Raw genomic sequence first — 55,597 nt, 5'->3', positions numbered from 1 at the left:
CGCCTGGAGCTGACCGTGGGCGGACGCCGTCTGGAGGTGACCAGGCGCCCCGCCCAGCCGCGCCGCAAGAAGAAGGGCACCGGCCTCACGACGGAGAAGGCGCAGAGCTGGCTGCGGGAGTACGACTCCGGGCACGGCTGGCGCGCCCTCAGCCGGTCGCACCAGGAGATCGGTGAGGAGCTCTCCGGGCTCATCGGGATGAGCAGGGAACAGTTCTGCCAGGTGGTCCTGCTGCCCCAGGGCGACTTCGCCCGGTTCCTGCGCGCCGACGCGGAGGCCCGCGGCAGGCTGCTGGGCAGACTCTTCGACACCCGGCGCTTCGCGGCCGTCGAGGAACGGCTCGCCGAGCTGCGCCGCGGGGCCGAGGCGCAGGTCAGGGCAGGGGACGAGAAGATCATCAACCTCGCCCAGCGGATCGCGCAGGCGGCCGGACCCGCCGGACGGGAGTGGCCGCTGCCCGAGGCCAGGCCGGGTGAGCCCGGACTGGCCGTAGGCGTACTCCAGTGGGCCGCCGTGGCACGTGCCGGGGCCCGGGAGCGGCTCACCGTCGCCGAGGGAGCGGTGTCCGCCGCCGAGAGCCGGCAGGCCGCCGCCCGCCGCGCACTGGAGGGCGAACGGGAACTCGCCAGACTCCAGCTGCGGTACGAGGAGACCCGGGACCGCGCCGCCGCTTTGGAGGCGGGCCGCCCCGAGCGGGACCGGTGCGAGGAGCGGCTCCGGCGCGCGCGCAAGGCGGATCTGGTCGCTCCCGCGCTGGACATGCGCGACGAGGCGGAGCGGGCGTACCGCGCGGCGAGCGAGGCCCGTGAGCACTCACGCGGCCGGCTCCCCGCCGACCTGGCCGAGGCGGGCGCGGAGCAACTGGCCACCATGGAGCGCCGGTTCCGCCAGGAACTGGGGGAACTGACGGCGGCGCGCAGGGCGGAGCGCCGGAGTGCGGAGATCGACGCCGAGCGGACCGCCGTCGAACGGCAGTCGCGCGCCGACGACGAACTGATCCAGGACACCGGGCACTGGCTCGCGGGCTGGGAGGCCACCCGCCGCGGTCTCCAGGAACGTGTCGAGGACGCCCAGGAGGCGGCGACCCGCGCGGAGCAGCTGGCCGGCCGGCTCGCCCCGGCGCGCAGAAGGCTGGAGGCCGCCCGCAGGCGGGACGCGCTCGCCGTGGAGGCGGAGACCGCCGCTCGGCTGCTGTCAGACGCCCGCGAGAGCGCCCTCGCGGCGCACGAACACTGGCTCGGCCTGCGGGAGCGGCGGCTGCGCGACATCGCGGCGGAACTCGCCGCAGGACTCGTCGACGGCGTCGCCTGCGCGGTCTGCGGCTCCGCCGAGCACCCGGACCCCGCCCGGCCGGGTGACGGGCACGTGGACCGGGCGACCGAGGAGGAGGCCCTCGCCGCGCACCGCCGCAGCGAAGCGGCACGTACCGCAGCGGAGCAGCGAATCGCCTCCGTGCGCGAGCGGTTGGCCGTGGCGAGCGCGGAGGCGGCGGAGGGCATGGAGGGCGCCGAGGAGCCTGTCGAGGCCGGGGGGCGTACCGCCGCGGGCCCGTCCGTCGCCGAACTCGACGCGCTCGTGGCCGAGTTGGGCCAGGAGCATGCCCGCGCCCACCGGCTGGCCGGCGGGACGCACGCGGCCAGGGAGGCGCTGGACGCCGCCGAGCGGGAGCACGCGGACAGGCTCGACCAGTGCCGGCAGGCGGAGCGGCGGGCAGCCGCCCGTACCTCTCAGCGCGAAGCGCTCGACCGTGAACAGGCGGCTCTGGAGCGGGATTTGGTGAAGGCGCGCGGTGCATCGGCGACCGTCGCCGACCACGCCCGTCGGCTGGAGCGCCGGATGGGGCTGCTCAGCGAGGCGGCCGAAGCGGTACGGACGGAGGAGGACGCCGCCCAGCGGCGCAAGGAGGCGGACGACCGGCTGGCCGACGCCGCGTTCAAGGCCGGGTTCGACACCCCCGAGGCCGCGGCGGAGACCCTGCTCACCGACGCCGGGCACCGCGAACTCCAGCACCGGATCGACGCCTGGCAGGCCGAGGCCGCGGCCGTCGCCGACCGGCTGGCCGAACAGGACGCGCGGGCCGCAGCCGAACGTCCCCAGGCGGTACCCGACGCGGCGCGGACCGCGTACGACACGTCGGAGCGACTGCTGAGGGAGGCCGGGGCCGCCCTGGCCGCCGCCCGGGAACGCTGCTCCGAGCTCGACCGGCTGTCGCGCCGGGCCACCGAAGAGGTACGCGCGCTGGGGCCGCTGCGCCGGGAGTACGAGCGGGTGGCGCGGCTCGCCGGGCTGACCGCGGGCACCTCGGCCGACAACGAACGCAAGATGCGCCTGGAGGCGTACGTGCTCGCGGCGCGACTCGAACAGGTCGCCGCCGCCGCCACCGCCAGGCTCCGGAAGATGTCGTCGGGCCGCTACACCCTGGTCCACTCGGACGCCCGGTCCGGCGGCCGGCGGGCGGGTCTCGGCCTGCATGTCGTGGATTCCTGGACCGGCCGGGAACGCGATACGGCGACCCTGTCCGGCGGTGAGACGTTCTTCGCCTCCCTGGCGCTGGCACTCGGTCTCGCCGATGTCGTCACCGACGAGGCCGGCGGTGTACGGCTCGACACGCTCTTCATCGACGAGGGTTTCGGCAGTCTGGACGAACAGACCCTGGACGAGGTGCTCGACGTCCTCGACTCGCTGCGGGAGCGGGACCGCAGCGTCGGCATCGTCAGCCACGTGGCCGACCTGCGCCGCCGTATCCCCGTCCAGCTCGAAGTGGTGAAGGAGCGGCACGGATCGGCGGTGCGCCACCGCTCGGCGGACGGGCTCAGCGACTGATCGGCCGCCGGGGGAGCGGGGAGGAGTACACGATGCTGGTGGTCACGGCCCCGAGCGCGCCGATCCTGCCGGTGACCTCCTCCAGGTGGCGCATGGACCGGGCGGTGACCTTGAGGACGAAGCAGTCGTCCCCCGTCACGTGGTGGGCCTCGATGATCTCCGGAGTGGTGTCCGTCAGTGCGTGGAACGGCTTGTAATTGCCGTTGGGGTAGCGCAGCCGTACCAGAGCGAGGATCGGCAGTCCGAGCCGGTCGGGGTCCACGACCGCCGAGTATCCGCTGATGACCCCCGCGTCCTCCAGGCGGCGGACCCGCTCGGTGACCGCGCTCGGGGACATCGCCACGGCGCGCGCCAGCTCGGCGAAGGAGGCCCGGCCGTCGCGCTGGAGGACGTCGAGGATGCGCCAGTCGGTGGCGTCCGGTGAATAGTCGGTCATGGGCCCCAGACAACCGGGAGATCCCCGGCCGATCAAGAGGGATGCCGGGGATCTTCACTTCCGCCGGGTGATCACTGCCCGTAGCTTCTTGGCCATGACCTCACAGGTGATCACGTCCGCGTCCAACCCTGTCCTCCGCGTCCCGCCGGCCGCTCCGGCCGCGGCAGCCGCCTACTTCGGCGCCTCGCTCGCCTTCCACGCCGATGTCTCCGACGTCGCGGCGGCCCTCGCGGCGGGCGGCGAGCCCGGTTTCGTGGTCCTGGACTCCCGCTCCACCGCCTCCTGGGACCAGGGGCACATACCCGGCGCTGTGCACCTGCCGACCGCTCTCATCGCCGGGCAGGCCCGCGAACTCCTCGACCCGGCCGTGCCCGTGATCACGTACTGCTGGGGTCCCGGCTGCAACGGGGCGACGCGCGCCGCCCTGGCCCTCGCCGAACTCGGCTACCAGGTCAAGGAGATGCTCGGCGGCTTTGAGTACTGGGTGCGCGAGGGGTTCGAGTTCGAGACCTTGCGGGGCCGCGAGAGGCGCGGCGCCGACACCCTCACCGCACCTGCCGACTTTGAGGAGTGCGGCTGCTGAGGCGGGCCGTGCCGCCGGCTCCGGCACCCTCCACGCGCAGGTCCGGCGCGGCAGCCGTCCCTCGGGGCCGGCTGCCGGGCCGTAGGGCTCAGAGCCTGGACAGCTCGTCCACCAGATCGTCCAGCCCGAGGGAGCCCTGGGAGAGGGCTGCCATGTGCCACGCCTTCGCGTCGAACGCGTCGCCGTGTGCCGCGCGGGCATTCTCCCGGCCGAGCAGCCAGGCGCGCTCACCCAGCTTGTAGCCGATGGCCTGGCCCGGCATCGACAGATAGCGGGTCAGCTCGCTCTCGACGAAGTCGGCGGGCCGGCCGCTGTGCCCGCCGAAGAACTCCTGGGCCAGCTCCGGAGTCCACCGCTCACCGGGGTGGAACGGCGAGTCCGCCGGGATCTCCAGCTCCAGGTGCATGCCGATGTCGATGATCACCCGGCAGGCGCGCATCATCTGCGCGTCCAGATAACCGAGCCGTCGCTCCGCGTCGGGCAGGAAGCCGAGCTCGTCCATCAGCCGCTCCGCGTACAGCGCCCAGCCCTCCGCGTTGGCGCTGACCTGCCCCAACGACGTCTGGTAGCGGGAGAGGTTCTGCGCCACGTGCTTCCACTGCGCGATCTGCAGGTGGTGGCCGGGCACCCCCTCGTGGTACCAGGTGGACACCAGGTCGTACACGGGGAAGCGGGTCTCGCCCATCGTCGGCAGCCAGGTCCGGCCGGGGCGCGAGAAGTCCTCGGACGGCCCGGTGTAGTACGGGGCGGCGGCGCCGCCCGCCGGGGCGATGCGGGACTCCACCTTGCGTACCCGCTCGGCCAGTTCGAAGTGGGTGCCGTCGAGAGCCTCGATGGCCTCGTCCATCAGCTCCTGCAGCCAGACACGCACCTCCTCGACGCCCTCGATGTGCTTGCCGTGCGCGTCGAGGTGGGCGAGGGCCTCCCAGGGCCCGGCGCCGGGCAGGATCTTCTCCGCCTCGGTCCTCATCTCGGCCAGCAGGCGGTGGTATTCGGACCAGCCGTACGCGTACGCCTCGTCCAGATCCAGGTCCGTGCCGTTGTAGTAGCGCGTCCAGCGCGCGTACCGCTCCCGCCCCACGGTGTCGGGGGCGCCCTCGATCGCCGGGGCGTACACCTCGCTCGTCCAGTCGCGCAGTGCCACCAGCGCCGCCGCGGCCTGACCTGCCGCGGCGTCGAGCTCGGCGCGCAGCGCGGCGGGACCGGGGGAGACGAAGTCCTGGAAGAACCCCGAACCCCGCGAGCCGGCCCACGCCGTCAGCTGCCCGACGAACGTGGCGGTCGCGCGGGGTCCCGCGTACAGCTTGCGCTCCAGGCCGAGTTCGAGCGAGGCGCGGTATCCCTCAAGCGCCGCCGGGACGGCCCGCAGGCGGGCCGCGACCGCGGCCCAGTCCTCGTCGGTGGCGGTCGGCATGACCGTGAACACGCCACGGAGGCTGTGCACGGGTGAGCGGAGATTGGAGACCACCCGCAGTCCCTCATCGGTGTCATGGACGCCGAGTTCGGCGGTGAGCCGCTCGCGCAGCAGCCGTCCGCACCGGCGCTCGGCGTCGCTGTCCGCGCCCGGCAGCTTCTCGGCCGCGTCGAGCTTCGCCAGGGTCTCGCGGGCGAGACCGGCGAGGGCCGCCTGGCCTGCGGGCGAGAAGTCGGGCAGCCTGCGGGAGCTTTCGGCGACACCGAGGTACGTACCGGTGATCGGGTCGAGTTCGATGTACGCGTCGACGTGGGCGTCGGCGACCTGGCGGGGCAGCGCGCTGTGAGAAGTGTCTGACATGCGGACATCCTCATACGGTGAGGGCCCCCGCGTCACCACCCCCCTCGCGTCAGCCGGCCGACGGCGCTTCGGGCGAGGGCCCCGGCGCCGGCCCCGGTGGCAGCAGCGGCCCGCACTCCCACTGCTGGAAGATCAGCCGGGTCTCCACCCGGGCCACCTCACGGCGCGAGGTGAACTCGTCCAGCACCAGACGTTGGAGGTCCGCCGTGTCCGAGACGGCCACCTGGACCAGGTAGTCGTCGGGGCCGGTGAGGTGGAACAGCGCCCGGGACTCCGGCAGCGCCCTGATCCGGTCGACGAACGGCCCGATCAGCTCGCGCCGGTGCGGCCGGACCTGCACCAGGAGCAGCGCCTGCACCCCCCGTCCCAGACGCGCCGGGTCCAGGCGCAGCTGATGGCCCAGGATGACGCCGGAGCGCCGCAGCCGGGTCACCCGGTCCAGACAGGTGGAGGGAGCCACCCCGACTTCGGCGGCCAGCTCCCGGTAGGTGGTCCGTGAATCGTTCTGGAGGAGCCGCAGAATGTGGAGATCCACCGGATCAAGAGCTACAGAATCGGCCATCTGCCGAACGTAACACGGAGGTTCACCGCTTTGACCCGGCTGCTGTTCAGAGTGGTGACATGGACACCGAAGCCTCGACGACGCCCTGGACCGCATCCCCGTCCAGGGCGCTGGCCACCGAAGCCGTGCACGCCGGACGCGACGATCTCGCCTCCCTCGGACTGCACGCCCCGCCGCTCGACCTGTCGACCACCTACCCCTCGTACGACTCCAGGGGCGAGGCCGAGCGGATCGACGCCTTCGCCGCCACCGGCGCCAGGCCGGAGGGGCCGCCCGTCTACGCGCGCCTCGACAACCCCACCACCGGGCGCTTCGAAACGGCCCTGGCGCGTCTCGAAGGGACCGACAGCGCCGTCGCGTTCGCCAGCGGAATGGCGGCCCTCACCGCCGTCCTGCTGGCCCGTGCGAGCGTCGGCCTGCGCCACGTGGTCGCCGTCCGCCCGCTCTACGGATGCAGCGACCACCTGCTGGGCGCCGGCCTCCTCGGTACGGAGGTGACGTGGACCGACCCGGCGGGCATCGCCGACGCCATCCGCCCCGACACCGGGCTCGTGATGGTGGAGACCCCCGCCAATCCGACCCTCGCCGAGGTGGACATCCGGGCCGTCGCGCACGCCTGCGGCTCCGTGCCGCTCCTCGTCGACAACACCTTCGCCACCCCGGTGCTCCAGCGGCCGGTCGAGCACGGTGCCCGGATCGTGCTGCACAGCGCCACCAAGTACCTGGGCGGTCACGGCGACGTGATGGGTGGGGTCGTGGCCTGCGACGAGGAGTTCGCGGCGACGCTGCGCCAGGTGCGGTTCGCCACCGGCGGCGTACTGCACCCGCTCGCCGGCTATCTGCTGCTGCGGGGCCTGTCGACGCTGCCGGTACGGGTGCGTGCCGCGTCGCAGAGCGCCGCCGAGCTCGCCGGACGGCTCACCGCGGACCCGCGCATCGCCCGCGTGCACTACCCGCGGGTGGGCGGTGCCATGCTCTCGTTCGAGGTGTACGGGGACCCGCACCGGGTGATCGCGTCGGTGCGGCTCATCACGCCGGCCGTCAGCCTCGGCAGCGTGGACTCGCTGATCCAGCATCCGGCCTCCATCAGCCACCGCATCGTGGCCGAGGGGGACCGGCGGGCATCCGGCGTCAGTGACCGGCTGCTGCGGATGTCGGTCGGCCTGGAGGACGTCGAGGACCTGTGGGCCGACCTGTGCCAGGCGCTCAGCGGCCCGTCCGCTCTGCCCCCTCGTACGACGGCAGCGCCCGTACGGGAGTCGCGTCCAGTCGGGCTGTGACGACGAGCGTGCCCTCCTCGATCTGGTAGTCGAGGGGGAGTCCGAGCCCGCGCATCGCCGCGACCATGCCCGTGTTGTGGGCCTGGGTGACGGCGTACACGCTCTCGCAGCCGGCCTCGACCGCCAGCGCCACCAGTCGTCCCAGCAGCTCCGAGCCGATGCCGCGGCGCTGCCAGTCGTCCTCGACGAGCAGGGCGACCTCGGTCTCGTCGCCGTCCCAGAGCAGGTGGCCGAGCGCCACCAGCTTGCCGGAGGCGGTCTGCACGGCGAGGGTGCGGCCGAAGCGCGGGCTCAGCAGGTGATCGAGGTAGCGGCCGGCGTCGCGGACCGGGCCGTGGTACCGCAACCCGAGGGTCTGCTCCGAGCAGCGGTCGTGCATGGCGCGGGCGGCGGTGAGATCGCCGTGGTCCGCGCGGCGCACCGTGATCTCGTTGCCCTCGGGAAGGGTGAGCACGTCCTGGCTGCGCGGGACCCGGGGGCCGAGCCGCGCGTCGAGTTCGACCAGGGCGCGGGCGCGTGCGAACTCGGTGGGTGTGAACGGCAGGTGCGGACGCTCCACGGTGATGACACCGCCCGAGGGGTCGCGCAGCCGCATCGAGGTCTCCTCCAGCACTCCTTCCACCGGTGCGCTCTCCCCGGTGGCACGGCCGGTCACGGAGACGGCGGGCAGCGAGTGGATGGTGCAGCGCCCGAGCAACTGGCGGAGTGCCAGCGGGAGTTCCGCGGCGTCCAGTGCGGTACGGGTGGCGAGCCCGAGGACCCGGGTCGGGGTGTCCACCAGGTCGTGGGCGTCCGCGCGCTCGATCCAGGTGGAGCTGCCGCCCGCCGCGGAGATCTCCCGGGTCAGCTCCTGCGCCTGGAGCGTGAGGGGCGCCCGCAGCAGGAACTCGTCGACGGTGCCGTTGGCCAGCGGATGCGTCTGGAGGGTGAGGATGTCGACCCGGAAACGGGCCAGCGCGGTGCACAGGGCGGCCAGGCTGCCCGGCGTGTCGCGCACGGTCGTCCGCATCCGCCACAGGACGGTGTCCTCGGCGGCCAGGCCGGCCGGGCCCCCGGCGTCCGGTGCCGCTTCCCCGGCGGCCGGACCCGGCGGGGCGTGGCTGTGGCGCCGGGCCCACCAGGTGTGGAAACCGGCCGTGGCGGCCAGCGCCACGGCCGAGGCGATGAGCAGGAAGGGGCCGTCCGGCTGGTGCCCGATCAGGTTGGCGATCGCGTCGGCCACGGCGACCGCCGTGAACAGGGCGGCCAGCTCGGTCATGTCCCGCCGCCAGTGGTGGCGGCGGGCGCTCTTCGCGGATGTCACGTCAGTCATGTGCTCACTGTGGCCCAGCGGTGTTGCCTGGTCACGAACGCCTTGTGACTGATGGGTTAAGTGTGTATCTGGCTGCCTATCATCCTTTTTTGTCCGGTTCTCGGGGTGCTTTTCGGCTCCCCCCGGTTCACTGGCCGGTAAGCCCGGGCTGGAGCACCTTGCTGAACAGGACCGTCCCGCCCTGGGCCCGCAGCCGCACCGTGAGTGCGCCGCTGTCGCCGTCGATCTCCACCTCGCCGAAGTGCTGGGGCGACTCCATGGGGGAGACGTTCGCCCGCTGCGGCGCCCGGACGAAGACCCGCTCGGGCCCGAAAGTGGCGTCGAGCTTGTTCGCCGGGAAGCCACCGGCCGCCAGCGGCCCTGAGACGAACTCCCAGAACGGCGCGAAGTCCGCGAAGGCCGCGCGCTCGGGGAGTAGTGGTGCGCCGCCGTGTAGTGGACGTCGGCGGTCAGCCAGACCGTGCCGGTGATCCGCTGCCGCTTGATGTACCGCAGGAGGTCGGCCACCTGGAGTTCGCGGCCGAGCGGAGCGCCGGGATCGCCCTGCGCCACCGCCTCGAAGTCCGTGGCACCGTCCTCGACGACCAGACCCAGCGGCATGTCCGCGGCGATCACCTTCCAGGTGGCGCGCGAGCGCGACAGCTCCCGCTTGAGCCAGGCGAGCTGCTCGGCACCGAGGATGCCCGTGGTGTCGTCGGCCTGCCTGTTGGGGGAGTTGGGGTTGCGGAAGGAGCGCATGTCCAGGACGAAGACGTCCAGGAGCGGTCCGTGCCGTACGACGCGGTGCATCCGCCCACCGCTGGAGCGGCCGTGCGCGGCCGGGGCGGGGACGTACTCGCCGAACGCCCGCATCGACCGGGCCGCCAGCACGTCCACGTCCTTCTCGGTGTAGCGCGGATCGTCGAGGATCTGCCCGGGGTACCAGTTGTTGCGGACTTCGTGGTCGTCCCACTGGACGACGGAGGGCACCCGCGCGTTGAACGCGCGCACGTTCGCGTCGAGCAGGTTGTACCGGAAGTTCCCGCGGTACTCGTCGAGGGTCTCGGCGACCTTCGACTTCTCCTCGGTGGTGATGTTGCGCCAGATCCGGCCGTCGGGCAGCGTCACCGCCGGCTCGATCACCCCGTCCGCGTAGATGCTGTCCCCGCTGCAGAGGAAGAAGTCGGGGTCCAGGCGGCGCATCTCGTCGTACACCCGGTAGCCGCCGATGTCCGGGTTGATGCCCCAGCCCTGGCCGGCGATGTCGCCCGACCAGAGGAAGCGCACGCCGTCGCGCCGCCGGGCCGGAGCCGTACGGAACGATCCGTACACCGGCTTGCCCGTGCGGCGCGGATCGTGCGGGTCGGCGAGTGTCACCCGGTAGTGCACCAGCTCGCCCGGCGGCAGCCCGTACAGGGGCGTCGTGCCGGTGAAGTCCGTACGGGTCCCGACGAGCGGGCCGTGCCATCTGCGGGCGCGGCGGAACGACTCGGTGGCCGACGTCTCGACGAGCATCTGCGCCGGGCGGTCCGATCGCACCCAGACGAGCGCGGACGACGAGGTCACCGCGCCCGTCTGGACGCCCCACGCCGCACTCGGCCTGCCGGCGAGCGCGAAGGCCGGGGCCGAGGTGACGGCGGCCGGAAGTGCGGTGGCGGCCGAGACGAGGAGCGAGCCGCGCAGGACGGTGCGGCGGCCGGGGTGCGGGATGTGCGGACGCGACGACATGGATGTGCCTCCGGGGCGTTGGGCGGTGGTGCGGTCGGGACGGAGCTGGTTCCCGCCGTCCCGGCCCATGCCTAGTGCCCGGCGGCGGCCACCACGCCAACCGCAGGTGAACAGGGCGCCCCTGGCATCCGCACGAAAGCCGCAGGACCCGGTCGGGTCACCGTCTCGGCCACCTGCGGACGCCGTACGCTGATCGCCCCGCAGAACGCGTCGGGCAGGGGGCCGCCCTCGCCAGGCGGTACGGGGGCCGTCCGGGGCCGGGAGCGGTGGTTCACAGCGACGGTTGCCGCCCGGTGGCCGGGAGTTCAGGGCTCCGTGGTGATTCCCGCTGGACAGCACACCCCCGGTGGGCTGGGATGGCACGGTGACAGCCGATCCCGCAACCGACCTCTTCGAAGAACACCGGCCCGTGCTGGCCGGAGTCGCCTACCGCATGCTCGGTCGCGTCGCCGACGCGGAGGACGTGGTCCAGGAAGCATGGCTGCGCTGGTCGTCCGCGGACCGGGAGGACGTACGGGAGCCTCGGGCCTATCTCGTACGCGTCACCACCCGCCTCGCCATCGACCGGCTGCGCCACCTCCAGTCGCGGCGCGAGGCGTATGTCGGCCCATGGCTGCCCGAGCCGGTCGTCACCGACTTCGGCCCCCGCGTCCCCGACACCGCGGAACGGGCGATTCTCGCCGAATCCGTCTCCATGGCGGTGCTCGTCGTGCTGGAGTCCCTCTCCCCGCTGGAGCGCGCCGTATTCGTGCTGCGCGAGGCGTTCGGCTTCCCGTACGCGGAGATCGCCGACGCCCTCGACCGGACCGAGGCCGCGGTGCGCCAGCTCGCCGGACGCGCCAAGCGCCACGTGGAGGAGGGCAGACCCCGCTACGACGTGGACCCGGCCGAGCGCCGCGACCTGACCGAACGCTTCCTCGCCGCGGCGTCCGGCGGTGATCTCGACCAACTCCTGGCGCTGCTGGCGCCGGACGTGAGGCTCGTCAGTGACAGCGGCGGCAAGTCGAAGGCCCCGAGGCGGGTCATCGAGACCGCGGACAAGGTCGGCCGCTTCCTCATCGCGGTCGGGGGGGAACGGAGTCCGGGCATGGAGTTCCGGTTCGCCGAACTCAACGGGGGCGCGGCGCTGGTGATCCTCGTCGACGGCGAGCCGGACACGTTCTTCCAGGTGGACATCAGGGACGGCGTGATTCAATGCGTCTATCTCATTCGTAATCCGGACAAACTCTCCGGACTGCCCACCGGTTAACTTCCGCCAATTCCGCACCTTCAGCGAATCCGAGCCCCACGCGTCCCCTCCGCGGAACCCCACGACCTGCCCGGACGTGGGGTTTTGTGCTGCGCGCGGCTCACGGCATCACGAACGTCCCGTGAACGCTCTGCGGTATGGACCCGTTTCTTTCCGTTACTGCGGGAGGATTGGTCTTGACCAAGGGGAGGCGTCGTCCTATGGTCACAACGTTAAGACAGGAACCTTTAATAAATAACGTCGCGGAAAGCCGCTGGGCGATTGCGGAGGACAGGGTGGGGACCACGCAGCTGGAATCGGTACAGGAGCCGAAGTACTGGCACCTCAAGACCGTGCTCAGTGAGGCACTCGACTCGGACTTCGCGGTGGGGGAGATCCTGCCCAACGAGCGTGACCTCGCGGCCCGGTTCGGTGTCGCCAGAGCCACGCTCCGGCAGGCTCTGGAACAGCTGGAACTCGAAGGCAGGCTCCAGCGTCGCCGAGGCGTGGGAACCACCGTCGCTCCGCCCCGCGTGGGCGTCGCCGTGTCCACCGCGCAGCAGGACTGGACGGGTGGCACCGGCGAGGCGTGGCAGCCCGCCGACTGCACCACCGGGCCCGCCCCCGCGGTCGTGCAGGCGCTGTTCGACGCGGACACCGGGGACACCGTGCACCGGGTGCGGCGCATCCGCGTCAGTCACGGACAGCCGCTCGCGGCGGAACTCCTCTACGTCCCCGCCTCCTCGGTGCCCGCCCTCTCCGCGATCGACGCACCCTCAGGTCCTGCCCGGGCACGGAGCGTCCTTCGCGAACTGGACCGGCTGGGTCTCAACGGCCAGGACCGCTCGGTGGAACTGGGTTCCGCGCGGGCGGACGACGCCAAGGAGCTCGACAGGCTCCCGGGCGCCCCGGTACTCGTGGTCACCACGCGGTACTTCGCGGCGGGCGGCACGGCGGCGGTGTCCGTAGCCACCTACCGGGCCGACACCTGCCGGCTCACCTTCGGTGACTCGGGCGCACTGGAGATCCGCCACGACGACCAGGAGCGCCAGGCTTCCTGACCTCCGCAGGCCCTTCTGTGTCCCAGCTCCCGAGCTGTGCGACCCGGACCAGGGCCGACCCGCCCCGCACCGGCCGGTTTCGCACCGTCCCGCCTCGCACCGTCCCGCCTCGCACCGTACGGCCCGTCGCGTTTCAGCGGCGGGCCGTCACCGTGCCCTCCACCGCGAACAACTGCTCCTCCACATGGTCGAGCGCCAGCCGCAGGGCCCCGGTCGCGACGGCCGCCTCCCCCAGCAGGGAGAGCGTGACCCGGGGCGGGCGCAGGCAGTAGCGCGCCAGCTCCCCGCGCAGCGGGTCGAGTACGCCGTCCAGCCCGGCGGCCCAGCCACCGATCACCACGAGCTCCGGATCGAGCGCGAGCACCAGAGCGGCGACGTCGTGCACCAGCCGCTGGATGAACCGCTCGACGGCCGCCTGCGCATCGGGGTCACCCCGCCGTGCCTGCGCGAAGACCGCGGCCACCGCGTGCTCGTCCAGTGGTTCGAGCGGGGTGTCGGTCGTCGACAGCAACCGCTCCGGCGTCACGTCCCGCCCCAGCAGATGCAGTGCGCCGATCTCCCCGGCAGCCCCGCCGTATCCCCGGTGCAGCCGCCCGCCGATCAGCGCACCGGCCCCGGGGCTCAGTCCCGCCAGGACGAACACGATGTCGTCCGACTCCGTCGCCGCGCCTTTCCAGTGCTCGGCCACCGCCGCGGCGTTGGCGTCGTTCTCCACGAGCACGGGACACCGGAACGAACGCCGCAGCCGCTCCCCGAGGGCCAGTCCGGTCCACTCCGGCAGAGCGGTCCCCAGCCGTACGGTGCCGTCCGCCTCCACGATGCCGGGGCTGCCCACGCCGACCGCCCGCAGGCTGCTGCGGGCCACTCCCGTGCGCCGCAGGAGGTCGGCTATCACCGTCCTGACCTGGTCCAGCCGGTCGTCCGCCCCGGCCGTCTCTGACACCGCGCGCGAACCGGCCCCGATGATGCGGCCGTCCAGCCCCGACAGCAGGGCCGAGACCCGGTGCGGCCCGATCTCGACCCCCAGCAGGTGCCCGGCCTCGGCCCGGAAACGGAACCGCCTGGCAGGCCGCCCCTGGCGCCGTGCCTCGCCTTCGTCGGCCTGCGCCTCGACGACCAGCCCGGCCTCGAAGAGCCCTTCGACGACACCCTCGACCGTGGGGCGGGAGAGTCCCGTGATCCGGGTCAGGTCCGTCAGTGTGGGAGAACCCGCGCCCCTGAGAGCGTGCAGTACCACCGCGGAGTTGATCCGCCTCAACAGTGACGGATCCCCGCCGGTCAGCTGGCCCACGGTGTGTCCTCCCAGCTCGCGCGCATGTTCTGCCGGATCGTACTCGCTGGTCGGGGGCGCGGCGACCACGGGCCGGAGCCGGTACCGAGAGGTGACCCGCGGCAGCGCGGAGCGACGAAACCGGACTCGTGCGCGACGATTTCCGCTGGGTGCGATCCCTTGCCCCCAACTTGGCCGGAACGGCGCCGACATGCGACTGAGGAGGTCGGCCCCGGACAGATAGGGGAGGCGGATCGGGGGCGCGTGACGGCACCGCCCAGGGAGCCGGGAGCGGCCGGAAACCCCCATCCCCGCCCGGCAGGGCGTCACTTGTCAGTGGCGAGCGGTTTACTGACGGTATGACGACCGCACACCACCTCCGACTCATCGACGGGATGCGCGCCCGGGATTTCCCGTCGGAGCGCACCCCGGCGGGCTCGGGAGTCAGCGGGCCCGGCTACCACAGAGCGTTCCTGCACACCGACGAGCACTGGGGGAGCGGCGGGACGGAGCGTCTGGAGCACCGGGCGCAGTGCGTCGCCGAGCACGATGCGCTGCTCACGCTGCTGACCCTGCGATGGGGCGAGCCGGAGCTCGTCAGCCTGTGGAGCGCGCAGGCGCGGATGGCCGCCGGGGAGGAGATAGCCGAGCCCTGGGCTGATCCGGTGGCGAGCTGCGAGTACCTCCAGCTGTGGCGGATCGAGGAACGCTGGATAGCCCTAGGGCTGCACCAGCAGGACAGCGGACCGGGCTGCGAGCTGAGCGTGCTGGTCACGGTGGTCGACCCACCCTGACCGCGCCCGGCCCGTCCCCTCCACATCCCCGGAACCGGACGGCCGCACAGCAGGACCACGGACGCGGTGTCACAGGGCCGCAGCGCGCTCGTGGTCGGGCGGACCAGAAGCGCCGCGGTGCGCGGGCCGGCTCAGCTGTCGGCCAGGGACGGGCTGTCGCCGGACGCGGCGGCGCGGAGGCGGCCGTACTCCTCGGCCATCGTCCGCACGGTCCAGTGGGCGTTGAGCCCGCTGGGGTTGGGGAGGGCCCAGACGCGCGCCCCGCCGATCCTCCGCTCCTGCGGCCCGATCTGAGCGCGGCGCTCACCGAAGGCGGTGCGGTAGGCGGTGACGCCGACGACGGCCAGCCACTGCGGTTCCAGGTGCGCCACCTTCGCCGTCAGGATTCGACCGCCCTCGCGGAACTCCGCGGCGCTCAGTTCGTCGGCACGCGCGCTCGCTCGCGCCACGACGTTGGTGATGCCCAGGCCGTAACCCAACAGTTCGCCCTGGTCCGAGGGTTTCAGCCGCCCGGGTGTGAAGCCCGACAGATGGAGCACCGGCCAGAAGCGGTTGCCCGGGTGGGCGAAGTGGAAGCCGGTCGCAGCGGTCGTGAGGCTGGGGTTGATGCCGCAGAACAGCACGCGCAGACCGCCCGCGACCACATCGGGGACGATGCGGTCGCGGGCGGCCAGGAGTTCTTCAGGAGTCATCGAGTCATCCGGTGCCGTTGTCCGGCTGTCAGAGGATGGAGCCCGGGGTGTAACCCGCGGCCCCGGGGTGCTGCTCGGTGATCTCCTCGATCCGGGAGACCACGGCCGTGACCTGGTCGCCCGCCGCACCTGTGAAGGACAGCTTGTCGGCCATCAGCGCGTCCAGCTGCGCACGGTCCAGCGGGATGCGCTCGTCGGCGGCCAGCTTGTCCAGCAGTTCGTTGCGCTCCGCGCCCTGCTCCCGCATGGCGAGCGCGGAGGCGACGGCGTGCTCCTTGATCGCCTCGTGTGCCACCTCCCGGCCCACTCCGGCGCGTACCGCGCCCATGAGGACCTTGGTCGTGGCGAGGAACGGCAGGTAGCGGTCCAGCTCACGTGCGACGACCGCGGGGAACGCACCGAACTCGTCCAGTACCGTCAGGAACGTCTCCAGGAGGCCGTCGAACGCGAAGAACGCGTCCGGCAGGGCCACCCGGCGGACCACGGAGCAGGACACGTCGCCCTCGTTCCACTGGTCGCCCGCCAGCTCGCCCGTCATCGAGGCGTAACCGCGCAGGATCACCATCAGACCGTTGACACGCTCGCAGGAGCGGGTGTTCATCTTGTGCGGCATGGCGGACGAGCCGACCTGACCGGGCTTGAAGCCCTCGGTCACCAGTTCGTGGCCGGCCATCAGCCGTACGGTCTTCGCGACGGACGAGGGTGCGGCGGCCAGCTGGACGAGCGCGGTCACCACGTCGTAGTCGAGCGAGCGGGGATAGACCTGGCCGACCGAGGTGAACGCCTGGGCGAATCCGAGGTGCCCCGCGATGCGCTGCTCCAGGTCGGCGAGTTTCGCGGCGTCGCCGCCGAGCAGGTCCAGCATGTCCTGCGCGGTGCCGACGGGGCCCTTGATGCCGCGCAGCGGGTACCGGCCGAGGAGATCCTCCAGCCGTGCGTACGCCACCAGCATCTCGTCCGCGGCGGTCGCGAACCGCTTGCCGAGCGTCGTCGCCTGTGCGGCGACGTTGTGGGACCGGCCGGCCATGACCAGCTCGCGGTACTCACCCGACAGCTTGCCGAGCCGGGCCAGGACCGCCACCGTGCGGTCACGCATCAGTTCCAGCGAGAGCCGGATCTGAAGCTGCTCGACGTTCTCCGTGAGGTCCCGGGACGTCATGCCCTTGTGGACCTGCTCGTGGCCGGCGAGAGCGTTGAACTCCTCGATCCGGGCCTTCACGTCGTGCCGGGTGATCTTCTCGCGCTCGGCGATCGAGGCCAGGTCGACCTGGTCGAGTACGCGCTCGTAGTCGGCGAGGGCGGCGTCCGGCACCTCGATCCCGAGGTCCTTCTGAGCGCGCAGCACCGCCAGCCACAGCTGACGCTCCAGCTTCACCTTCTGCTCGGGGGACCAGAGGACGGCCAGCTCCGTGGAGGCGTAGCGGCCGGCCAGGACATTGGGGATACGAGGCTTCGCAGACACAGCAGTCACGTGTGCAGATTCTACTGGCGGTTCCTTCATGTCGGCGCCGCGGGTGGACTTGTCGGTTGCTACGAGAGATCCACCGCGGGCGAGGCCGCTGCGGAGGCGGAGGCGGGCACCGGTCCCCAGCGCCTCACGGGCCCCTGAGCGGTCAGCTGGAAGGCGGCTCGAACGGGAGCAGTTCGGCCCGCTTGGGCGGGCGGCCGTCACCGGACGACCTGCCCGTCAGCCGCCGTCCGATCCACGGCGCAAGATGCTGCCTCGCGAACCGCACGTCCTCGGCCCGCCGCACCACCCACCGGGGCGGCAGCGTCGCGGGCACCGGCGTGTGCCACTCGTGCTCCGCGGGGAGTCCCAGCGCCTGCCACACCGCCTCGGCGACCCGGCGGTGGCCCTCCGCGGTGAGATGCAGCCGGTCGACGTCCCACATCCGCGGGTCGCCCAGGGACGCCGCGCCGTACAGATCGACCACCAGCGCCCCGTGCCGGGCGGCCAGGTCGTCGATCAGGGAGAACAGCTCCTCCATCCGCGGCCGGAAGCGTTGCATCACCGGGCCGTTGCGCCCCGGGCTGCGCATGAGGACCAGCTGCCCGCAGGACGGCGCCAGCCGTTCGACGGCCTCCTCCAGCCTGGCCCGCACCAGGCCCATGTCGCACTTCGGCCGCAGGGTGTCGTTGAGCCCGCCCACGAGCGTGACGACGTCCGCCCGCATGGCCGCGGCGACGCCCACCTGTTCGTCGACGATCTGCCCGATCAGCTTCCCGCGCACGGCGAGGTTGGCGTACCGGAATCCGGGCGTACGGGCCGCGAGGCGGGCGGCCAGGACATCGGCCCAGCCGCGGTAGGAGCCGTCGGGGAGCAGGTCCGACATGCCCTCGGTGAAGGAGTCGCCGACCGCGACGAAGCTGGTGTAGGAGGCATTCATTTCCATGGCCCTGCGATATTACCGGGGTGCCGGCGGGGCTCAGCGCGCCTGCGGCCGGCCCACCAGCTCGCGCAGCACGTCCTCCATGGTGACGAGCCCGGCCAGCCGGTCGCTCTCGTCGACGACCACCGCCAGGTGCGTCCGGCTGCGCCGCAGCGCGGTCAGTACGTCGTCGAGCGGCGTCGAAGCGCGTACCCGCGCGATCGGGCGCATCGCCGTCACCGGGAACGGGACATCGCGCGGCGTCGCGTCCAGCGCGTCCTTCACATGGAGGTAGCCCAGGATGCGCGCCTCGCTGTCCATGACGGGGAAGCGCGAGAAGCCGGTTTGCGAAGCGAGCCCTTCCAGTTCCTCCGGCGTGGTCCCGACCCGGGTGGACACCACCCGGTCCACCGGCAGGACGACATCGCGGACCGGCCGGCGGCCCAGCTCCAGCGCGTGCCGGAGCCGCTCCGCCGAGCGGTCGTCGACCAGCCCGGCATCCCCGGCGTCCTTCACCAGCCGGGCCAGTTCGTCGTCGGAGAAGGTCGCGGACACCTCGTCCCTGGTCTCCACCCGCAACAGCTTGAGCAGCAGGTTCGCGAAGGCGTTGATGGTGAAGATCACCGGCCGCAGCCCTCTGGCGAACGCCACCAGCGGAGGACCGAGCAGCAGCGCGCTGCGGGCGGGTTCGGCGAGTGCGATGTTCTTCGGCACCATCTCGCCCAGGAGCATGTGGAGATACGTCGCCACCGACAGGGCGATCACGAAGGACAGCGGATGCACCAGTCCGTGCGGCACGCCCACCGCGTCGAACACGGGCTCCAGCAGATGCGCGATGGCGGGTTCGGCGACGATGCCCAGCACCAGCGTGCACAGGGTGATGCCCAGCTGCGCCGCCGCGAGCAGCGCCGACACGTGCTCGAGGCCCCAGATGACGCTGTGCGCACGCCGGTTGCCGGCGTCGGCCTGGGGCTCGATCTGACTGCGGCGTACGGAGATCATCGCGAACTCCGCACCGACGAAGAAGGCGTTGACGACAAGGGTCAGCAGACCGATGAGAAGCTGGACGGCGGTCATCGTTCGTCCTCCGTCAGCTGGGAAGAGGCGGCGTGTGGCGCGTGCAGGAGCGCCCGCGCGGCACGGCGTCCGGAGGCGTCCACCACGTCGATGCGCCAGCCGGTCAGGTCGACGGTGTCACCGACCTTCGGAATGCGTCCCACCTCGGCGGCGATCAGGCCGGCCAGGGTCTCGTAAGGCCCTTCAGGCACACGCAGCCCGATGGTCCTGAGCTGGTCGGTGCGTGCCGCGCCGTCCGCCGACCAGAGCGTGCGGCCGTCGGCGTCCTCACCGGCCGGGGCGAGGTCGGGCGTCTCGTGCGGATCGTGTTCGTCGCGGACTTCGCCGACGACCTCCTCCACGATGTCCTCCAGCGTGACGACGCCCGCCGTGCCGCCGTACTCGTCGATGACGACAGCCATGGCCAGCTTGCCGGACAGCCGGTCGAGCAGCCGGTCAACGGTGAGCGTTTCCGGTACGAGCAAGGGCTCCCGCAGTATGTCCGTGACCCGTTTGCGGGGTCGTTCCCCGGCGGGGATCGCCAGCACGTCCTTGATGTGAGCGACCCCGACGACCGAGTCGAGGCTGCCCCGGTAGACGGGGAAGCGGGAGAGCCCGGTCGCGCGCGTCGCGTTGGCGACGTCCTCGGCGGTGGCCTGCACCTCGAGCGCGGTCACCTGGACGCGCGGGGTCATCACGTTCTCGGCGGTCAGCTCGGAGAGATTCAGGGTGCGTACGAACAGTTCGGCGGTGTCCGCCTCCAGCGCGCCCTCCTTCGCGGAGTGGCGCGCCAGGGCCACCAGTTCCTGAGGGCTGCGCGCGGAGGCGAGCTCCTCGGCCGGTTCGAGCCCGAAACGGCGCAGGATGCGGTTGGCCGTGTTGTTGAGGTGGCTGATGAACGGGCGGAACACGGCGGTGAACACCCGCTGCGGGGTCGCCACCCGCTTCGCCACGGCCAGAGGGGAGGAGATCGCCCAGTTCTTAGGGACGAGTTCACCGACGACCATCAGGACCACGGTGGACAGGGCGGTGCCGATCACCAGAGCCACAGATGACGCCACGCCGGGGGAGGCGCCCAGGGCCTCCAGCGGCCCGCGGATCAGTTCGGCGACGGACGGCTCGGCGAGCATGCCGACCACCAGGTTGGTGACCGTGATGCCGAGCTGTGCGCCGGACAGCTGGAACGTGAGGCCGCGTACGGCCTTGAGGGCGCTCGCCGCCCCCCGCTCCCCTCGGTCGACGGCGCGTTCGAGTTCGCCGCGCTCGACCGTGGTCAGAGAGAACTCCGCCGCCACGAAGGCCCCGCACGCGAGCGAGAGCAGTACCGCCACCAGGAGCAGAAGCACTTCGGTCATCGGTTCACCTCCGTCCCATGATCGGGCAGGGGCAGAGGGACCGCGCGGCGGACGTGATGCCGGCTACTGGGAGGCTCGCCCATGGGCGGACGCTCACACCTTTCGTGGGGGGCGGTGGGTGACAGAACATCGTAAGGCCCGCCGGGGCCGGCCGTCAGCCGAGTGGGGGAACGGGGTACGCCGGGCGTGTCGCACCGCCTTCCGGACTGTGCGGGTCGGTGAACCGCTCCTCCGCCGTTTCCCGGAGGGCGGCGGCGATGCCGCGGCGCCGGGCGGCCGGGACGCACCGCGAGCCGGTACAGAGGGCACCGCATGCCGTCGAAGCCCACGATGACGGTGCCGACGAGGATGCCGTCCAGCTCCGCGAGGATCAACGCCCCGGGATCGCGCCCGGTCGGTCGCCGGCAGGCCCCGCGACTGACCGGCGGCGGGGGCGGTCGCGTACCGCACACGCGTGTACGGGGCACCGTATGGCTTGCCCTTGCCGACGCTAGCGGAGAGGCGCTAGCGTGATGAGGTGCCCAAGACTCAGCTGAACGTACGAGTGGACGAGGCCACCGCCGAGGCCGCGCGGCAGCGCGCGCTCCAGAGGGGGATGAGCGTGAACCGCTACATAGAGGAACTCGTGAAGCAGGACGCGGGCGAGGTGGGACACACCTTCGTCGAAGCCGCGGCCGACTTCATGAAGCAGTACGAGTCGGTTTTCGCGGAGGAGTTCGGCACGGAGGGCGAACGAGCCCGTTGAACGTGAGGATCGACCTCTCCTGGCTGCTGATGGTGGCCGAGCACAGGACGCCCGGTGATCCGCAGGTCGTCGACTGGGGCGCCCTGGTCGCGGCCGTGAGCCGCCATGAGGCGGAGATCTTCGGCAGCCCCGTCTACAGCGACCCGCACTCCCGGGCCGCTTCCCTTCTCCAGCTTCTGCTGCACGTTCCCGCGCTCGAACACTCCAACGCGATGTTCGCCTCCGCCGTCGCCTACGGCTATCTCGTCGCCTCCGGTCTGAAGGTCATCACCTCCCCGGAACAGGTGCGTGATCTCGCCCGGCTGGTGAAGGAGGGCAAGGCGGACGTCAGGGTCATCGCCGACGAGCTGCGCCAGTGGAGCGGGTGATCGGCGCCGCCCCTTGCGAGGCCCCGGCAGGCAGGCGTGGGGCTGCCCGGTGCGCATCATCGCCGGAGGACAGGCGTGCCCCAGCGGTCCGTCTCCCGGACGGACGGCGGCGGGACCGTCGCCCTCCGGATCGTCGCCGTCCGGATCGGCGGGAACCGCCCGACGCGTCGCGGGCCCTCGCCGGCCAGCCGGCCTGAGGCGGGCCGAGCGAGGGCTGACACCTCAGATGACGTCCGGGAACGGCCGGCGTGCCACGCCCAGGACACACGGGGAGGAGGGGAGCCGCAGCCCCTTCTCCGGAATGCGCAGCCTGCGGTACGTCCCCAGCTCGAAACCGGCCGCCTCCACAGCGGCAAGGGTGTCCCGCGCCGTGTGACATCCACCGAACAGCAGCGGCCAGACCGTACGGTCCACCACGCGCTGCGCCGTCGCCAGACCACGGTCCGGGGCGAGCCCGTGCTCGAAGAAGCGCAGTTCACCGCCGGGCCGCAGGACCCGCCTGATCTCCGCCAGGGCCCGCGGCAGGTTCCGCACGGTGCACAGGACCAGGGAGGCCACGGCCGCGTCGAAGGCTTCGCTCTTCACCGGCAGCGCCTCCGCCGTACCGGGCACCACGTCCACCGGGACCTCGGCCCTCAGCCCCGCGCCGACCGCCAGTTTCCGCAGGCTCCGCTCGGGCTCGATCGCCACCACCTCGGACACGGCCGCGGGATAGTGCGCGAAGTTCAGGCCGTTGCCCGCACCGATCTCGATCACCCGGCCCGACAGGCCGGTCAGCAGTTCGGTGCGGTAGGCGGCGACCCCGCCCCGTTCGTCGGCGGCCACACTCATCCGCGCGTAGAACCGGGCGAAGACGGGGTGGTGCACCGCGTCGCGCGGGGTCTTCGTGCTGCGCAGCTGCATGACGGCCTCCTCGAAGAACACGTACGGCTCCCTCGATTCCTTCCCCCTACCGGCCGCCTTCTCCCCTGCACACGACCGCTCAGCCGGTCTTCACACCTTCCGGTGACCGCCGAGCTCTGCGGTCAGCCAACCCGCCGCCCGCGTACGGAAATCCGAAGGTGCCAGCGCTCCGGCACCGGCCGGGACCACCCCCAGCAGGGGTGCGCCCGCGGCGACCGGAAGGTCACCGAGATTGCACCGGGCGGCGAGATCAGGCGCCGCGGGCATACTGCCCACCACCACGCCCAGGCACGCCAGGCCCCGGCTCCGCAGTGCTTCCGAGGTCAGCGCGGTGGCATTGAGCGTTCCGAGCCCCGCGGGCGTCACCACGACCACCGGCGCGCCCAGCAGCCGTGCCGCGTCCGCGAGTGTGGAACCCTCGTCGTCGAAGCGTACGAGCAGTCCGCCCGCCCCCTCGATCAGCACCAGATCGTGGTCGGCCGCCAGTTTCTCCGCGGCCTCGGCCACCTCGTACGGACGCACCGGTGCCAGACCGGCCCGGCGCGCGGCCGTCGCCGGGGCCAACGGGTCCGGGTAACGGGCCAGTTCGACCGGGGTGACATGACCGCCGGCGAGCCGCACCACCTCGGCGGCGTCCCCGGGCTCGCCCGGGGCCAGGCCGGTCTGGGCGGGCTTGAGCACGGCGACCGAGCGGTCCCGCGCCACCGCGGCGATCGCCGCGGTCACCACCGTCTTGCCGATCTCGGTGCCGGTCCCCGTCACCACCAGAATCGTCATCTCAGCCCTCCCTCGCCGCCGCGCACACGGCGCGGCAGATCCGCGCCACGTCGTCATCACCTGTCACATAGGGCGGCATGGTGTAGACGAGGTCGCGGAACGGCCGCAGCCAGACCCCTTCCCGTACCGCCGCCCGGGTCGCGGCCTCCATGTCCACCTCGTGATCGAGCTGTACGACGCCGATGGCGCCCAGCACCCGGACCTCGCGGACCCCGGGCAGGCCCGCCGCCTCGGCGAGACCGGCCCGCAGCCCGGCGCCGATCCGCTTGACCTCCTGCTCCCAGTCCTGGCCCAGCAGGAGGTCGATCGAGGCGCAGGCCACCGCGGCGGCGAGCGGATTGCCCATGAACGTCGGACCGTGCGCCAGCACGGGCACCTCGCCGCTGGAGATGCCCTCGGCAACCCGGGAGGTGCACAGCGTCGCCGCCATGGTGAGATAGCCGCCGGTCAGAGCCTTGCCGACACACATGACGTCCGGCGAGACACCGGCATGCCCGGCCGCGAACAGCCGGCCCGTACGCCCGAAACCCGTCGCGATCTCGTCGAACACCAGCAGGACGTCGTGCGCGTCGCACGCCTCCCGCAGCACCCGGAGATACGCGGGTGAGTGGAACCGCATGCCTCCCGCCCCCTGCACCACCGGCTCGACGATCACGGCGGCCAGCTCGTGGGCGTGGTCCGCGATCAGCTCGCGCAGATGCGTGACGTAGGCGTCGTCGGGCTCCGCGTCGAAGCCGTCCGGCGGCCGATCCGCGAAGACCTGCCGGGGCAGGGCTCCCGACCACAGCTCGTGCATCCCGCCCTCGGGGTCGCACACCGACATCGGCTGCCAGGTGTCCCCGTGGTAGCCGCCGCGCCAGGTCAGCAGCCGCTGCTTGGCCGGCTCCCCGGCCGAACGCCAGAACTGCAGGCACATCTTGACGGCCACCTCGACCGAGACCGAACCGGAGTCGGCGAGGAACACGTGCCGCAACGGCTCCGGGGTGATCTCCACCAGCCGCGTCGCCAGCCGCACGGCGGGCTCATGGGTGAGCCCGCCGAACATCACATGGCTCATCCGGTCCAGCTGACCGCGCGCCGCCTCGTTGAGGACCGGGTGGTTGTACCCGTGCACCGCGGACCACCACGAGGACATGCCGTCCACCAGCTCGCGCTGTCCGTACGCCTCCTCGGCGAGCCGGAGCCTCACCCCGGAAGCGGACTCCACGACCAGCGGTTCCTGACGGCCGGGCATCGGGCCGTAGGGGTGCCAGACGTGGGCCCGGTCCAGGGCGCGCAGGTCGGCGGGGGAGAGCGGCTCAGGCATTGGGCGCGAGACCGGTGCCGGCGCCGCGACGGCGCACCGCCACCAGGTCCGTGCGCGCGGCCGGTACCCCGGCGCCGTCCCCGGCCGGCTCCCCGGCGGTGTCGCCGCGGGGCGCGCAGCCTCCTTCGTGCGAGCCGCAGCCACCGCCCGCCTGCGTACGGTGCCCGGGCAGCGTCGTCGTACCCGCGCCCTCCACCTCGAAACCGGCGTCCGCGATCATGTCCAGGTCGGTCTGGCCGGCCTGTCCCTCGCTGGTCAGGTAGTCACCCAGGAAGATCGAGTTGACCAGGTGGAGGGCGAGCGGCTGCATCGAGCGCAGATGGACCTCGCGCCCGCCCGCGAGCCGCACCTCGACGTCCGGGCACACGAACCGGACCATCGCGAGAACACGCAGGCAGCGCTGCGGGGTGAGGTTCCACTCCTTGGCGAGCGGGGTGCCCTCGAACGGGATGAGGAAGTTGACCGGGACGGAGTCCGGGTCGAGCTCGCGCAGCGCGAAGACGACGTCGACGAGGTCCTCGTCGCTCTCACCCATGCCGGCGATCAGCCCGGAGCAGGCGGACAGTCCGGCGGCCTGCGCCTGGTGCACGGTCTCCACCCGGTCCGCGTAGGTGTGCGTGGTGGTGATCTGCCCGTACGTGCCCTCGGACGTGTTGAGGTTGTGGTTGTACGCGTCGGCGCCGGCCGAGCGCAGCCGCTCCGCCTGCCCGTCGGAGAGCAGACCGAGGCAGGCGCAGACCTCGACGCCCTCGTTCTGTCCCTTGATCGCCTCGATGGTCTGCGACACCCGGTCGACGTCGCGGTCCGTCGGGCCGCGGCCGCTCGCCACCAGGCAGACCCGCTTCGCGCCGCCCGCCACCCCGGCGGCGGCCGCCTTGGACGCCTCGTCCGGCTTCAGCCAGGTGTACTTGAGGATCTCCGCCTTCGACCCGAGCCGCTGCGAGCAGTACGAGCAGTCCTCGGGGCACAGTCCGGACTTGAGGTTGACCAGATAGTTCAGCTTCACGCGTCGTCCGAACCACTGCCGGCGCACCCGGCCCGCGGCCGCCACCACGTCGAGCAGTTCGTCGTCGGAGGTCGCCAGCACGGCGAGCGCTTCTTCACGGGTCGGCAGTTCGCGCCGCAGCCCCTTGTCCACCAGCGTGTTCAGCAGGTCCATGGCGATGATCCTGGCGTACGGCACCGCCATCGGCCAAGGAGGAACCAGACAGAAGAGGCGGTGAAGGGTGTGGGTATTGCCACACCCTGACCCGCTGCGACCGCGGCTAGGGTCTGTGAGCTGCCTACAAAAGGGACCACTCCATGTCCTTCGCCCCGTTCGACTGGATCGACGACGAGGCCCGCCGCCGGGCCGCCGCGGGACTCGTCCGCACACTGCGGCCGCGCCCCGCCGAGACGGAACTGCTGGATCTGGCGAGCAACGACTACCTGGGCCTCTCCCGGCACCCGGAGGTCACCGCCGCCGCCGCCGGAGCGGCACGGCGTTGGGGTGCGGGCGCCACCGGGTCGCGGCTCGTCACGGGCAGCACCACCCTGCACGCCGAGCTCGAACGCGAACTGGCGGAGTTCTGCGGCTTCGAGGCGGCGCTTGTGCTCTCCTCCGGTTACGCGGCCAACCTGGCCGCCCTCACCGCGCTCTCGGGCCACGGCTCCCTGATCGTCTCCGACGCGGGCAACCACGCGTCGATCGTCGACGGCTGCCGGCTCTCCCGGGCCGCGACGGCCGTGGTGCCGCACGCGCAGCCCGAAGCCGTGCGCAAGGCCCTGCACGCACACGGCGGACGGGCGCTGGCGGTGACCGACTCGGTCTTCTCGGTGGACGGCGACGCCGCTCCGCTGACCGAACTCGCGGCGGCGTGCCGGGCCGAGGGCGCCGCACTGCTGGTCGACGACGCGCACGGGCTCGGCGTCCTCGGGGAGGGCGGACGCGGCGCGCTCGCCGCCGTGGGGCTCGCGGGCGGCGAGGGGATCGTCGCCACGCTCACCCTGTCCAAGTCCCTGGGCAGCCAGGGCGGGGCGGTCCTGGGCCCGGCCCGGGTCATCGACCACCTGGTCAACACGGCCCGTACGTTCATCTTCGACACCGGACTCGCCCCCGCGGCGGCCGGCGGTGCCCTGGGCGCACTGGGCCTGCTGCGGCGCGAACCGGAAAGGGCCGGCCGGGCCCGTGCGGTGGCCACGGCCCTGTACGCACGGCTGACCGCGGCCGGACTCACCGCGGCCCGCCCTGACGCGGCGGTGGTCGCCGTCAGGGCACCGTCCGCGGACACGGCGGTGCGCTGGGCGGCCGACTGCCGGACGGCCGGGATCGCGGTGGGCTGCTTCCGGCCCCCGTCGGTACCGGACGGGATCTCACGGCTGCGGCTGACCGCGCGGGCCGACCTGACGCCGGAACAGGTCTCGGCCGCGGTGGCCACGATCGTACGGACCGCTCCCGAAGGGGCGTCGGCTCAGCCCGGCTGAGCCGCGGCCCGTGGGCCCGGTCACGGGGGCGGATGCGGCGCCCGCCCATGTTCGTTCCTCCGGGGCGGAGTTCACCGCTTCGGGCGACAGATACCCGCATATCTTGGTGCATCGTCCTTACACGGGGCAGCATCAGTGTCAATCTGGCGCGAAGCACAACCCCGGCCGATCCCGTGTCGGCCGGGCCGGGAAGGGACGGCGTCGCCATGGCAGACCAGCAAGAAGCATCCGTCACTCTGCCGAGCGATCCGGTCTCGGTCTCCTCGGCGCGCGGATACGTGGCCCGCATACTCACCGAGTGGGGCCTCCCTGACGACGCCGACCTCGCCGACAGCATCCGCCTGATCGTTTCCGAGCTGGCCACCAACGCCGTGCAGCACACCCTCGGCCAGTCGCCCACCTTCACCGTTGACCTCCGGCTGGACCGGGACGAGGAGCTGTACCTGGGGGTGACGGACAGCTATCCGCGCTGGCCCCGGCGGTTGCCCGCGGCCGTCCAGCAGGACAACGGGCGCGGCATGGTCATCATCCGCTCCCTGGCCAAGGAGTGCGGCGGGCGGCTGAGCGTCAGCCCCACGGCGGACGGGGGCAAGACGGTCTCGATCGCGCTTCCCTGGACCGTTCCGGCGCCGAGCTGACCTCGGAGGAAACGGTCCGTCACTGCGAGGCGGCCGGGCCGAACTCACCGCGCGGCAGGGCCGTCAGGCTCGCGGCCACCGGGGCCACCCGGTCACCGCGCGCTGCCGACGACATGGCGGCGGCGATTCCCGGGCACGCACCGTCCAGCTGCTCGGCGGCGCGTACGTGCTCTACCCCGGTCCGAGCGCGCCGCGCGCGATACGGCGGCGCCCGGCCACGGCCGCGACGGACCGGGACGCGGCGCAGGGGCGACCGCCCGAAGTGCTCGGGCGGTCGCTGCGCCAGGGATTCCTGACCGACGCCCTCACCGCGAAGGCACCCGCCCTCTCCCTCGGCAGGCTGCCGTCGCCAGCCTGCTGGCACTCATCTCGCTTCCGGCCGCGGCCCCGCTGGTGGACCGGCTCGGCCGGTGGCTGCGCCTGTGCCGGCCGCCTACCGCCCGGGTGATCGAGGGGGGCGGCGGCGCGGTGCTCACGGCGCTCGGCCGGGTGCCGGCGGGCGTACCCTCCCGCACCGAGCCGGCGGGGGCGCGGATCAGCGCACCCGCCCGTACCAGACGCTCCTGGACCAGATGCGCTCCAGACGCACGACGGACCCGGACTTCGGGGAGTGCCACATCCGGCCGCGGCCCGCGTAGATGCCCACGTGGTAGACGCTGCGGCCGGAGTGGAAGAAGACCAGATCACCGCGCCGGCGCTGCGACGAGGAGATGTGGCGTGTCCTGTTGTACTGCTGCTGGGCCGTGCGAGGGAGCTTCTTGCCCACTCTCTTGAACGCGTAGAGCGTCAGCCCCGAGCAGTCGAACCGGCGGGGGCCCGCGGCGCCGTACTTGTAGGGGGAACCCTTCTTCGAGGCGGCGATACTGAGCGCCTTCGTCGAATGGGTGGCGGCCTCGGCGTCGTTCACGACACCCGGGGCCAGCATGGTGGTGCCGATAGCGAGAGTGAGCACCGAGGCCGTACCGGCCCGGGCGAGGAGTGACGGGACATGAACCTGCGCAGACATGCGCAACCCTTCGTCAGCCGCCTGTGAAGGATGACCTGTCGGGTTCGGGCTGGCGAAGTTGCCCGGCCGCCTACGGCGGCTTCACCCCGAGGGTCGGCCGGTCTCCCGGTCGGCCCGTTGTGCTCGGGTCCTCCACTCCTGCCGATCCACTCTGTCGACCAGTCATCCGGACAGCGGCAGGATTCGGCGTCCGCCCGGACCGCCCCGCCGCGGTGGCGGGGGCTTGTCGTCCCAGGGATCTTGACTCACTCGGTGCCTGTTTTCCGAGCTGAAACGGTGTTATGTGAGGCTCATCACGACTGATCCATTCGGGTGGACAGGCGGGATTTGGGCACGGAGCCGTCCTTCCCACCCCGCCCCGTACCAGCGGCGGAGCGCCGGTTTCCGCTCACAGTCCCCTCGCTTTGCGCAAGTCGAGCTGTCCCTCGTGAGGGGGACGGGTTGCGCCGAACGAGCGAGGAAATTCGGTTCGGCTCCGGGCGTGTCGGGTGAACCGGCCGAGGCGCGGGCCGGTAAGGGCATCCGGGGCGGAGTCGACGGAGCGGCCGGTCAGTCCGTGTCGGCGGGAGGTACGGCGAGCCGCCCCGCCCGCCGCTCCCCGTCGAGCACCCGGAGAGCCCGCGCCAGGGTGCGCGCATGGATGTGCGCATGGATGTGCGCCTCCCCCCGCTCGTGCATGGAGGCGAGGGCGTCCCGGAGCGCTCCCGCCCGGGAGGCGAGAGCCTGCGCCGCCCGGAGCGCACTGTAGGTGTCGCTGCCACGGGCCGGGTTGATCCGGCCCAGTTGGTCGAGCACTTCCAGATAGCGGTCGATGAACTCCGCCTCGGCACGGGTCAGTGCGGGGAGCGGCGGGAACTCCGGTGGCGGCATCGGCGGATCACCTCGCGGTGTGCGGCGGCTGGGACGGGGCGCGGCTCTCCACGACGTGGTCCACCACCCCGTACGCCTTCGCGGCCGCGGCGTCCAGGATGGTGTCCCGGTCGAGGTCGGCGGCGACCTGCTCCGTGGTCCGGCCGGTGTGCCGCACCAGCATTCCCGTGAGCATCTCGTGCACCCGCGTCAACTCCTGGGCCTCGATCTCCAGATCGGAGGGCTGGCCCCGCACGGCCTCGGGCAGGGAGGGCTGCTGGATGACTACCCGTGCGCCGGGCAGGGCATGTCGCCGGCCCGGCGCGCCTGCGGCGAGCAGTACGGCGGCGGAGGAGCCGGCCTGGCCGAGGCAGAAGGTCTCCACCTCGCAGGTGAGGAACTGCATGGTGTCGTAGATCGCGGCCATGGCGGTGAACGAGCCGCCGGGGGAGTTGATGTACAGCGAGATCGGCCGGTCGGGATCGGCGTGCTCGAGGTACATGAACTGGGCGATGAGGTCAGTCGTCGCGACGTCGTCCACGGGGGTGCCCAGGAAGACGATCCGCTCGGACAGCAGCTTCGAGTACGGGTCGAGGGTCCGGCTTCCGGTTGCGGTGCGCTCGGTGAACTCCGGCAGTACATAACGGGCGGCGGGGCGGAGCATGGCACGTCCTCCTTGTAAAAAATGTACAGGATGTACACAAGGTTATGATGGGGACTATGGCCTACGAGATTCCGGTGACGCAAGCCCGGGCGGAGCTCGCCGAACTGATCAACCGCGTCGTATACGGCGGCGAACGCGTGGTCGTGACACGGCACGGAAAGCCCCTCATCGCCCTGGTGTCCGCCGCTGACCTGCGGAGGCTTGAGGAGGGTGAGGCGGCCGACGCGGAGGAGCAGGTGATCCGCTCGGTGTCATCGATCCACTCGGCACCGTCCGCTCCGGGCGAACGCCGCAGCTTCGGCATCGCCGCCGAGCACCGCCGTCACGACGGTCCGGGTGACTGAACCCCTTCGCGAGGAACCGACTAGCCGCGCGCGGGTACTGCGGCCGGGGCGGTTTTGGCCACGCCGAAGGGAAGGTCGCGCGAGGCGGTCCGGGCGGCAGGCCAGGCGAAGGCCCACACACCACCCTGGGGACGAGCGGGCGCACCGGCACGCCGCGGCGGTGGGGCCGAGGGTGCGTGCGGGGGCATGAGGAACCTCCGCTCGGAGTTCGAAGAGAAGGATCGTTCGTTCTACGTCGGGCCATGGCCCGTGTATCCCCAAGGCACCTGGACGGCCAGAGGCTTGGGAGGACGGTCTGCGGGGCCTGGTGTCCATGGAAATGCAAAGGGCCAGTTAACGCGCCGGAAAAACTTCCGCCCTAACGTGCAATACCTCGCCGCAGGACCCCGGTTCAAGATCAACGGATCGTTGGAGGCGGATAGGGTCCCGCTGCGTCCAGGGCAGGTACTGGGCGGAAGACGAAGAGGTGGAAGCGTGCAACTCACCCCGCACGAGCAGGAGCGCCTGCTCATCCATGTGGCGGCCGATGTGGCGGAGAAGCGGCGGGCGCGCGGGCTGCGGCTCAATCACCCGGAGGCCGTCGCCCTGATCACCGCCCATCTGCTGGAGGGCGCGCGCGACGGCCGTACGGTCTCCGAACTGATGGCGTCCGGAAGGAGGCTGCTCACCCGCGACGACGTCATGGAGGGCATCCCCGAGATGATCCACGACGTCCAGGTGGAGGCCACCTTCCCCGACGGCACCAAGCTCGTCACCGTCCACGACCCGATCGTCTGACGGGGGAGCCCAGCGATGATTCCCGGAGAGATCCTGTACGCGGACGAGCCCGTGCCGCTCAACGAGGGCCGTGCCGTCACCCGCCTCACCGTCCTCAACGCCGCCGACCGGCCCGTCCAGGTCGGTTCGCACTACCACTTCGCCGAGGCCAACCCCGGCCTGGCCTTCGACCGCGCCGCCGCGCGCGGCCGGCGGCTCCACATCGCCGCCGGAACCGCCGTCCGCTTCGAGCCCGGCATTCCCGTCGACGTCGAACTCGTCCCGCTCGCAGGTCTGCGCGTCGTCCCCGGCCTGCGCGGCGAAACCGGAGGTGCCCTCGATGCCTGAGCTCGACCGCGCGGTCTACGCCGACCTGTTCGGCCCCACCACGGGCGACCGCATCCGGCTCGCCGACACCGATCTGTTCGCCGAGATCGAGGAGGACCGCTCGGGCGGCCCCGGACTCGCCGGTGACGAAGCGGTCTTCGGCGGCGGCAAGGTCATCCGCGAGTCGATGGGGCAGGCGCGCACCACCCGCGCCGAGGGAGCCCCGACACCGTGATCACCGGCGCAGTGGTCATCGACCACTGGGGCATCGTCAAGGCGGACATCGGTATCAGGGACGGCCGGATCACCGGGATCGGCAAGGCCGGCAACCCCGACACGATGGACGGCGTACACCCCGACCTGGTCATCGGCCCCGAAACCGAGATCATCGCGGGCAACGGCAAGATGCTCACCGCCGGAGCCGTCGACGCGCACGTCCACTTCATCTCGCCGACCATCGTCGACCAGGCGCTCGCCACCGGTGTCACCACCCTCGTGGGCGGCGGCACCGGCCCGGCCGAGGGCACCAAGGCGACCACGGTCACCCCCGGCTCCTGGCACCTCGCCCGGATGTTCGAGGCGCTGGAGGGCCACCCGGTCAACATCGGGCTGCTCGGCAAGGGCAACACGATGTCCGGCGATGCGATGTGGGCCCAACTCCGCGGCGGGGCACTCGGATTCAAGATCCACGAGGACTGGGGTGCCACACCCGCGGTCATCGACGCCTGTCTGAAGGTGTGCGAGGAGAGCGGCGCCCAGCTCGCCATCCACACGGACACCCTCAACGAGGCCGGCTTCGTCGGCGACACCCTCGCCGCCATCGCCGGCCGCACGATCCACGCGTACCACACCGAAGGCGCAGGCGGAGGGCACGCTCCCGACATCATCACGGTGGTATCGGAACCGTACGTCCTGCCGAGTTCCACCAACCCGACCCGGCCGCACACCGTCAACACCATCGAGGAACACCTCGACATGCTGATGGTCTGCCACCACCTCAACCCGGCCGTGCCGGAGGACCTGGCCTTCGCCGAGTCGCGGATCAGGCCCTCGACCATCGCCGCCGAGGACATCCTCCACGACCTCGGCGCGATCTCGATCATCTCCTCCGACGCTCAGGCGATGGGCCGCGTCGGTGAGGTGACCATGCGTACGTGGCAGACCGCCCACGTGATGAAGAGGCGGCGAGGTGCCCTGCCGGGTGACGGGCGGGCCGACAACCGCCGCATCCGTCGCTATGTCGCCAAATACACCATCAACCCCGCGGTGGCCCAGGGCCTGGACCGGGAGATCGGTTCCGTGGAGACCGGCAAACTCGCCGACCTCGTCCTGTGGGACCCGGCGTTCTTCGGGGTCAAGCCGCAGACGGTCATCAAGGGAGGCCAGATCGCCTACGCGCAGATGGGCGACGCCAACGCCTCCATTCCCACTCCGCAACCGGTCATGCCGCGGCCGATGTTCGGTGCCCACGGCCGGGCGCCCGCCGCCAACTCGTTCAACTTCGTCACGGACACCGCCATCCAGGACGGGCTTCCGGAACGTCTCGGCCTCGGCAAACGGTTCGTGCCGATCACCAGCACCCGGCACCTCACCAAGGCGGACATGCGGGAGAACGACGCGCTGCCCCGGGTCCAGGTCGACCCCGACAGCTTCGCCGTCACCATCGACGGAGAGCTGGTCGTCCCCGCACCGGCAGCCGAACTGCCCATGGCACAGCGCTACTTCCTGTTCTGATGCCGACGGCTGCCCTGATCGGAAGTCACCCATGACGCGCGCAGCGCTGCTCGTCCTCACCGACGGCCGGTTCCCCGCCGGTGGCCACGCCCACTCCGGTGGCGCCGAACCGGCCGTCAAGGCAGGACGCATCCGTAACGCCGACGACCTCGCCGCCTTCTGCCGGGGCCGGCTCCACACCACCGGGCTCACCTCCGCCGCACTCGCCGCGGCGGCGGCCCACGGCCTCGACCCGCTGGCGCTCGACGAGGCCGCCGACGCCCGCACGCCCTCGCCCGCCCTGCGGGCCGTCGCACGCAAGCTCGGCCGCCAGCTGATGCGGGCCGCGCGCGCCACCTGGCCCAGCGCGGAACTGGCCGCGCTCGCCGCGGCCCGGCCGCGCGGCGCCCACCAGCCCGTCGTCCTCGGCCTCACCGCCCGGTCCGCGGGGCTGGGGCCCGAGGACGCGGCGCACTGCGTCGTCTACGAGACGGTCAGCGGACCCGCCACCGCGGTCGTCCGGCTGCTCTCCCTCGACCCCTTCGAGGCCACCGCCGTCCTCGCCCGTCTCGCCCCGAGCTCGACCGGGTCGCCGAGCAGGCCACCACCGCCGCCCGCCTCGGCCTCGACGCGCTGCCCGCAGCTTCGGCGCCGCTGCTCGACATCTCCGCCGAAGCGCACGCCGCCTGGCCGGTCCGCCTCTTCGCCTCGTAACCACCCACCAGGAGCCGCCCCATGCACCTCGACCACAGCCACGAAGGACCGGCCGCCGTGAGCGCCGACGCCGCACGACCCGACGGCACCCGGCGTGCCCTGCGCATCGGGCTCGGCGGTCCGGTCGGCTCCGGCAAGACCGCCACCGTCGCCGCCCTCTGCCGCACCCTGCGCGACCAGCTGTCCATCGCCGTCGTCACCAACGACATCTACACCCGCGAGGACGCGGAGTTCCTGCTGCGCAACGCGGTCCTGCCGCCCGAGCGCATCCAGGCCGTCGAGACCGGAGCCTGCCCGCACACCGCGATCCGCGACGACATCTCCGCCAACCTCGAAGCCGTCGAGGACCTGGAGGAGGCGGTCGGTCCCCTCGATCTCATCCTGGTCGAGTCCGGCGGCGACAACCTCACCGCCACCTTCTCCAAGGGGCTGGTGGACGCGCAGGTCTTCGTCATCGACGTCGCGGGAGGCGACGACATCCCCCGCAAGGGCGGCCCCGGCGTCACCACCGCCGACCTCCTCGTCATCAACAAGACCGACCTGGCCCCCTACGTGGGCTCCGACCTCGGCAGGATGGCCCGGGACGCCGCCGAGCAGCGCGGCGAACTGCCCGTCGTCCTGACCTCGTTGAAGTCCGCCGACGGCGTCGGGCCCGTCGCCGACTGGGTGCGCGCACAGCTCGCAGCCTGGACCGCATGAGCGTCCAGGCCACGGCCCGTATCAGCGCGGTCCCCGGCGAGGGGGCGCCACCGCGCTGCCCGTGCTGGAGAGCGGCGGGCCCCTCGCCCTGCGCCGCACCCGGTCCATCCTCGCCGGACACGCCCGCGTCACCGTCGTCGGCGCGATGACCGCGCCGCTCGGCGGCGACCGGCTCGCCGTCGAGGCGGACATCGCGGACGGCGCGCGGCTGACCGTCGACTCGGCTGCCGCCACCGTCGCCCTCCCCGGAGCGGGGCCGCACGCCGGGCCCGCGACCTACGACGTGCGGCTGACCGTGGGGGAGGGCGCGGAGCTCCGCTGGCTCCCGGAGCAGCTCGTCTCCGCGTACGGCAGCGAGCTGCGTATGAGCACCCGGGTCGAACTCGCGCCCTCCGCCCGCCTGGTGCTGCGTGAGGAGCAGATCCTCGGCAGGCACGGCGAGACGACGGGCACCCTCACCACCCGGCTCACCGTGCGCAGGGCAGGCCGCCCGCTGCTGGACCAGCAGCTCACCTACGGGCCGGGTGCACCCGGCGGCTGGGACGGCGCGGCCGTGCTCGGCGGGCACCGGGCGGTCGGGCAGCTCCTCGTCGTGGATCCGGGCTTCGAGGAGACGTGCCCGCGGTCCCGGATGCTGTCGCCGACCGCCGCACTCACCCGCCTCGCCGGGCCCGCCGTGCTGGTGACCGCCGTGGCCGCCGACGCGCGGCTGCTGCGCGCGGTGCTGGACGAGGCCCTGGAAGAGCTGGAAGCGCCGGAAGAAGCGGGAGTTCGCTGAGCGGTACCGCGCTCACCGGTTATTGGTTCGGTAAAGAAACACGTGTACGCCCTGTTGTCAGGAGCCCCCCAGGCGAAAGGATTCGCCGGAAGTCCCGATGAACAGCGCCGCCACCTCGCGGCGCATCGGATATGGGGGAGGTTCCAGTGAGACGCACAGCTGTGCTCGGTTCGGCCGGCACTCTGATCGCGGGCACGCTCATAGCGGGCGCGATAGCCGCACCGGCGGCAAGCGCCGACGGGCGCCACCACAGCGGCTCCGAGGCGTACGGAGTCAAGATCGCCGCCGCCCGCGCGGCGCGGGCCGGTATCGACTGGCAGGACTGCCCCGCGGACTGGGCGCTCTCCAAGCCCATCCAGTGCGGCTGGGTGACCGTCCCGCTCGACTACGCCGAGCCGAACGGAAAGAAGATCAAGCTGGCCGTGGACCGGGCCGTCAGCACCGGCACCGCGGCGGAGCGCCAGGGCGCTCTCGTCTACAACCCGGGCGGCCCCGGCGGTTCGGGGCTCAGGTTCCCGAACCGGGTCGTCACCAAGAACCCGCTCTGGGTCAACGCGTCCAAGGCGTACGACTTCGTCGGATTCGACCCGCGCGGAGTCGGGCACTCGGCGCCGATCTCCTGCGTCGACCCGCAGGAGTTCGTCAAGGCCCCCAAGGCCGACCCGGTCCCGGACAGCGAGGCCGACAAGCGCGCCCAGCGCAAGGTCGCCGCCGAGTACGCGGACGGCTGCGCCGAGCGCAGCGGCGACATGCTGCCCCACATGACCACGCCCGACACCGCACGCGACCTCGACGTCATCCGCGCCGCGCTCGGCGAGCGGCAGCTCAACTTCCTGGGCGTCTCCTACGGCACCTACCTGGGCGCCGTCTACGGCACGCTCTTCCCCTCCCATGTGCGCCGCATGGTCGTCGACAGCGTGGTCGACCCGTCGAAGGACAGCATCTGGTACGAGGCCAACCTCAACCAGGACATCGCCTTCCAGACGCGCTGGAACGACTGGAAGGCGTGGGTCGCCGAGAACGACGCTGCCTTCCGCATCGGTGACACGCCGGAGAAGGTCGAGCAGGCGTGGCTGGACCTGCGCGCCACCGCCAAGAGGAACCCGATCGGCGGGGTCGTCGGCCCCGCCGAACTCATCGGCTTCTTCCAGAGCGCCCCGTACTACGACTCCAGCTGGGCGCCCGTCGCCCGGATCTGGAGCGCCTACCGGAGCGGTGACACCCAGGCACTGGTCGACGCCGCGGGCCCTGACATGTCGGACCTCGCGGGCAACGCCTCCGCGGAGAACGGCAACGCCGTGTACACGGCAGTCGAGTGCGCGGACGCCAAGTGGCCCACGAACTGGCAGCGGTGGGACCGGGACAACACCCGGCTGCACAGGGACTACCCGTTCATGACGTGGGCCAACGCCTGGATGAACCTGCCCTGTTCGACCTGGTCGGCCGAGCAGCGGACGCCGCTGGAGGTCAGGACGGGCAAGGGGCTGCCGGCCGTGCTGATCGTTCAGGCCGCGCGCGACGCCGCCACCCCGTACGCGGGCGCCGTCGAGCTGCACAAGCGCTTCAAGGGCTCGCGTCTCATCACCGAGAGGGACGCCGGCTCGCACGGCGTCACGGGCCTGCTCAACCCTTGCGTCAACGAACGGGTGGACACCTACCTGCTCACCGGCAGGACCGACCGGTCCGACGTGACGTGCGCCCCGCACGCCACCCCGAAGCCGTAGTCGCCTAAGGCAGTCGGGGGCGGCCGTAGGCACCGGCCGCCCCTTCGGCTGTGCGGCCCCGGTCGTGCTCCGCCAGCCAGGCGTCCTCCGCCGCGTAGTCGAAGATGTCGCCGTAGTTCCGCGCCATCTTCGGGAAGGCGTCCCGCCAGTCCCGGCCCTCCAGCCGCCCGACGAGCCAGGCCACCGTCCCGGGCAGGGACTCCGCGTAACCGGTCACCGGCCGGTATCCGAGCTCCCGTTCCGCCGCCGCCATGTCGTACACGATGTCGTGCGGAGCACTCCACGGGGTCTCCCCGACCCTGCCCGGGGCCGGCGCCCCCGCCAGCAGCACGGTCTCCGTCCTCCTGCCGAGCACCTCGTCGACGGCCGCGCCGATCTCGGCGACCGTGGGAGCCCCGGGGTCCGCCGCGTTCAGCACCCGGCTGCCCGGCCGCCGTGCGGCGAGCCGTATCAGCTCCGCGACATTGGAAACGTGGGCCGGATGGAAGCGGCTGCCGCCCCCGTAGGCCAGCACCCGACGCGCCCTGCCGTCGACGGCGCGCTTGACGAAGTACAGCTCGCGCGGGGTGCGGCAGTACGGCCCGTGCACGGCCCCCGCCCGCAGCAGCGTCACCGGCAGGACCTCCCCGGCGGCCAGCAGCTCCCGCTCCAGGCGGACCTTCCGCGTCGCGTACGTCCCGTCACCCGGCGCCACGGTGGCGAGGGACTCCGGGATCGGCACCGGGTAGTGCGGGCTCCCCCGGGGACGGTCCTGGGTGTCGAAGCTGCGGCCCCGCCCGTCCTCGTACACCGCGCCGCTGGAGATCACCACCGCCGAGCCGATCCGGCCCGCCAGAGCGGTCAGCTGCCCGGCGTGCGCGCCGTCGTACGCCACCATGTCCACCAGGACGTCACAGCCCTCGCCCAGCGCGGCCGCGAGTGCCCCGTCCTCGTCCCGGTCGAGGCGGGCGGCGCGCACACCTTCGGGCCAGCTGACGTCCCGGCCGCCGCCGTGCGAGAGCGCCGTCGCCTCCCAGCCGTCCCCGACGAGCGCCGTGACGGCCACCCGCCCGATCTGGCCCGTCGCGCCGAGCACGTATGCGTTTCCTTTGCTCATGAGGGAGACGCTAGAGGGCCGGGCGCCGCCGGACCACGCAACTTCGCTGACCGCAGATCGAGAGCTCAGCCCCGCCGTCTCGGGAACTTCTTGGGCTGGTCCGGGCCCGCGGCCTTCACCTTGGCCGCGTACTCGTCGACGTACTCCTGACCGGACAGGCCGAGGATCGCGTACATGATCTCGTCCGTGACGGCCCGGATCGCCGCTTTCTGGTCCTCCAGCCCGGCGTACCGGGAGAAGTCGAGCGGCTCACCGAAACGGATCGAGACCCGCTTGATCCGCGGGACCACCTTGCCGGGCGGCTGGATCTCGAAGGTGCCGACCATCGCGCACGGCACCACCGGCACACCCGCCCTGATCGCCATGACCGCGACCCCGACCTTGCCCTTGTAGAGCCGGCCGTCGTGCGAGCGGGTGCCCTCCGGGTAGATCCCCAGCAGCTCGCCCTTGGCCAGTACACCGAGCCCTTCGCGGATCGCGGCCTGGCCCGCGTCCTTGCCTGAGCGGTCCACCGGGATCTGGCCCGCGCTGTGGAAGAAGGCGGCGGTGAGCTTGCCCTTGAGGCCGGGGCCCGTGAAGTACTCCGCCTTCGCGAGGAAGGTGATGCGGCGCTTGATGATCGCGGGCATCAGGAAGTGGTCGGAGAACGACAGGTGATTACCGGCGACGATGGCGGCACCCTCGGCGGGGATGTGTTCGAGTCCTTCGATCCGGGGCCGGAAGGACAGCCGGAGGAGGGGCCCGAGGATGACGTACTTGAGCAGGTAGTAGAACACGCAGGGCGCTCCTCACTTCGCGGGTCGGCCACGGGTGTCGGCAAGTGTAGGCGCTCCTGACCAGGCGACAGATATGCGTCCGCCCCCCGCCGTGGGTACGGCGGGGGGCGGACGCACGCGAGGGGAGGTGTCAGGGTGCGGTGCCCCAGGCGAGGGTGCCCGCGACGTACGCGCCGATCTTCGGCGCGTCGGCGAAGGCGGTCGTGGTGGAGCGGCTGTAGTCGTCGGCCTCGTTGAAGTTCGACCAGTCGCTCTTGTTGAGGCGCAGCTGGATCTCGCCGGTCGAGCCGCCGGCGGCGAGGGTGCCGCTGCCGAAGCCGACCTCCAGGTAGTGGCTGGCTCCAGTGGTGGAGACGCCGGTCTTCACGCTGCTCGTGACGCTGCCGCAGCCGAGGACGGCGTAGTCGCAGTGGGCGCCGAAGGTGCTGGAGCCCGCCTCCGGGGTGAACCAGTACCGCAGCTTCACGGTGGACAGGCTCACTGCCGTACTACCGGTGTTGACCACCTGCACGGCCATCCGGATCTGGTTGTCACCGGCCGAGGCGTCGGTGTTCCTGTACCGGACCTTGAGGGCTCCGGTCCCGGTCCCGCCACCCGCTTCGGTGGTCGCGGTGACCGCCGCGGAGGCCGCCGAGGTGTTGCCGGCCGCGTCGCGGGCCCGCACCGTGTAGCTGTACGCGGTCGACGCGGTGAGACCCGTGTCCGAGAAGGACGTCGTGACCGGGGAGCCGACCCGCGTCGTGCCGCGGTACACGTCGTACGCGGTGACGGCCTTGTTGTCGGTCGAGGCAGTCCACGACAGGGAGACGCTGCTGCTCGACTTCCCCGTCACCAGCAGACCCGTGGGGGCGGTGGGCGCCTGCGTGTCGCCGTCACCGGGGCCGCCGCCGCCGTCCAGGGGCGGGTAGGCGTTGGCGAGCAGCTCCCGGAACTGGGCGGAGAACCAGTGGCCGGCGAGCGGCGAGTTCGGCAGGGCGCCGGTCATGCTGTTGCCGTTGCGTCCGTTACCCGTGTACGTCGGGTCGCACATCCGGTCGAAGCCCTTGCCCTCGTCGTTCTCGATGGGCTGGCTGTTACCGTCCGACTCGCCCGGGGGCTTGGCCCAGACGTACGCGTCGATGCCGGGCTGAGGCGCGGTGGTGGGCCGCTCGCCCACTCCGGCGCCCTTCTGGTTGCACCAGTTGCCCGCGTGGATACGGCGGTCGATCCGGCTGCCGTTGACATAGGCGTCCACCGTGGTGAGCGGACCGGGGCCCGCGGGCCGGTCAGGGCCGCCCCACCCGTTGCGGGCGGTGTCGATGAGCATGCCGAGGCCGGGCTCGAAGCCGCCGCGGCTGATGAGCAGCGAGCGCAGCCCCTGGGCGAAGGACAGCTCGTCCGCGTAGAAGTTCCAGTCGAGCCACTTCGACTGGCGCACCGTCGTCCCGTTCACCGAGTCGGTGACCTTGAAGTGCGGCTCCCTGAGCGCGGAGTAGTTGGCCGTGTTCACGATGAAGCCGTGGACGTCGGCGACGGTCGCGCCCTCACTGGTGGCGGCCTTCTTGAACTGGTCCACCGCCGGCGCCATGTTGGTGTCCCAGCCGAGCCACCCGTGGTGCGCCGCGTCGATGTAGTTGTAGACGTTGGGGATGTTCCCCAGCGTGTTCAGGGCGTAACCGATGCCCTTCTCGTAGTTCCCGTTCGCCTTCATCACCGCGCACTGCGGGGTCGAACCGGCTTCGCCGCTGGCGTTGGTGACGATGTTGGGCAGCGAGTCGGGTTCGATGATGGTGACGATCCGCAGGTTCGCGTAGGCGGGGTCGTCGAGCACGTCGGCGATGGGGTCGATGTACTCGGTCTTGTAGCGGCCGAGCTCCGTGGGGCCGAGCTCGCCGTTGGAGGCCAGCGCGGCGCAGTCACGTCCAGGGAGGTCGTAGATGACCACTTGGAAGAGGTTCGCACCCTGGTCGAGAGCCTCGTCGAGGTGTTCGCGCAGGCTCAGCGCCTCGCCCACGCCCTCGATGGCGGCGATCCGGTCCATCCAGACGAAGGACGGCTCGTCGGCGATGGCACTGCCGCCCGGCTCGGCCGCGGCCTTGGCGGACCACTGCATGTTCACATAGGGGGTGGCGCCTACGTAGGGATTGTCGACGCGGGCGGCCGCGGCGGCCGGGGTGGGTACCGCCACCGCGAGTGTCGCGGCGATCGCGAAGGCGCCGAGTGCGGCGACCTTGCTGCGTATCCCTTGCTGGGTGATGCCTAGTCTCTTCATGTGCGGCTCCGTGCTCCTCTTCTCATACGCCCGCCGGGGTGTCCCGGCGGAGTTCGTGGGGGTGCGCTGCGCTCGGGGCGGTGGTCAGGGTGCGGTGCCCCAGGCGAGGTTTCCTGCGATGTACGCGCCGATCCTCGGCGCGTCGGCGAAGGCGGTCGTGGTGGAGCGGCTGTAGTCGTCGGCCTCGTTGAAGTTCGACCAGTCGCTCTTGTTGAGGCGCAGCTGGATCTCCCCGGTCGTCGCGCCGGCGGCCAGACTGCCCGCGCCGCCCGTGAAGGAGACCTCCAGATACCGGTCGGCCCCCGGCTTGGGGCTGCTCGCGGTCACCACCTTGTGCCTGACGTTGGAGGAGCCGAGCGCGGCGTAGTCGCACCAGGTGTTGAAGGTGCTCGCGCCCGCCTCGGCGGAGAACCAGTAGCGCAGCGTCACCGTCGACAGGTCCACCGGGCCGCTGCCCGCGTTCTGGAGCCGAAGGGCCATCCGGATCTGGCTGTCGCCGGCCGAGGAGTCGTTGTTCTTGTACTGCACCTTCACCGCGCCGCTGCCGCCGCCACCCGTCTTGGTGGTGGCGGGCACCGCCGCGGACAGGGCGGAGGTGTTGCCCGCCGCGTCCCGCGCCGCCACCGTGTAGCTGTACTGGGTGGCGGCCGCGAGACCTCCGTCGGTGAAGGTCCTCGTCGTCGGGCTGCCCGCCAGCACCCCGTTGCGGTAGACGTCGTAACCCGTCACCGCCACGTTGTCGGTGGCCGCCGCCCACGTCAGGGAGACGCTGTCGTTCGTCGTGGCCGTCACCGTGAGCCCGGTGGGCGCGGTCGGTGCCTCGGTGTCCCCACCGCCGCCGCCTTCCACCAGCAGCTCGGCGTAGATCGCGAACGCCAGGGCGAGCGCGGCCTGGGCCCAGAAGCGGTGGTAGGTGAAGGTGGGTGCCGGGCCGCCGTCCAGGTGGGCCTGGACCTTCGGCCAGTCCGGGTCGTCCCGGTACCAGGACCGGATGTCGATGAAGCTGACCCCCGGCTCGATGACGTCGCCGTTCGGCATCTCGCCGGACCAGCCGTCGGGCACCGGCACCTCGTCGTCGAACCGGCCGTAGTCGTTCCTGGTCTCGGGCACCGCGATGCCCTTGTCGGTGGCGTTCAGCGCCATCGCGTCCAGCAGGGCCTTGGCCAGCGCCCCGGCCGCCGCGTCACCCGACTTGGCGGCGTAGTACGTGAGCGTCTTGACGTAGGCGGCGCCGACACCCACGTCGTTGGCGTAGTCGACGACGGAGACGTGCAGCCCGGCGTTGCTGCCGGGGGACGCCGGATTCCAGGTGTCCGGCTTGCCCGTCCAGTTGAGCGTGGAGGGGAAGCGGTAACTGCCGTCCGCGCCCACCGTGGTCTTGCTGGCGGCCCACGCGACCCACTTGCCCAGTACGGCCTCGGCGGAGGCGTTGCCGGTGACGTAGTAGTACGCCGCGAGGCGCTCCATGCCCCACACCTGGAAGCCGAACCAGTTGTTGCTCGGCGGGTCGTGGTAGACGGGCTGGGCGTCGTAGGCCATGCCGTAGAAGGTGGGAGTGCCGGCCGGCGGCGTACCGTAGCGCCCTTCCCAGCTGTTGGTGCAGCCTCCGGCGAAGGCGCCTTCGGCGGACTGCAGCCAGGTCAGGAACTCCAGCTGGCGGGTCAGGCTCTTGGACCAGTCGCTTCTGGCCGTGGCCGACTTGGGGGTCAGCACCGGGACGTTGGACAGGGCCCAGGCGGCGAGCGGGTTCTGGTAGCCCTGGTGGGAGGCGCCGTCGCCGATGCGCCAGGCCCAGCCGCCGCCGCTGCCCGCGGCCGCGCCGCCCCAGGCGTAGTACCAGGACAGCAGGTAGTGCTCCGCGTCACGGCCGGACGCCGCCGGACAGGACTTGGGGTCGGTGCAGTTGCCGATCCGCTTGAAGTACTTGTCGAACAGGGCGTAGCGGAGGTAGTCGCCCATCTTGGCGGCCTTCGCCACCGACGCCGCGACCTGGCTCTCCTTGCCCTGGGCCCGCGCCCAGCGGTGGGCCCAGTAGGCGGCCTGAACCGCCCGGGCGTCGGCGTCGGGGGCGTTGGTGTACTTCCACTGCTTGGCATAGCTGGCGTCGTCGACGAACAGGTCCAGATAGCCGTTGGGACCGCCGTAGTTGAAGAGGTCGGTCGTGGGCTGCGGGATCGTCTCCCACACCGACTCCTGCGATCCGCGCTGGTAGGTGTTGAGGAACGAGGGCCCGGGGCCGGGTCCCGACTCGCCGCCTGTGCCCGGCTTGTTGCCGAAGCCGTAGGTGTTGTCGAGGTCCATCAGCCAGTGCATCCCGTAGACGTCCATCGTGCCGTAGGAGGCGGCCAGTTCCGTGGCGAGCGGATCCCTGCCGACCGGTACCGAGGGGTCCAGGGCGGAGGGGTAGTCGCCGGGCAGCGGATGCTCCGGCGCGTAGGTCGCCGGGGCGCCGGGGTTGTACGAGCCGCTGGTGGACTGATCGGCGTGCGGCGGGATGATCGTGCGCTCGGCCACGGCCCAGGCCGCGTTGAAGGGGGCCCAGTCACCCGTCACCCGCCCGTACGCCGCCTCCAGCCACATCCAGAAGCTGACCGATTCCGACGTGGTCTCGTGGCCGTGGTCCGGTGCTTCGACGAGCAGGGTCTCGACCGAGTGGTACGGGAGACCGTCGGGGCTGAAGTACCCGTTGGCCGCTGCCTTGATCTTGCCGTACTGAGTGAGGAACGCCTGGGTGTACGGGTCGTCGGCAGCGGCGGTCCGGGCGCCGCCCGTCGTCGCGGTGCCGGTCTCGGCGGCGCCCGCGGTGGCTTGGCTCAGGCCCAGGGCGATCATGCTGCCGCCCACGGCCTGGGTGAATATCCTACGTGATATCGACACAAATCCTCCGGTGCGGGGTGTGGTCGGAGCAGGGACGGGTGGAGCGGGGGTACGGCGACGATCAGGGTTCGATGCCCCAGGCGAGACGGCCGCCGATGTACACGGCGATCTTCGGGGCGTCGGTGTAGGAGGTGTTGAGTGTGCGGCTGTAGTCGTCGGTCTCGTCGAAGTTCGACCAGTCGGTCTTGTTCAGCCGCAGCTGGATCTCGCCGGTCGAGGCTCCGGGGGCGAGCGTGCCGCTCCTGAACCCGGCCTCGAGGACCTGGTCGGCGCCGGCCTTCGGTGCACTCGCGCCGGTGACCCGGTGAGTGATGGTGCCGCAGCCGAGGGGGGACCAGTCGCACCAGGTGTGGTACGACTTCGCTCCGGCCTCTCCGCTGAACCAGTAGCGCACCGTCACGTCCGACAGGCTCACGGGCGTGCTCCCGGTGTTGACCAGCCTCAGTCCCGGCTTGATCTGGTTGTCACCCGCGCTCCGGTCGTTGCTCCTGTACTGCGCCACGACGGACCCCGGGTCCCCGCCCCCGCCGTCATGGCCCAGCGCCTCGCGCACGGCGTCGTACACGGGCTTCGGCCGGAGGTTCTCGTCGTAGAGGGTGGCCGCGCCCTGGCCCGGGAAGGCGGCCGGGACCCAGGAGTACTTGTCCGTGTAGTCCCACACCGTGATCCCGACGCACCGTTCGACCGCCAGGCAGGCTTCCACCACGCGCTGGTAGTAGGAGGTCTGCGTGGCGAGTTCGGCGGCATCGGCCGGCAGGGGTATGCGTACGTCGAGTTCGGTGAAGGCGACGTCCAGGCCGAGATCGGCGAAGCGCTGGAGGTTCTGCTGCATCCCGCCCGGGAAGCCGTACTGGACGGCCAGATGGCCCTGTATCCCTATCCCGTCGAGCGGCACGCCGTCGGCGATCAGCTCGCTCGCGAGGCGGTACATGGCATCGCTCTTCGCCCCGAGCCCGTCGATGTTGTAGTCGTTGAGATAGAGCTCGGCGTCCGGGTCCGCGGCGTGGGCGGCGCGCAGCGCGGTGGCGATGTAGTCGCTGCCCGTGGCGGTGTGGAACGGGCTCGTACGGAACGTTCCGTCCTCGTTGAACGGCTCGTTCACCACGTCCCAGGCATCGACCGTGCCCCGGTAGTGGCCGGCCACCTCGGTGATGTGGTTCTTCATGGCGGCCTCCACCTGGGCCGGCGGCAGGGCGGCCACCCAGCCGGGCAGCTGGCTGTGCCAGACGAGCGTGTGGCCGCGCACGCTCTGGCCGTGTGCCTGGGCGAAGTCGGTGATCGCATCGCCCTGGCCGAAGGTGAACACACCCTGCTGGGGCTCGGTCGCGTCCCACTTCATGGAGTTGGCCGGGGTGATCTGACCGAACTCGGTGCCCAGTAAGGCGGCGTAGGCGGCATCGGGTAACTCGGAGTTGTCGGTGGCCGAGCCGAAGAACCTGCCCTGGGCGGAAGCGAGTTCGTGCAACGTGCTCTGCTGGGCCGCGACGGCGGGCCCGGCGGCCGAGGTGGCGGCGACGGCCACGGCGACGAGCATCAGTGCCGCAAGGCCACCCGGGGTGCGGGTGGAGCGCTTTACCAAGTGCATGACATTCGCCTTCCTCGCTGAGTGAGGGCCGGGGGCACGCTGCATGCGGCCCGTGGCCCAGCTCGCGACTCGCCGTGGGGGGAAAGAGGGAAGTGCAACTCTTGGTTGTGGGAGCGCTCCCAAAGTGGCGTGGTGTTACGCACCTGTCAAGAGTTGAAACGCAACTGCCTCAAGGGGTGACCGCACCCCGCCGGGTCGCCCCAGGTCAGCCCGGTGCACCCGGTGGGAGACTCCCGCGGGGGTGTGCCGGATCGTATGATCCCCTCGCTCCGTGGGATGCCGTCGCTGCCGCACCGGGGCAGTCGCCGCCCGGGCCTCGGGGCCGAGGCCCGGGCGGGACAGCCGTCACCACCCCTGGCCGCCCCGGTCCGTAGCGGGGGCGGGTGGCGTCTACCGTCGCGTCGCCCTGGCGGCCGGCCGTCGCCCGGCCGCCAGGCTCAGTCCCCCTGCGTGGCGGCCATTCCGAGCGTCGCCAGGCCGATGACGACCCAGCCGAACCAGAGCCAGCCGTTGCTCCCCAGCGCCACGGTGTACGCCGTCACGGTGACCAGCGTTCCGACGGTGAGCACTCCCATGGTCTTCACGGAACCGGACATGCGCGCACGCTCCTCACCGGCCGCGCGGCCGTTGTGCCCATGGTCGCCCCGTGGAGAGGCTCCGCGCTACCGCCCGCGCGCCTGCAAAGAGGCGAGATAGGCGTTGTAGGCCGCCAGCTCCTTGTCGCCGTCCCGGTCGGCCGCCCGGTCCGAACGCTTGGCGGCCCGCTGGTCGGAGCGGTACCACTGGAAGACCAGCGCGATCAGCACCAGGACCGAGGGGATCTCGCTGAACGCCCAGGCGATACCACCCGCCCAGTTCTGGTCACTCAGCGCGTCGATGCCCAGCGAGGCCGGCGGATCGCTGTAGGTCTCCACCATCGGCTGGCTCGCCATCATCAGGGCGATCCCGAAGAACGCGTGGAACGGCATGCCCGCGAAGAGCTCCATCATCCGCATCACGTAGCCCGGCCGGTGCGGTCCCGGGTCGATTCCCATGATCGGCCAGAAGAACACCAGACCCACGGTGAGGAAGTGCAGCATCATCGCGAGGTGGCCGGGCTTGGAACCCATGAGGAAGTCGAAGAGTGGCGTGAAATAGAGCGCGTACAGGCTGGCGATGAAGAGCGGGATCGTGAACACCGGGTGCGTGACGATCCTCATGTACCGGCTGTGCAGCAGCATCAGCAGCACTTCGCGGGGCCCGGTCCGGTCCCGCCCGGCGACCGGCAGCGCCCGCAGCATCAGGGTCACCGGGGCGCCGAGCAGCAGCAGGATCGGCGACACCATGCTGATCACCATGTGCTGCACCATGTGCACGCTGAACATGACCATGCCGTAGTCGTTGAGCCCGGTGCACATCACGAGCGCGATGGACAGCACACCGATCACGAAGAAGACGGTCCGGTTGACCGGCCAGCCGTCCCCGCGCCTGCGCAGCCGCAGTACGGCGTACCCGTACAGCGCGAGGGCCAGCACGCAGCCGACCAGGAAGAACGGGTCCGCGGAGAACGCCAGCCCACGCCCCAGCGTGAACGGCGGCAGATCCATGTTCATGCCGTGCCCGCTGTGCTCCATCTGTTCACTCCCGCCGGGGGCATCCCCGATTCGTGCCGCTTGTCCGGGTCCAGAGTAGAACCGCCCCCGGCCGCGGTTGCGGCCGGGGGCGGTCCGGGAAGCCCGTACGGGTCAGAGCACGCACTCCGCCTCGGCGTAGCGCTCGGCCGGGACCGTCTTCAGGGTCTCCACGGCCGCCGCCAGCGGCACCATCCTGATGTCCGTACCGTGCAGCGCCGTCATCATGCCGAACTCGCCGCGGTGCGCCGCCTCCACCGCGTGCCAGCCGAAGCGGGTGGCGAGGACCCGGTCGTACGCGGTCGGGGTGCCTCCGCGCTGCACGTGGCCGAGAATCACCGGGCGGGCCTCCTTGCCGAGCCGGTGCTCCAGCTCGATGGAGAGCTGCGTGGCCACTCCGGTGAACCGCTCGTGGCCGTAGACGTCCCTGGTGCCCTGGGCGAACTCCATGGAGCCCGCCCGCGGCTTCGCACCCTCGGCGACCACGACGATCGCGAACTTCTTGCCCGCCGAGAAGCGCTGCCCGACGAGCGCGGTGAGCTCGTCGATGTCGAAGGGGCGCTCCGGGACGACGATGGCGTGCGCGCCGGCGGCCATGCCCGAGTGCAAGGCGATCCAGCCGGTGTGCCGGCCCATGACCTCGACGATCAGTACCCGCTGGTGCGACTCGGCGGTGGTCTTGAGCCGGTCCAGGGCGTCGGTCGCGACCCCTACGGCGGTGTCGAAACCGAAGGTCACGTCGGTCGAGGCGATGTCGTTGTCGATGGTCTTCGGCACCCCGACGATCGGCAGGCCCGCCTCGGAGAGCAGGTTGGCCGCCTTCAGGGTGCCCTCGCCGCCGATCGGGATGATGGCGTCGAGGCCGAGGTCGGAGACATGGCCCCTGGCCCGCTCCACACCGTCACGCAGATGGGCCGGCTGGACCCGGGACGAGCCGAGTATGGTGCCGCCGCGGGCCAGGATGCCGCCGACCGCGTCGAGGTCGAGCTTGCGGTAGTCGCACTCCAGCAGGCCCCTCCAGCCGTCGTGGAAGCCGATGACCTCGTCGCCGCGGTCCGCCACGGCGCGGTGCACGACGGAACGGATGACGGCGTTGAGGCCGGGGCAGTCGCCGCCGGAGGTGAGCACACCAATTCGCATTGCCCGGGGAACCTTTGCAACGTGGGGCCGACGACCGGACCACGTCGTCCGGTTTGATCCCCGCCACCCTACCGGCGCGGGGTGGCGGGACCCTACCCGGCGTCCGCCTGCTGGACGCCGCTCAGTTGAGCCGAAACGGCCTCAGGCGGGCTGTGTCGCCGCGGCGATGCGCTCGGAGCGCAGCGCCTCGTACCAGCGGTCGTCGGTCGGCGGCAGCGCGTTCACGTCGAGGGCCAGCTTCAGCAGCAGATCCGCGATCAGCGGATTGCGTGCCATCACGGGGCCGTGCATGTACGTACCGAACACCGTGTCGTTGTACGCGCCCTCGGTGCCGTCCCCGGTGCCGTTGCCCCGGCCGAACTGGACGCGGGCGAACGGCCGCGCCGTCGGGCCGAGATGGGTGATCCCCTGGTGGTTCTCGAAACCGGTCAGGGGCGGCAGGCCCAGCTTGGGGTCGATGTCCGCGAGCACGTCACCGACGCACCGGGCGCCGTCACCGCGCGTGGAGACCACGTCGAGCAGGCCGAGACCCGGCTCGCGCTCGCCGAGGTCGTTGATGAACTCGTGGCCGAGGATCTGGTAGCCCGCGCACACCGAGAAGATGATCGCGCCGTTGGACGCGGCCCGGCTCAGGCCGCCGTCACGGCGCAGACGCTCGGCGGCGAGCCGCTGCGGCCGGTCCTCACCGCCGCCGATCAGGTAGATGTCCCCGGAGGTGGGGATGGGCTGGTCGCTGCGGACGTCGACGCGCTGCACGTCGAGACCGCGCTGACGGGCCCGGCGTTCCACCACGAGGGCGTTGCCCTGGTCGCCGTAGGTGCTGAGGAGGTCGGGGTAGACCCACACCAGCCGCAGGCTGTTGTTGCTCATGCTTCGTCCTCTCCGGAGGGGCCGGGGCCGGGGTCAGTTGCCGACACGACGGCGCAGATCCTGGAAGGCGGTGTAGTTGGCGATGACCTCGATACGGCCGGGCGGTGCGAGCTGGACGGCCTCGTCCAGGGTCTCGCAGACGCGGAAGTCGAGACCGGCCACCTCAAGGCGGACCGCGAGGTCCAGCTTCCGGTCACCCAGTACGAAGATCGGGTGGCCGTACAGCTGGGTGTAGTCGACGTCCCAGAGCCAGGAGGTGTCCGTGCCGTCCGCGCCGCGGGCGTTGACGGAGAGGATCACCGGTGTGGGCGGCGGGTCGATCAGGGAGAACGTTTCCAGCCAGCCCGCCGGGTTCTTCGCCAGCAGCAGCCGCAGCTCACGGCCGAGGAAGGTGACCACGTCGTAGCGGCCCGCCACGGCCTGCACCTGGTACATGCGCTCCAGGGCCACCTGCGGCGGCACACCGAAGACGGCGGCGACCGCGGCGGAGCTCGTGGCGTTCGCCTTGTTCGCCCGCCCGGGCAGCTGGAGATGGATGGGCCAGGCCGAGCCGTGCGGGTCGAGCACGTAGTCGCCGTTCAGCGCCCAGCTGGGGGCGGGGCGGCGGAAACCGCACTCGCCGCAGAACCAGTCGTCGCCGGGGCGCTGCATCACGCCACCGCACGACGGGCAGGACCAGGCGTCGTCCTTCCACGCCTGACCGGCCGCGACCCACACCACGTTGGGGGAGGAGGACGCCGCCCAGACGATCAGCGGGTCGTCGGCGTTGGCCACGATCACGGCCTTCGAGCCGGACAGGCCCTCACGCCACTTCTCGGCCAGCATCCGGGTCTCCGCCGCGCGGTCCAGCTGGTCGCGCGAGAGGTTGAGCAGCGCGATCACCTTGGGTGTCGTGTCGCGGGCGACTCCGGCGAGGTACTTCTCGTCGACCTCGATCACGCCGTACTTCGCGTCCGAGCCGCCGGCCAGCGCGGAGGTGATCCCCGCCGGCATGTTGGCACCCAGCGCGTTCGACACGACGGGCCCCGCGGCCTGCAGTGCCTCGGCGATCAGCCGGGTGGTGGTCGTCTTGCCGTTCGTCGCCGACACGAGGATCACGTCCAGGTGCTGCGCCAGCCGCCCCAGCAGGTCGGGGTCGAGCTTGAGCGCCACCCGGCCGCCGATCACCGATCCGCTGCCGCGCCCCGCAGCGCGCGACACCGCCGCCGCGGCCTTGCCCGCCGTCACGGCGAGCTTGGCCCGCGGCGACAACGGCTCCGTGTTGCCTGCCATCGTCCTAGATCCTCCTTGCATCGGTCCGCGCCCAGCCTATCGATGTCCGGTGCCACGACCGCACCGCGGCACCACGGGAAGGTGCGGCCCGCGGCGGAACGTACGCTTGCCGCCATGCGAAACCGCCCGATCCCCGGCAGTTCCGGACTCGTTCGTGCCATGAGTCTCTTCGGCGACCCCGTCCTGCACAGCCCCTGCGAGGAGGTCACCGACTTCGGGCCGGCCCTCGCCCGCCTGGTCGAGGACATGTTCGCCACGATGTACGCGGCGCAGGGTGTGGGACTCGCCGCCAACCAGATCGGCGTTGGGCTGAAGGTGTTCGTATACGACTGTCCGGATGACGATGATCTTCGTCACCTGGGCCATGTCGTGAATCCGGTACTGATCGAGGTGGACGGGATCACCGTACGCGGACCGGAGGGTTGTCTTTCACTTCCGGGCCTTGAGGCGGGGACCGAGCGCTTCGACCGAGCCGTCGTCGAAGGGGTGGACATCGAGGGGAATCCGGTGCGGATCACCGGCACCGGCTGGTTCGCCCGGTGCCTCCAGCACGAGTGCGACCACCTCCGGGGAACCGTCTACACCGACCGGCTCACCGGACTGCGCCGGGCCAGGGCGCTGCGCGCGGTCCGGCGGGCGCCGTGGGGGACCGGCTGAGCGCGGCTCAGAAGCCGGGGCCGCCGGGCCGGTCGCCCGCCTCGGCGAGCCTGCCCCAGAGCAGGTCGGCGAGGCTGCGCACCAACTGGGCGCGTGAGCACGGGCGGTCGCTCAGCCACCAGTCGCCCGCCGCGTGCATCATGCCGACGATTCCGTGGCCCCATATGCGGGCCATCTGTTCGTTGCCGGGACCCAGGTCCACCCGCTCGGCTATCACCTTGCCCAGCTCCTCGCCCAGGCGGCGCAGCAGCGGGGCCGAGTGCCGGCCGACGTCGAAGCCCTGCTCGGGCGCGGGAGCCGCGTCGTCGGAGGGGTGCATCAGGAAGCGGTAGACCTGGGGGCGGGCCTCGATCGCCGCGAGATACGTGTCGAGGGTCGCCTCGACCCGCTCCCGGCGCTGGGCGGGCGCGTCGAGCGCGGCGCGCAGGGCGCTGAGCAGGGAGTCGGTGTGACGCTTGGCGAGGGCGCGGTAGAGCCCGCCCTTGTCGCCGAAGTGGCGGTAGAGGATGGGCTTGGTGATCCCGGCCTCCGCGGCGATCGCGTTCATCGACGCCTTGGGCCCGTCCCTGAGCACCACCCGGTCCGCGGCTTCGAGGAGTTCGCGCCGGCGGCGCTCGGCGGCGCTCCGCTGGCGCTCGGCCTGCCGTGTGGTCTCCATGTCGTCTCTCCCCGCCCCTGGCCGTGCCTTCTCTTCGAGCCTGGGCAACGTAACACCATGGTCCGCGGTGGCGCGGACCGGAGTCCGGGTGGTTGACAGTGCTTACTTGTCGGTAACAGACTGTAGTTACCGCAAGTAACGTACGTTTTTCCACGGCAGTGCACGGAGGGGAACATGGCCGAGTTCACACTCGATCTCAACGACGACCAGAAGGAGGTCCGGGACTGGCTCCACGGCTTCGCGGCGGATGTCATCCGGCCCGCCGCCTCGGAGTGGGACGAGCGTGAGGAGACTCCCTGGCCCGTCATCCAGGAGGCCGCCAAGGTAGGCATCTACTCCCTCGACTTCTACGCGCAGCAGTTCTTCGACCCCACGGGCCTCGGCATCCCGATGGCCATGGAGGAGCTCTTCTGGGGCGACGCGGGCATCGCCCTCTCCATCGTCGGTACGGGCCTGGCGGCCGTGGGCGTCCTCGCCAACGGCACCGAGGAGCAGATCGGCACCTGGATCCCGCAGATGTACGGCGATCCGGGCGACGTGAAGGTCGCCGCCTTCTGCTCGTCCGAGCCGGACGCGGGCTCCGACGTGGGCGCGATGCGCACCCGCGCCGTCTACGACCAGGCCAAGGACGAGTGGGTCCTCAACGGTACGAAGACCTGGGCGACCAACGGCGGGATCGCCAACGTCCACGTCGTCGTCGCGGTCGTCGACCCGGAGCTCGGCTCCAGGGGCCACGCCTCCTTCATCGTCCCGCCGAGGACCGCGGGGCTCTCCCAGGGGCAGAAGTTCAAGAAGCACGGCATCCGCGCCTCGCACACCGCCGAGGTCGTGCTGGAGGACGTACGGGTGCCCGGCAGCTGCCTGCTGGGCGGCAAGGAGAAGCTCGACGCACGCCTGGCGCGCGCCCGGGAGCGGGCCGGCGGCGGCGGGGGCGAGCGCGGCAGGAACGCCGCGATGGCCACCTTCGAGGCGTCCCGCCCCGCCGTCGGCGCCATGGCCGTCGGTACGGCACGCGCGGCGTACGAGGTGGCGCTCGACTACGCGAAGACTCGTACCCAGTTCGGCCGGCCGATCATCGACAACCAGGGCATCGCCTTCCAGCTCGCCGACATGCGTACCCAGATCGACGCGGCCCGGCTGCTGGTCTGGCGCGCCTCCTGGATGGCGACCACGGGCAAGCCGTTCACCTCGGCGGAGGGCTCCATGTCGAAGCTCTACGCGAGCGAGACGGCGAAGAAGGTCACGGCCCAGGCCGTCCAGATCCTCGGCGGCAACGGCTTCACCCGTGAGTACCCGGTGGAGCGGATGCACCGGGACGCCGCGATCTACACGATCTTCGAGGGCACCAGCGAGATCCAGCGCCTCGTGATCGCCCGCACGCTCTCCGGCATGCCGATCCGCTAGACGGGCCCCCGGGCCGCATCACCCTCGCACGCCGGACGGGGCCGATCGGCGCGCCCGTCCGGCGAGCGGCGGGTCAGGCCGGCAGCTGGGCCTCGATGGCGGCGACGACCTCTGACTCCTCCGGCTCGGTGCGCGGCCGGATACGGGCCACCGGCTCGCCCGCCGGGGAGATCAGGAACTTCTCGAAGTTCCACTGGACGTCACCGGCGGCACCGTCGGCGTCCGCGAGCTTCGTCAGCTCCGCGTACAGCGGGTGGCGGTCGTCACCGTTGACGTCGAGCTTCTCCAGGAGCGGGAAGCTGACGCCGTACGTGGCCGAGCAGAAGCTCTGGATCTCCTCGGCGCTGCCGGGCTCCTGGCCGGCGAACTGGTTGCAGGGAACACCGAGAACGGTGAAGCCGCGGTCGCCGTACCGCTTCTGGAGCCGCTCCAGACCCTCGTACTGCGGGGTGAGTCCGCACTTGGAGGCCACGTTCACCACCAGGAGGGCTTTGCCCCGGTGGGCTGCGAGCGTGGTCGGCTCGCCGGTGAGCGTGCGGAGCGGGATGTCGTACAGCGTCATTCGGCTACTCCTCGGTCGCGTGGTGTCGGTCTTCATTGTGCTGCCCCGGAGGCGCCGGGGTCGCCCACCTTCTTGTAGTAGAAGGTGGACGGCCGCAGCACCCCGGCCGGATCGCCCGCGTAGTCCGGGACGGACCCGCACTCCGTCCACCCCGCCGAGCGGTAGAGGTGTTCCGCGGGACCGCCCGACTCGGTGTCCAGGATCAGCAGGGTCACGCCGGACGCGGCCGCCGCCTCTTCGGCGGCCGCGAGCAGACGGCGGCCGAGCCCCTGCCCCCGTGCCGAGGGCCGGACCATCAGTTTCGCCACCTCGGCGCGGTGGCGGGCGTTGGGGAGCGGCGGGCGGGTCAGGCCGATGGTGCCGGCCACCCGTTCCCCGTCGCGGGCGAGCCACACCAGGTGATGGCCGGCCTCCACGGACGCGGCCCGCTCCCGCCACCACGCGGCGGCCTCACCGCGGTCGAGCGGAGCGAGGAAACCGACCGAGGAACCGCCGTTGACGGTGTCCACCAGGAGGGCCGCCAGCTCGTCGGCGTACGTGACCAGCCCTGGGCCGGTCACGGGGACGATCTCGGTCATGTCGCAGATGCCTTTCTCGGCGCTGAAGGGGTCGGGTGCGGTGGTCAGGGAAGTACGGTCAGCAGGGCGTACCGGACCGGGCCGGGTCCGGGGCAGTGGAAGCGGGAGGGGCCGTGCAGCCGGAACCGCAGGCAGTCACCGGTGCGAACCGTGTGGACGCTCCCGTGGACCGTGATCTCCACTGTCCCCTCCAGGACCCAGAGGTGCTGTTCGAGGCCGGGGACGGGCGCGCCCTCGCAGGAGACGGTGGCGCCCGCGTCGAGCCTGCCCTCGATCACCTCACCGCGCAGTCCGGCGTGCGGCGGCGAGACGGAACGGCGTACAAAGCCGGAGCGCTCGTCCCGCCACACGGCCTGCCGGTCCGCGGGCACGAGCAGCGGAGGCTCGGACTCCACCTCCAGCAGCAGGCGCGACACGGTCCGTCCGTACACCGTGCACAGCCGTCCCAGCAGCGCCGCGGTCGGGCTCAGCTCGCCGCGCTCCAGCCGTGACAGTGTCGAGCGGCTCACTCCGCTGCGGCGGGACAGCTCGTCGAGCGACCAGCCGCGGCCGGTGCGCAGTTCGCCCAGCCGGGCGGCCAGCCGGGCATCGACGGAGCCGGGCTCCAGCCCTTCCCTGTCTCTCACAGCGGAGAGGATATCTCTCATCAGGGAAACGATGGCGGCCGGACACGCGAGCGGCGGGGGAGCGGCCGCACCTGAGAGGATCGGTGCGTGCCGTCCTGCGAACCAGAGCCCCTTCCGGTGGCCTTCCCCGCTCCCGGAGCCGGGACACCACCCGAGTCCGACGTGATCACCGGCCGCCGCCTGGTGCGCTGCCGGATGTGCGGACGTCCCCTCACCGGTACGGCGTCACGCCGCACCGGGCTCGGCCCCGCCTGCGACGCCAAACTGCACCCCGCCGCCCCGGACACCCGCATGCGGCGTCACGAGGTCGAGCAGGACCCCCTGCCCGGCGTCTGAGCCGTACGGCGTCCCAGGACGTCCTACGCGTCGAGCCGCCGGAACAGCCCCTCCTGCACCACCGACACGAGCAACTGGCCCTCGCGGTCGTAGATACGGCCCCGGGCCAGCCCGCGGCCGCCCGTCGCGATCGGGGACTCCTGGTCGTACAGGAACCACTCGTCCGCCCGGAACGGCCGGTGGAACCACATCGCGTGGTCAAGCGACGCCATGTCGAAACCGC

General features: G+C 71.8%; 50 protein-coding genes, 6 pseudogenes and 1 riboswitch (2 of these 57 only partly in view). Of the genes and pseudogenes, 22 read left to right on the top strand and 34 right to left on the bottom strand.

Annotated elements, in window-relative coordinates:
* On the top strand, positions 1–2,823 hold the 3' portion of the coding sequence (locus tag Sfulv_RS02935; RefSeq protein WP_173310979.1) for an AAA family ATPase. Its footprint begins 240 nt before the window's first position; 2,823 of the gene's 3,063 nt are visible here — the last part of the coding sequence; its start codon lies beyond the left edge, outside the window; it ends in the stop codon at positions 2,821–2,823.
* On the opposite strand, the gene Sfulv_RS02930 is transcribed toward Sfulv_RS02935, so the two are convergent.
* A complete protein-coding gene (locus Sfulv_RS02930) occupies positions 2,813–3,259 on the bottom strand; it encodes an Lrp/AsnC family transcriptional regulator (protein WP_173310977.1) in 447 nt (148 codons plus the stop codon). The two genes, Sfulv_RS02935 and Sfulv_RS02930, sit on opposite strands and share 11 nt — an antisense overlap.
* Before the next feature lie 94 nt (positions 3,260–3,353).
* Here Sfulv_RS02930 and Sfulv_RS02925 point away from each other — a divergent pair, with 94 nt between their 5' ends.
* Positions 3,354–3,842, top strand: coding sequence for a rhodanese-like domain-containing protein (locus Sfulv_RS02925; RefSeq protein WP_173310975.1), 489 nt, complete (start codon positions 3,354–3,356; stop codon positions 3,840–3,842).
* Between the two features lie 88 nt (positions 3,843–3,930).
* On the opposite strand, the gene Sfulv_RS02920 is transcribed toward Sfulv_RS02925, so the two are convergent.
* A complete protein-coding gene (locus tag Sfulv_RS02920) occupies positions 3,931–5,616 on the bottom strand; it encodes a DUF885 domain-containing protein (RefSeq protein WP_173310973.1) in 1,686 nt (561 codons plus the stop codon).
* Positions 5,617–5,665: 49 nt separating this feature from the next.
* The gene (locus Sfulv_RS02915) at positions 5,666–6,178 is read right to left on the bottom strand and encodes an Lrp/AsnC family transcriptional regulator (protein WP_173310971.1); all 513 of its coding nucleotides are present in this window, start codon (positions 6,176–6,178) and stop codon (positions 5,666–5,668) included.
* Between the two features lie 59 nt (positions 6,179–6,237).
* Here Sfulv_RS02915 and Sfulv_RS02910 point away from each other — a divergent pair, with 59 nt between their 5' ends.
* A complete protein-coding gene (locus Sfulv_RS02910; RefSeq protein ID WP_173310969.1) occupies positions 6,238–7,458 on the top strand; it encodes a trans-sulfuration enzyme family protein in 1,221 nt (406 codons plus the stop codon).
* Here Sfulv_RS02910 and Sfulv_RS02905 read toward each other — a convergent pair.
* Complete coding sequence (locus Sfulv_RS02905) at positions 7,385–8,761, bottom strand: GNAT family N-acetyltransferase (RefSeq protein ID WP_173317548.1); 1,377 nt, start codon at positions 8,759–8,761, stop codon at positions 7,385–7,387. The two genes, Sfulv_RS02910 and Sfulv_RS02905, sit on opposite strands and share 74 nt — an antisense overlap.
* Positions 8,762–8,897: 136 nt before the next feature.
* Positions 8,898–10,477, bottom strand: a pseudogene (locus Sfulv_RS02900) (alkaline phosphatase D family protein).
* Positions 10,478–10,841: 364 nt separating this feature from the next.
* On the opposite strand from Sfulv_RS02900, the gene Sfulv_RS02895 reads away from it, so the two are divergent.
* Together Sfulv_RS02895 and Sfulv_RS02890 are read left to right on the top strand one after the other, a co-directional pair.
* A complete protein-coding gene (locus Sfulv_RS02895) occupies positions 10,842–11,726 on the top strand; it encodes an RNA polymerase sigma-70 factor (RefSeq protein WP_173310967.1) in 885 nt (294 codons plus the stop codon).
* A gap of 275 nt (positions 11,727–12,001) precedes the next feature.
* The gene (locus Sfulv_RS02890; RefSeq protein WP_173310965.1) at positions 12,002–12,766 is read left to right on the top strand and encodes a GntR family transcriptional regulator; all 765 of its coding nucleotides are present in this window, start codon (positions 12,002–12,004) and stop codon (positions 12,764–12,766) included.
* A gap of 133 nt (positions 12,767–12,899) precedes the next feature.
* On the opposite strand, the gene Sfulv_RS02885 is transcribed toward Sfulv_RS02890, so the two are convergent.
* Positions 12,900–14,057 (bottom strand): ROK family transcriptional regulator, encoded by a 1,158-nt coding sequence (locus Sfulv_RS02885; RefSeq protein ID WP_173310963.1) that lies wholly within the window; start codon positions 14,055–14,057, stop codon positions 12,900–12,902.
* 338 nt (positions 14,058–14,395) lie between these two features.
* On the opposite strand from Sfulv_RS02885, the gene Sfulv_RS02880 reads away from it, so the two are divergent.
* Positions 14,396–14,830: a hypothetical protein gene (locus Sfulv_RS02880; RefSeq protein WP_173310961.1), complete on the top strand. Its 435-nt coding sequence runs from the start codon at positions 14,396–14,398 to the stop codon at positions 14,828–14,830.
* Positions 14,831–14,961: 131 nt separating this feature from the next.
* On the opposite strand, the gene mug is transcribed toward Sfulv_RS02880, so the two are convergent.
* The 6 genes and pseudogenes from mug to Sfulv_RS30080 form a co-directional block, all read right to left on the bottom strand.
* Positions 14,962–15,522 carry a G/U mismatch-specific DNA glycosylase gene (gene mug / locus Sfulv_RS02875; RefSeq protein WP_173310959.1) on the bottom strand — a complete coding sequence of 187 codons (561 nt, stop codon included), beginning with the start codon at positions 15,520–15,522 and terminating at the stop codon, positions 14,962–14,964.
* A 28-nt stretch (positions 15,523–15,550) separates the two neighbouring features.
* Positions 15,551–16,993, bottom strand: coding sequence for an adenylosuccinate lyase (gene purB / locus Sfulv_RS02870; RefSeq protein WP_173310957.1), 1,443 nt, complete (start codon positions 16,991–16,993; stop codon positions 15,551–15,553).
* A gap of 142 nt (positions 16,994–17,135) precedes the next feature.
* On the bottom strand, positions 17,136–17,915 hold the full coding sequence (locus tag Sfulv_RS02865; RefSeq protein ID WP_173310955.1) for an SGNH/GDSL hydrolase family protein: 780 nt from the start codon (positions 17,913–17,915) through the stop codon (positions 17,136–17,138).
* 33 nt (positions 17,916–17,948) lie between these two features.
* Entirely contained in the window at positions 17,949–18,968 is a 1,020-nt protein-coding gene (locus tag Sfulv_RS02860; protein WP_173310953.1) for a hemolysin family protein, read from the bottom strand.
* Positions 18,965–20,302, bottom strand: a complete 1,338-nt coding sequence (locus Sfulv_RS02855) for a hemolysin family protein (protein WP_173310951.1) — start codon at positions 20,300–20,302, stop codon at positions 18,965–18,967. Before Sfulv_RS02855 ends, Sfulv_RS02860 begins: the two co-directional genes overlap by 4 nt.
* 220 nt (positions 20,303–20,522) lie before the next feature.
* Positions 20,523–20,697: pseudogene (locus tag Sfulv_RS30080) on the bottom strand (GNAT family N-acetyltransferase); the annotation flags it as partial.
* Positions 20,698–20,819: 122 nt separating this feature from the next.
* Here Sfulv_RS30080 and Sfulv_RS02850 point away from each other — a divergent pair.
* Both Sfulv_RS02850 and Sfulv_RS02845 read left to right on the top strand, forming a co-directional pair.
* A complete protein-coding gene (locus Sfulv_RS02850; RefSeq protein WP_173310949.1) occupies positions 20,820–21,047 on the top strand; it encodes an antitoxin in 228 nt (75 codons plus the stop codon).
* The gene (locus Sfulv_RS02845) at positions 21,044–21,415 is read left to right on the top strand and encodes a fic family toxin-antitoxin system, toxin component (RefSeq protein WP_173310947.1); all 372 of its coding nucleotides are present in this window, start codon (positions 21,044–21,046) and stop codon (positions 21,413–21,415) included. Before Sfulv_RS02850 ends, Sfulv_RS02845 begins: the two co-directional genes overlap by 4 nt.
* A 222-nt stretch (positions 21,416–21,637) precedes the next feature.
* On the opposite strand, the gene Sfulv_RS02840 is transcribed toward Sfulv_RS02845, so the two are convergent.
* The 4 genes from Sfulv_RS02840 to bioB all read right to left on the bottom strand — a co-directional run bounded on the left by Sfulv_RS02840 (position 21,638) and on the right by bioB (position 25,560).
* Positions 21,638–22,318: a class I SAM-dependent methyltransferase gene (locus Sfulv_RS02840; protein ID WP_173317546.1), complete on the bottom strand. Its 681-nt coding sequence runs from the start codon at positions 22,316–22,318 to the stop codon at positions 21,638–21,640.
* Between the two features lie 90 nt (positions 22,319–22,408).
* On the bottom strand, positions 22,409–23,095 hold the full coding sequence (gene bioD, locus Sfulv_RS02835) for a dethiobiotin synthase (RefSeq protein ID WP_173310945.1): 687 nt from the start codon (positions 23,093–23,095) through the stop codon (positions 22,409–22,411).
* Between the two features lies 1 nt (position 23,096).
* On the bottom strand, positions 23,097–24,401 hold the full coding sequence (locus tag Sfulv_RS02830) for an adenosylmethionine--8-amino-7-oxononanoate transaminase (RefSeq protein ID WP_173310943.1): 1,305 nt from the start codon (positions 24,399–24,401) through the stop codon (positions 23,097–23,099).
* Positions 24,394–25,560, bottom strand: a complete 1,167-nt coding sequence (gene bioB / locus Sfulv_RS02825) for a biotin synthase BioB (RefSeq protein ID WP_173317544.1) — start codon at positions 25,558–25,560, stop codon at positions 24,394–24,396. The genes Sfulv_RS02830 and bioB overlap by 8 nt, the downstream gene beginning before the upstream one ends.
* Before the next feature lie 143 nt (positions 25,561–25,703).
* On the opposite strand from bioB, the gene Sfulv_RS02820 reads away from it, so the two are divergent.
* The 3 genes and pseudogenes from Sfulv_RS02820 to Sfulv_RS30075 form a co-directional block, all read left to right on the top strand.
* A complete protein-coding gene (locus Sfulv_RS02820) occupies positions 25,704–26,864 on the top strand; it encodes an 8-amino-7-oxononanoate synthase (RefSeq protein ID WP_173310941.1) in 1,161 nt (386 codons plus the stop codon).
* A gap of 206 nt (positions 26,865–27,070) precedes the next feature.
* Positions 27,071–27,502 carry an ATP-binding protein gene (locus Sfulv_RS02815; protein WP_173310939.1) on the top strand — a complete coding sequence of 144 codons (432 nt, stop codon included), beginning with the start codon at positions 27,071–27,073 and terminating at the stop codon, positions 27,500–27,502.
* 136 nt (positions 27,503–27,638) lie between these two features.
* Positions 27,639–27,988 (top strand): annotated as a pseudogene (locus Sfulv_RS30075) (LysE family translocator); the annotation flags it as partial.
* Between the two features lie 49 nt (positions 27,989–28,037).
* On the opposite strand, the gene Sfulv_RS02810 reads toward Sfulv_RS30075, so the two are convergent.
* The 3 genes from Sfulv_RS02810 to Sfulv_RS02800 form a co-directional block, all read right to left on the bottom strand.
* Positions 28,038–28,508, bottom strand: a complete 471-nt coding sequence (locus Sfulv_RS02810; RefSeq protein ID WP_173310937.1) for a C40 family peptidase — start codon at positions 28,506–28,508, stop codon at positions 28,038–28,040.
* Positions 28,509–28,511: 3 nt separating this feature from the next.
* Positions 28,512–28,694: riboswitch (cyclic di-AMP (ydaO/yuaA leader) on the bottom strand.
* Between the two features lie 363 nt (positions 28,695–29,057).
* The gene (locus Sfulv_RS02805; protein ID WP_173310935.1) at positions 29,058–29,378 is read right to left on the bottom strand and encodes a hypothetical protein; all 321 of its coding nucleotides are present in this window, start codon (positions 29,376–29,378) and stop codon (positions 29,058–29,060) included.
* 7 nt (positions 29,379–29,385) lie between these two features.
* Positions 29,386–30,021, bottom strand: a complete 636-nt coding sequence (locus Sfulv_RS02800) for an ATP-dependent Clp protease proteolytic subunit (protein ID WP_173310933.1) — start codon at positions 30,019–30,021, stop codon at positions 29,386–29,388.
* A 56-nt stretch (positions 30,022–30,077) separates the two neighbouring features.
* Here Sfulv_RS02800 and Sfulv_RS02795 point away from each other — a divergent pair, with 56 nt between their 5' ends.
* From Sfulv_RS02795 to Sfulv_RS02760, 8 genes and pseudogenes are all read left to right on the top strand, one after another.
* Entirely contained in the window at positions 30,078–30,365 is a 288-nt protein-coding gene (locus Sfulv_RS02795) for a type II toxin-antitoxin system Phd/YefM family antitoxin (protein ID WP_173310931.1), read from the top strand.
* A 474-nt stretch (positions 30,366–30,839) separates the two neighbouring features.
* Entirely contained in the window at positions 30,840–31,142 is a 303-nt protein-coding gene (locus tag Sfulv_RS02790; protein WP_173310929.1) for an urease subunit gamma, read from the top strand.
* Between the two features lie 15 nt (positions 31,143–31,157).
* Positions 31,158–31,469 carry an urease subunit beta gene (locus tag Sfulv_RS02785; protein ID WP_173310927.1) on the top strand — a complete coding sequence of 104 codons (312 nt, stop codon included), beginning with the start codon at positions 31,158–31,160 and terminating at the stop codon, positions 31,467–31,469.
* Positions 31,462–33,182 (top strand): annotated as a pseudogene (locus tag Sfulv_RS02780) (urease subunit alpha). The gene Sfulv_RS02785 and the pseudogene Sfulv_RS02780 overlap by 8 nt, the downstream one beginning before the upstream one ends.
* 31 nt (positions 33,183–33,213) lie before the next feature.
* Positions 33,214–33,875 (top strand): annotated as a pseudogene (locus tag Sfulv_RS02775) (urease accessory protein UreF).
* Positions 33,876–33,896: 21 nt separating this feature from the next.
* Positions 33,897–34,574, top strand: coding sequence for an urease accessory protein UreG (gene ureG, locus Sfulv_RS02770; RefSeq protein WP_173310925.1), 678 nt, complete (start codon positions 33,897–33,899; stop codon positions 34,572–34,574).
* Positions 34,571–35,352 (top strand): annotated as a pseudogene (locus Sfulv_RS02765) (urease accessory protein UreD). Before ureG ends, Sfulv_RS02765 begins: the two are co-directional and overlap by 4 nt.
* 146 nt (positions 35,353–35,498) lie before the next feature.
* Positions 35,499–37,076, top strand: a complete 1,578-nt coding sequence (locus tag Sfulv_RS02760) for an alpha/beta hydrolase (RefSeq protein WP_256668800.1) — start codon at positions 35,499–35,501, stop codon at positions 37,074–37,076.
* A gap of 4 nt (positions 37,077–37,080) precedes the next feature.
* Here Sfulv_RS02760 and Sfulv_RS02755 read toward each other — a convergent pair whose 3' ends face one another.
* The 10 genes from Sfulv_RS02755 to Sfulv_RS02710 form a co-directional block, all read right to left on the bottom strand.
* Positions 37,081–38,172: an NAD-dependent epimerase/dehydratase family protein gene (locus Sfulv_RS02755; protein WP_173310921.1), complete on the bottom strand. Its 1,092-nt coding sequence runs from the start codon at positions 38,170–38,172 to the stop codon at positions 37,081–37,083.
* Positions 38,173–38,237: 65 nt separating this feature from the next.
* Entirely contained in the window at positions 38,238–38,948 is a 711-nt protein-coding gene (locus tag Sfulv_RS02750) for a lysophospholipid acyltransferase family protein (protein WP_173310919.1), read from the bottom strand.
* 130 nt (positions 38,949–39,078) lie between these two features.
* The gene (locus tag Sfulv_RS02745) at positions 39,079–41,199 is read right to left on the bottom strand and encodes a glycoside hydrolase family 6 protein (RefSeq protein ID WP_173310917.1); all 2,121 of its coding nucleotides are present in this window, start codon (positions 41,197–41,199) and stop codon (positions 39,079–39,081) included.
* 84 nt (positions 41,200–41,283) lie between these two features.
* Positions 41,284–44,031 carry a glycoside hydrolase family 48 protein gene (locus Sfulv_RS02740; RefSeq protein WP_173317542.1) on the bottom strand — a complete coding sequence of 916 codons (2,748 nt, stop codon included), beginning with the start codon at positions 44,029–44,031 and terminating at the stop codon, positions 41,284–41,286.
* Between the two features lie 106 nt (positions 44,032–44,137).
* Positions 44,138–45,661, bottom strand: a complete 1,524-nt coding sequence (locus Sfulv_RS02735) for an endo-1,4-beta-xylanase (RefSeq protein WP_246352993.1) — start codon at positions 45,659–45,661, stop codon at positions 44,138–44,140.
* A gap of 437 nt (positions 45,662–46,098) precedes the next feature.
* Positions 46,099–46,257 carry a hypothetical protein gene (locus Sfulv_RS02730; RefSeq protein WP_173310915.1) on the bottom strand — a complete coding sequence of 53 codons (159 nt, stop codon included), beginning with the start codon at positions 46,255–46,257 and terminating at the stop codon, positions 46,099–46,101.
* A gap of 66 nt (positions 46,258–46,323) precedes the next feature.
* Positions 46,324–47,274: a cytochrome c oxidase assembly protein gene (locus tag Sfulv_RS02725; protein ID WP_173310913.1), complete on the bottom strand. Its 951-nt coding sequence runs from the start codon at positions 47,272–47,274 to the stop codon at positions 46,324–46,326.
* A gap of 111 nt (positions 47,275–47,385) precedes the next feature.
* Positions 47,386–48,411 carry a 6-phosphofructokinase gene (locus tag Sfulv_RS02720; RefSeq protein WP_173310911.1) on the bottom strand — a complete coding sequence of 342 codons (1,026 nt, stop codon included), beginning with the start codon at positions 48,409–48,411 and terminating at the stop codon, positions 47,386–47,388.
* A 141-nt stretch (positions 48,412–48,552) separates the two neighbouring features.
* Positions 48,553–49,281, bottom strand: a complete 729-nt coding sequence (locus Sfulv_RS02715) for a type 1 glutamine amidotransferase (RefSeq protein WP_173310909.1) — start codon at positions 49,279–49,281, stop codon at positions 48,553–48,555.
* Positions 49,282–49,314: 33 nt separating this feature from the next.
* The gene (locus Sfulv_RS02710) at positions 49,315–50,553 is read right to left on the bottom strand and encodes a Mur ligase family protein (protein ID WP_173310908.1); all 1,239 of its coding nucleotides are present in this window, start codon (positions 50,551–50,553) and stop codon (positions 49,315–49,317) included.
* A gap of 114 nt (positions 50,554–50,667) precedes the next feature.
* Here Sfulv_RS02710 and def point away from each other — a divergent pair, with 114 nt between their 5' ends.
* On the top strand, positions 50,668–51,210 hold the full coding sequence (def, locus tag Sfulv_RS02705; protein WP_173310906.1) for a peptide deformylase: 543 nt from the start codon (positions 50,668–50,670) through the stop codon (positions 51,208–51,210).
* 7 nt (positions 51,211–51,217) lie between these two features.
* Here the strand turns inward: def and Sfulv_RS02700 are convergent, their stop codons facing one another.
* Positions 51,218–51,868 carry a TetR/AcrR family transcriptional regulator gene (locus Sfulv_RS02700; protein ID WP_173310904.1) on the bottom strand — a complete coding sequence of 217 codons (651 nt, stop codon included), beginning with the start codon at positions 51,866–51,868 and terminating at the stop codon, positions 51,218–51,220.
* Positions 51,869–52,042: 174 nt separating this feature from the next.
* Here Sfulv_RS02700 and Sfulv_RS02695 point away from each other — a divergent pair, with 174 nt between their 5' ends.
* A complete protein-coding gene (locus Sfulv_RS02695) occupies positions 52,043–53,272 on the top strand; it encodes an acyl-CoA dehydrogenase family protein (RefSeq protein WP_173310902.1) in 1,230 nt (409 codons plus the stop codon).
* A 73-nt stretch (positions 53,273–53,345) separates the two neighbouring features.
* Here Sfulv_RS02695 and Sfulv_RS02690 read toward each other — a convergent pair whose 3' ends face one another.
* From Sfulv_RS02690 to Sfulv_RS02680, 3 genes are read right to left on the bottom strand one after another with little or no spacing between them, the layout of a single operon-like run.
* On the bottom strand, positions 53,346–53,834 hold the full coding sequence (locus Sfulv_RS02690; protein WP_173310900.1) for a glutathione peroxidase: 489 nt from the start codon (positions 53,832–53,834) through the stop codon (positions 53,346–53,348).
* 32 nt (positions 53,835–53,866) lie between these two features.
* Complete coding sequence (locus Sfulv_RS02685) at positions 53,867–54,412, bottom strand: GNAT family N-acetyltransferase (protein WP_173310898.1); 546 nt, start codon at positions 54,410–54,412, stop codon at positions 53,867–53,869.
* A gap of 44 nt (positions 54,413–54,456) precedes the next feature.
* Complete coding sequence (locus tag Sfulv_RS02680; RefSeq protein ID WP_173310896.1) at positions 54,457–55,059, bottom strand: helix-turn-helix domain-containing protein; 603 nt, start codon at positions 55,057–55,059, stop codon at positions 54,457–54,459.
* Between the two features lie 66 nt (positions 55,060–55,125).
* On the opposite strand from Sfulv_RS02680, the gene Sfulv_RS02675 reads away from it, so the two are divergent.
* Positions 55,126–55,374 (top strand): DUF6011 domain-containing protein, encoded by a 249-nt coding sequence (locus tag Sfulv_RS02675; RefSeq protein ID WP_218901811.1) that lies wholly within the window; start codon positions 55,126–55,128, stop codon positions 55,372–55,374.
* Positions 55,375–55,397: 23 nt separating this feature from the next.
* Here Sfulv_RS02675 and Sfulv_RS02670 read toward each other — a convergent pair whose 3' ends face one another.
* Positions 55,398–55,597, bottom strand: partial view of an acyl-CoA thioesterase gene (locus Sfulv_RS02670; RefSeq protein ID WP_173310894.1) — the end only. It continues 673 nt past the right edge of the window; 200 of the gene's 873 nt are visible here — the last part of the coding sequence; its start codon lies off the right edge, out of view; it ends in the stop codon at positions 55,398–55,400.

The organism is Streptomyces fulvorobeus, assembly GCF_013167895.1.
GTDB classification, from domain to species: Bacteria; Actinomycetota; Actinomycetes; order Streptomycetales; family Streptomycetaceae; genus Streptomyces; species Streptomyces fulvorobeus.
Note: the sequence above shows the minus strand (reverse complement) of the source record. Positions and strands in the feature narration are given on the sequence as shown.

Bases quoted from the DNA above. Each gene is read 5' to 3' on its own strand.
- Sfulv_RS02695 (WP_173310902.1), top strand. From the start codon at position 52,043: ATGGCCGAGTTCACACTCGATCTCAACGACGACCAGAAGGAGGTCCGG.
- Sfulv_RS02720 (WP_173310911.1), bottom strand. From the start codon at position 48,411: ATGCGAATTGGTGTGCTCACCTCCGGCGGCGACTGCCCCGGCCTCAAC.
- Sfulv_RS02860 (WP_173310953.1), bottom strand. From the start codon at position 18,968: ATGACCGCCGTCCAGCTTCTCATCGGTCTGCTGACCCTTGTCGTCAAC.
- Sfulv_RS02820 (WP_173310941.1), top strand. From the start codon at position 25,704: ATGTCCTTCGCCCCGTTCGACTGGATCGACGACGAGGCCCGCCGCCGG.
- Sfulv_RS02715 (WP_173310909.1), bottom strand. From the start codon at position 49,281: ATGAGCAACAACAGCCTGCGGCTGGTGTGGGTCTACCCCGACCTCCTC.
- Sfulv_RS02755 (WP_173310921.1), bottom strand. From the start codon at position 38,172: ATGAGCAAAGGAAACGCATACGTGCTCGGCGCGACGGGCCAGATCGGG.
- Sfulv_RS02735 (WP_246352993.1), bottom strand. From the start codon at position 45,661: ATGCACTTGGTAAAGCGCTCCACCCGCACCCCGGGTGGCCTTGCGGCA.
- bioD (WP_173310945.1), bottom strand. From the start codon at position 23,095: ATGACGATTCTGGTGGTGACGGGGACCGGCACCGAGATCGGCAAGACG.
- Sfulv_RS02865 (WP_173310955.1), bottom strand. From the start codon at position 17,915: ATGGAAATGAATGCCTCCTACACCAGCTTCGTCGCGGTCGGCGACTCC.
- Sfulv_RS02745 (WP_173310917.1), bottom strand. From the start codon at position 41,199: ATGAAGAGACTAGGCATCACCCAGCAAGGGATACGCAGCAAGGTCGCC.
- Sfulv_RS02810 (WP_173310937.1), bottom strand. From the start codon at position 28,508: ATGTCTGCGCAGGTTCATGTCCCGTCACTCCTCGCCCGGGCCGGTACG.
- Sfulv_RS02830 (WP_173310943.1), bottom strand. From the start codon at position 24,401: ATGCCTGAGCCGCTCTCCCCCGCCGACCTGCGCGCCCTGGACCGGGCC.
- Sfulv_RS02805 (WP_173310935.1), bottom strand. From the start codon at position 29,378: ATGCCGCCACCGGAGTTCCCGCCGCTCCCCGCACTGACCCGTGCCGAG.
- Sfulv_RS02700 (WP_173310904.1), bottom strand. From the start codon at position 51,868: ATGGAGACCACACGGCAGGCCGAGCGCCAGCGGAGCGCCGCCGAGCGC.
- Sfulv_RS02840 (WP_173317546.1), bottom strand. From the start codon at position 22,318: ATGCAGCTGCGCAGCACGAAGACCCCGCGCGACGCGGTGCACCACCCC.
- Sfulv_RS02925 (WP_173310975.1), top strand. From the start codon at position 3,354: ATGACCTCACAGGTGATCACGTCCGCGTCCAACCCTGTCCTCCGCGTC.
- Sfulv_RS02920 (WP_173310973.1), bottom strand. From the start codon at position 5,616: ATGTCAGACACTTCTCACAGCGCGCTGCCCCGCCAGGTCGCCGACGCC.
- Sfulv_RS02690 (WP_173310900.1), bottom strand. From the start codon at position 53,834: ATGACGCTGTACGACATCCCGCTCCGCACGCTCACCGGCGAGCCGACC.
- def (WP_173310906.1), top strand. From the start codon at position 50,668: ATGCGAAACCGCCCGATCCCCGGCAGTTCCGGACTCGTTCGTGCCATG.
- Sfulv_RS02685 (WP_173310898.1), bottom strand. From the start codon at position 54,412: ATGACCGAGATCGTCCCCGTGACCGGCCCAGGGCTGGTCACGTACGCC.
- Sfulv_RS02930 (WP_173310977.1), bottom strand. From the start codon at position 3,259: ATGACCGACTATTCACCGGACGCCACCGACTGGCGCATCCTCGACGTC.
- bioB (WP_173317544.1), bottom strand. From the start codon at position 25,560: ATGGACCTGCTGAACACGCTGGTGGACAAGGGGCTGCGGCGCGAACTG.
- ureG (WP_173310925.1), top strand. From the start codon at position 33,897: ATGCACCTCGACCACAGCCACGAAGGACCGGCCGCCGTGAGCGCCGAC.
- Sfulv_RS02725 (WP_173310913.1), bottom strand. From the start codon at position 47,274: ATGGAGCACAGCGGGCACGGCATGAACATGGATCTGCCGCCGTTCACG.
- mug (WP_173310959.1), bottom strand. From the start codon at position 15,522: ATGACTCCTGAAGAACTCCTGGCCGCCCGCGACCGCATCGTCCCCGAT.
- Sfulv_RS02785 (WP_173310927.1), top strand. From the start codon at position 31,158: ATGATTCCCGGAGAGATCCTGTACGCGGACGAGCCCGTGCCGCTCAAC.
- Sfulv_RS02795 (WP_173310931.1), top strand. From the start codon at position 30,078: ATGGCCTACGAGATTCCGGTGACGCAAGCCCGGGCGGAGCTCGCCGAA.
- Sfulv_RS02910 (WP_173310969.1), top strand. From the start codon at position 6,238: ATGGACACCGAAGCCTCGACGACGCCCTGGACCGCATCCCCGTCCAGG.
- Sfulv_RS02730 (WP_173310915.1), bottom strand. From the start codon at position 46,257: ATGTCCGGTTCCGTGAAGACCATGGGAGTGCTCACCGTCGGAACGCTG.
- Sfulv_RS02800 (WP_173310933.1), bottom strand. From the start codon at position 30,021: ATGCTCCGCCCCGCCGCCCGTTATGTACTGCCGGAGTTCACCGAGCGC.
- Sfulv_RS02880 (WP_173310961.1), top strand. From the start codon at position 14,396: ATGACGACCGCACACCACCTCCGACTCATCGACGGGATGCGCGCCCGG.
- Sfulv_RS02710 (WP_173310908.1), bottom strand. From the start codon at position 50,553: ATGGCAGGCAACACGGAGCCGTTGTCGCCGCGGGCCAAGCTCGCCGTG.
- Sfulv_RS02680 (WP_173310896.1), bottom strand. From the start codon at position 55,059: ATGAGAGATATCCTCTCCGCTGTGAGAGACAGGGAAGGGCTGGAGCCC.
- Sfulv_RS02740 (WP_173317542.1), bottom strand. From the start codon at position 44,031: ATGATCGCCCTGGGCCTGAGCCAAGCCACCGCGGGCGCCGCCGAGACC.
- Sfulv_RS02855 (WP_173310951.1), bottom strand. From the start codon at position 20,302: ATGACCGAAGTGCTTCTGCTCCTGGTGGCGGTACTGCTCTCGCTCGCG.
- Sfulv_RS02915 (WP_173310971.1), bottom strand. From the start codon at position 6,178: ATGGCCGATTCTGTAGCTCTTGATCCGGTGGATCTCCACATTCTGCGG.
- Sfulv_RS02815 (WP_173310939.1), top strand. From the start codon at position 27,071: ATGGCAGACCAGCAAGAAGCATCCGTCACTCTGCCGAGCGATCCGGTC.